Annotated in this window: 53 protein-coding genes and 2 pseudogenes; 27 read left to right on the top strand and 28 right to left on the bottom strand. The window is 70.0% G+C overall.

All coding sequences use genetic code 11. The features are described 5' to 3' along the window. Positions 1-16: 16 nt before the first annotated feature. From ddrC to H565_RS0105470, 5 genes are all read right to left on the bottom strand, one after another. Positions 17-709: a DNA damage response protein DdrC gene (gene ddrC, locus H565_RS0105490; RefSeq protein ID WP_027460160.1), complete on the bottom strand. Its 693-nt coding sequence runs from the start codon at positions 707-709 to the stop codon at positions 17-19. A gap of 96 nt (positions 710-805) precedes the next feature. Then, on the bottom strand, positions 806-3,934 hold the full coding sequence (locus tag H565_RS0105485) for an SdrD B-like domain-containing protein (protein ID WP_157468889.1): 3,129 nt from the start codon (positions 3,932-3,934) through the stop codon (positions 806-808). A gap of 46 nt (positions 3,935-3,980) precedes the next feature. Beyond that, entirely contained in the window at positions 3,981-4,538 is a 558-nt protein-coding gene (locus tag H565_RS14420; RefSeq protein ID WP_051363436.1) for a hypothetical protein, read from the bottom strand. After that, positions 4,535-5,410: a hypothetical protein gene (locus H565_RS14415; RefSeq protein ID WP_051363435.1), complete on the bottom strand. Its 876-nt coding sequence runs from the start codon at positions 5,408-5,410 to the stop codon at positions 4,535-4,537. The genes H565_RS14420 and H565_RS14415 overlap by 4 nt, the downstream gene beginning before the upstream one ends. A 101-nt stretch (positions 5,411-5,511) precedes the next feature. Further along, positions 5,512-6,378 carry a hypothetical protein gene (locus tag H565_RS0105470; RefSeq protein WP_027460158.1) on the bottom strand — a complete coding sequence of 289 codons (867 nt, stop codon included), beginning with the start codon at positions 6,376-6,378 and terminating at the stop codon, positions 5,512-5,514. A gap of 477 nt (positions 6,379-6,855) precedes the next feature. Between H565_RS0105470 and H565_RS0105465 the strand changes: the two genes are divergently transcribed. Further along, positions 6,856-9,081 (top strand): hypothetical protein, encoded by a 2,226-nt coding sequence (locus tag H565_RS0105465; protein ID WP_157468888.1) that lies wholly within the window; start codon positions 6,856-6,858, stop codon positions 9,079-9,081. Here H565_RS0105465 and H565_RS0105460 read toward each other — a convergent pair. Then, positions 9,078-9,758: a tRNA (adenine(22)-N(1))-methyltransferase TrmK gene (locus H565_RS0105460; RefSeq protein WP_034408500.1), complete on the bottom strand. Its 681-nt coding sequence runs from the start codon at positions 9,756-9,758 to the stop codon at positions 9,078-9,080. The genes H565_RS0105465 and H565_RS0105460 overlap by 4 nt on opposite strands. Before the next feature lie 80 nt (positions 9,759-9,838). Further along, a complete protein-coding gene (locus tag H565_RS0105455) occupies positions 9,839-10,393 on the bottom strand; it encodes an MOSC domain-containing protein (protein WP_027460155.1) in 555 nt (184 codons plus the stop codon). Positions 10,394-10,570: 177 nt separating this feature from the next. On the opposite strand from H565_RS0105455, the gene tyrS reads away from it, so the two are divergent. After that, positions 10,571-11,806 (top strand): tyrosine--tRNA ligase, encoded by a 1,236-nt coding sequence (tyrS, locus tag H565_RS0105450; protein ID WP_027460154.1) that lies wholly within the window; start codon positions 10,571-10,573, stop codon positions 11,804-11,806. Between the two features lie 141 nt (positions 11,807-11,947). On the opposite strand, the gene pyk is transcribed toward tyrS, so the two are convergent. The 4 genes from pyk to dnaA form a co-directional block, all read right to left on the bottom strand. After that, the gene (gene pyk / locus H565_RS0105445) at positions 11,948-13,396 is read right to left on the bottom strand and encodes a pyruvate kinase (RefSeq protein ID WP_027460153.1); all 1,449 of its coding nucleotides are present in this window, start codon (positions 13,394-13,396) and stop codon (positions 11,948-11,950) included. Positions 13,397-13,512: 116 nt separating this feature from the next. Beyond that, positions 13,513-14,781, bottom strand: coding sequence for a phosphopyruvate hydratase (eno, locus tag H565_RS0105440; protein ID WP_027460152.1), 1,269 nt, complete (start codon positions 14,779-14,781; stop codon positions 13,513-13,515). A 135-nt stretch (positions 14,782-14,916) separates the two neighbouring features. Next, positions 14,917-15,999, bottom strand: a complete 1,083-nt coding sequence (gene dnaN / locus H565_RS0105435; protein ID WP_027460151.1) for a DNA polymerase III subunit beta — start codon at positions 15,997-15,999, stop codon at positions 14,917-14,919. 387 nt (positions 16,000-16,386) lie between these two features. Further along, on the bottom strand, positions 16,387-17,757 hold the full coding sequence (gene dnaA / locus H565_RS0105430) for a chromosomal replication initiator protein DnaA (protein WP_027460150.1): 1,371 nt from the start codon (positions 17,755-17,757) through the stop codon (positions 16,387-16,389). A 124-nt stretch (positions 17,758-17,881) separates the two neighbouring features. On the opposite strand from dnaA, the gene H565_RS0105425 reads away from it, so the two are divergent. Together H565_RS0105425 and bshB1 are read left to right on the top strand one after the other, a co-directional pair. After that, the gene (locus H565_RS0105425) at positions 17,882-18,808 is read left to right on the top strand and encodes a carbon-nitrogen hydrolase family protein (protein WP_027460149.1); all 927 of its coding nucleotides are present in this window, start codon (positions 17,882-17,884) and stop codon (positions 18,806-18,808) included. 114 nt (positions 18,809-18,922) lie between these two features. Beyond that, positions 18,923-19,645 (top strand): bacillithiol biosynthesis deacetylase BshB1, encoded by a 723-nt coding sequence (bshB1, locus tag H565_RS0105420; protein ID WP_027460148.1) that lies wholly within the window; start codon positions 18,923-18,925, stop codon positions 19,643-19,645. Positions 19,646-19,666: 21 nt separating this feature from the next. On the opposite strand, the gene H565_RS0105415 is transcribed toward bshB1, so the two are convergent. Beyond that, entirely contained in the window at positions 19,667-20,839 is a 1,173-nt protein-coding gene (locus H565_RS0105415; RefSeq protein ID WP_027460147.1) for an MFS transporter, read from the bottom strand. Between the two features lie 90 nt (positions 20,840-20,929). On the opposite strand from H565_RS0105415, the gene H565_RS0105410 reads away from it, so the two are divergent. Continuing rightward, positions 20,930-21,913 (top strand): alpha/beta hydrolase family protein, encoded by a 984-nt coding sequence (locus H565_RS0105410; protein WP_245576168.1) that lies wholly within the window; start codon positions 20,930-20,932, stop codon positions 21,911-21,913. Positions 21,914-21,932: 19 nt separating this feature from the next. After that, a complete protein-coding gene (locus tag H565_RS0105405) occupies positions 21,933-23,000 on the top strand; it encodes an alpha/beta hydrolase family protein (protein WP_027460145.1) in 1,068 nt (355 codons plus the stop codon). A gap of 13 nt (positions 23,001-23,013) precedes the next feature. Here H565_RS0105405 and H565_RS0105400 read toward each other — a convergent pair whose 3' ends face one another. After that, complete coding sequence (locus H565_RS0105400; RefSeq protein ID WP_027460144.1) at positions 23,014-23,556, bottom strand: hypothetical protein; 543 nt, start codon at positions 23,554-23,556, stop codon at positions 23,014-23,016. Positions 23,557-23,606: 50 nt separating this feature from the next. Then, positions 23,607-24,761, bottom strand: coding sequence for a tetratricopeptide repeat protein (locus tag H565_RS0105395; protein WP_027460143.1), 1,155 nt, complete (start codon positions 24,759-24,761; stop codon positions 23,607-23,609). A gap of 179 nt (positions 24,762-24,940) precedes the next feature. Between H565_RS0105395 and def the strand changes: the two genes are divergently transcribed. From def to H565_RS0105375, 3 genes are read left to right on the top strand one after another with little or no spacing between them, the layout of a single operon-like run. Then, positions 24,941-25,600 carry a peptide deformylase gene (def, locus tag H565_RS0105385; protein ID WP_034405303.1) on the top strand — a complete coding sequence of 220 codons (660 nt, stop codon included), beginning with the start codon at positions 24,941-24,943 and terminating at the stop codon, positions 25,598-25,600. Continuing rightward, positions 25,597-26,547, top strand: a complete 951-nt coding sequence (gene fmt, locus H565_RS0105380) for a methionyl-tRNA formyltransferase (protein ID WP_027460141.1) — start codon at positions 25,597-25,599, stop codon at positions 26,545-26,547. Before def ends, fmt begins: the two co-directional genes overlap by 4 nt. Positions 26,548-26,563: 16 nt before the next feature. Further along, a complete protein-coding gene (locus H565_RS0105375) occupies positions 26,564-27,178 on the top strand; it encodes a hypothetical protein (RefSeq protein WP_027460140.1) in 615 nt (204 codons plus the stop codon). Positions 27,179-27,194: 16 nt separating this feature from the next. On the opposite strand, the pseudogene H565_RS16815 reads toward H565_RS0105375, so the two are convergent. From H565_RS16815 to fumC, 3 genes and pseudogenes are all read right to left on the bottom strand, one after another. After that, positions 27,195-27,868 (bottom strand): annotated as a pseudogene (locus tag H565_RS16815) (monofunctional DNA glycosylase). A 64-nt stretch (positions 27,869-27,932) separates the two neighbouring features. Further along, positions 27,933-28,130: a hypothetical protein gene (locus tag H565_RS16305; RefSeq protein WP_034408481.1), complete on the bottom strand. Its 198-nt coding sequence runs from the start codon at positions 28,128-28,130 to the stop codon at positions 27,933-27,935. A gap of 88 nt (positions 28,131-28,218) precedes the next feature. Further along, positions 28,219-29,640, bottom strand: a complete 1,422-nt coding sequence (fumC, locus tag H565_RS0105360) for a class II fumarate hydratase (protein WP_027460138.1) — start codon at positions 29,638-29,640, stop codon at positions 28,219-28,221. A gap of 90 nt (positions 29,641-29,730) precedes the next feature. Here fumC and H565_RS0105355 point away from each other — a divergent pair, with 90 nt between their 5' ends. Next, on the top strand, positions 29,731-30,768 hold the full coding sequence (locus H565_RS0105355) for a YpdA family putative bacillithiol disulfide reductase (RefSeq protein ID WP_034408478.1): 1,038 nt from the start codon (positions 29,731-29,733) through the stop codon (positions 30,766-30,768). 41 nt (positions 30,769-30,809) lie between these two features. After that, entirely contained in the window at positions 30,810-32,024 is a 1,215-nt protein-coding gene (locus tag H565_RS0105350; RefSeq protein ID WP_027460136.1) for a VanW family protein, read from the top strand. 71 nt (positions 32,025-32,095) lie between these two features. Here the strand turns inward: H565_RS0105350 and H565_RS0105345 are convergent, their stop codons facing one another. The 4 genes from H565_RS0105345 to mnmG form a co-directional block, all read right to left on the bottom strand. Then, on the bottom strand, positions 32,096-32,950 hold the full coding sequence (locus H565_RS0105345) for a ParB/RepB/Spo0J family partition protein (protein WP_027460135.1): 855 nt from the start codon (positions 32,948-32,950) through the stop codon (positions 32,096-32,098). Then, positions 32,934-33,683 carry a ParA family protein gene (locus H565_RS0105340; RefSeq protein ID WP_027460134.1) on the bottom strand — a complete coding sequence of 250 codons (750 nt, stop codon included), beginning with the start codon at positions 33,681-33,683 and terminating at the stop codon, positions 32,934-32,936. Before H565_RS0105340 ends, H565_RS0105345 begins: the two co-directional genes overlap by 17 nt. Continuing rightward, positions 33,680-34,414, bottom strand: a complete 735-nt coding sequence (gene rsmG, locus H565_RS0105335; RefSeq protein WP_027460133.1) for a 16S rRNA (guanine(527)-N(7))-methyltransferase RsmG — start codon at positions 34,412-34,414, stop codon at positions 33,680-33,682. The genes H565_RS0105340 and rsmG overlap by 4 nt, the downstream gene beginning before the upstream one ends. Positions 34,415-34,498: 84 nt before the next feature. Then, complete coding sequence (mnmG, locus tag H565_RS0105330; RefSeq protein ID WP_027460132.1) at positions 34,499-36,307, bottom strand: tRNA uridine-5-carboxymethylaminomethyl(34) synthesis enzyme MnmG; 1,809 nt, start codon at positions 36,305-36,307, stop codon at positions 34,499-34,501. 218 nt (positions 36,308-36,525) lie between these two features. Between mnmG and H565_RS0105325 the strand changes: the two genes are divergently transcribed. The 9 genes from H565_RS0105325 to H565_RS0105285 all read left to right on the top strand — a co-directional run bounded on the left by H565_RS0105325 (position 36,526) and on the right by H565_RS0105285 (position 45,284). Next, on the top strand, positions 36,526-37,638 hold the full coding sequence (locus H565_RS0105325; protein ID WP_027460131.1) for a thiamine pyrophosphate-dependent dehydrogenase E1 component subunit alpha: 1,113 nt from the start codon (positions 36,526-36,528) through the stop codon (positions 37,636-37,638). Then, complete coding sequence (locus H565_RS0105320) at positions 37,635-38,657, top strand: alpha-ketoacid dehydrogenase subunit beta (RefSeq protein WP_027460130.1); 1,023 nt, start codon at positions 37,635-37,637, stop codon at positions 38,655-38,657. Before H565_RS0105325 ends, H565_RS0105320 begins: the two co-directional genes overlap by 4 nt. A gap of 13 nt (positions 38,658-38,670) precedes the next feature. Then, positions 38,671-38,904: a hypothetical protein gene (locus H565_RS0105315; protein WP_027460129.1), complete on the top strand. Its 234-nt coding sequence runs from the start codon at positions 38,671-38,673 to the stop codon at positions 38,902-38,904. Between the two features lie 54 nt (positions 38,905-38,958). Then, a complete protein-coding gene (locus H565_RS0105310; protein WP_027460128.1) occupies positions 38,959-40,527 on the top strand; it encodes a dihydrolipoamide acetyltransferase family protein in 1,569 nt (522 codons plus the stop codon). Positions 40,528-40,791: 264 nt separating this feature from the next. Beyond that, positions 40,792-41,229, top strand: coding sequence for a hypothetical protein (locus H565_RS14400; protein ID WP_051363433.1), 438 nt, complete (start codon positions 40,792-40,794; stop codon positions 41,227-41,229). Beyond that, positions 41,230-41,892: a response regulator transcription factor gene (locus H565_RS0105300; RefSeq protein WP_027460127.1), complete on the top strand. Its 663-nt coding sequence runs from the start codon at positions 41,230-41,232 to the stop codon at positions 41,890-41,892. It abuts the gene before it with no gap. 25 nt (positions 41,893-41,917) lie between these two features. Beyond that, the gene (locus H565_RS0105295) at positions 41,918-43,294 is read left to right on the top strand and encodes a sensor histidine kinase (protein WP_027460126.1); all 1,377 of its coding nucleotides are present in this window, start codon (positions 41,918-41,920) and stop codon (positions 43,292-43,294) included. 42 nt (positions 43,295-43,336) lie between these two features. Continuing rightward, positions 43,337-44,407 carry a DNA-processing protein DprA gene (dprA, locus tag H565_RS0105290; protein WP_034408496.1) on the top strand — a complete coding sequence of 357 codons (1,071 nt, stop codon included), beginning with the start codon at positions 43,337-43,339 and terminating at the stop codon, positions 44,405-44,407. A 25-nt stretch (positions 44,408-44,432) separates the two neighbouring features. Continuing rightward, the gene (locus H565_RS0105285; protein WP_027460124.1) at positions 44,433-45,284 is read left to right on the top strand and encodes a metalloenzyme domain protein; all 852 of its coding nucleotides are present in this window, start codon (positions 44,433-44,435) and stop codon (positions 45,282-45,284) included. A 269-nt stretch (positions 45,285-45,553) separates the two neighbouring features. Here H565_RS0105285 and H565_RS0105280 read toward each other — a convergent pair whose 3' ends face one another. Genes H565_RS0105280 through H565_RS0105250 form a run of 7 tightly spaced genes read right to left on the bottom strand, consistent with a single transcriptional unit; the run spans position 45,554 to position 50,577 of the window. Then, positions 45,554-46,180 carry a phosphoribosylanthranilate isomerase gene (locus tag H565_RS0105280; RefSeq protein WP_235204235.1) on the bottom strand — a complete coding sequence of 209 codons (627 nt, stop codon included), beginning with the start codon at positions 46,178-46,180 and terminating at the stop codon, positions 45,554-45,556. After that, positions 46,173-46,412, bottom strand: coding sequence for a hypothetical protein (locus H565_RS0105275; protein WP_027460122.1), 240 nt, complete (start codon positions 46,410-46,412; stop codon positions 46,173-46,175). The genes H565_RS0105280 and H565_RS0105275 overlap by 8 nt, the downstream gene beginning before the upstream one ends. Then, positions 46,409-47,272: a metal ABC transporter permease gene (locus tag H565_RS0105270; RefSeq protein ID WP_027460121.1), complete on the bottom strand. Its 864-nt coding sequence runs from the start codon at positions 47,270-47,272 to the stop codon at positions 46,409-46,411. Before H565_RS0105270 ends, H565_RS0105275 begins: the two co-directional genes overlap by 4 nt. Next, the gene (locus H565_RS14395) at positions 47,269-48,204 is read right to left on the bottom strand and encodes a metal ABC transporter permease (protein WP_051363432.1); all 936 of its coding nucleotides are present in this window, start codon (positions 48,202-48,204) and stop codon (positions 47,269-47,271) included. The genes H565_RS0105270 and H565_RS14395 overlap by 4 nt, the downstream gene beginning before the upstream one ends. After that, positions 48,201-48,995 carry a metal ABC transporter ATP-binding protein gene (locus H565_RS0105260; RefSeq protein WP_051363431.1) on the bottom strand — a complete coding sequence of 265 codons (795 nt, stop codon included), beginning with the start codon at positions 48,993-48,995 and terminating at the stop codon, positions 48,201-48,203. Before H565_RS0105260 ends, H565_RS14395 begins: the two co-directional genes overlap by 4 nt. Continuing rightward, on the bottom strand, positions 48,992-49,912 hold the full coding sequence (locus H565_RS0105255; RefSeq protein WP_027460119.1) for a metal ABC transporter solute-binding protein, Zn/Mn family: 921 nt from the start codon (positions 49,910-49,912) through the stop codon (positions 48,992-48,994). Before H565_RS0105255 ends, H565_RS0105260 begins: the two co-directional genes overlap by 4 nt. Continuing rightward, on the bottom strand, positions 49,909-50,577 hold the full coding sequence (locus H565_RS0105250; RefSeq protein WP_027460118.1) for a metal-dependent transcriptional regulator: 669 nt from the start codon (positions 50,575-50,577) through the stop codon (positions 49,909-49,911). Before H565_RS0105250 ends, H565_RS0105255 begins: the two co-directional genes overlap by 4 nt. Before the next feature lie 107 nt (positions 50,578-50,684). Between H565_RS0105250 and H565_RS0105245 the strand changes: the two genes are divergently transcribed. From H565_RS0105245 to H565_RS15980, 7 genes and pseudogenes are all read left to right on the top strand, one after another. Next, positions 50,685-51,239 carry an RNA polymerase sigma factor gene (locus H565_RS0105245; protein WP_342663794.1) on the top strand — a complete coding sequence of 185 codons (555 nt, stop codon included), beginning with the start codon at positions 50,685-50,687 and terminating at the stop codon, positions 51,237-51,239. 21 nt (positions 51,240-51,260) lie between these two features. Further along, complete coding sequence (locus tag H565_RS0105240; protein ID WP_027460116.1) at positions 51,261-51,521, top strand: hypothetical protein; 261 nt, start codon at positions 51,261-51,263, stop codon at positions 51,519-51,521. Beyond that, a complete protein-coding gene (locus tag H565_RS0105235; protein WP_245576167.1) occupies positions 51,518-52,294 on the top strand; it encodes a transcriptional regulator in 777 nt (258 codons plus the stop codon). Before H565_RS0105240 ends, H565_RS0105235 begins: the two co-directional genes overlap by 4 nt. Positions 52,295-52,296: 2 nt before the next feature. Beyond that, complete coding sequence (locus H565_RS0105230) at positions 52,297-53,562, top strand: DUF1800 domain-containing protein (protein WP_027460114.1); 1,266 nt, start codon at positions 52,297-52,299, stop codon at positions 53,560-53,562. Between the two features lie 20 nt (positions 53,563-53,582). After that, positions 53,583-54,788, top strand: a complete 1,206-nt coding sequence (locus H565_RS0105225; RefSeq protein ID WP_027460113.1) for a DUF1501 domain-containing protein — start codon at positions 53,583-53,585, stop codon at positions 54,786-54,788. Next, positions 54,785-55,228, top strand: coding sequence for a hypothetical protein (locus H565_RS0105220; protein WP_034408490.1), 444 nt, complete (start codon positions 54,785-54,787; stop codon positions 55,226-55,228). The genes H565_RS0105225 and H565_RS0105220 overlap by 4 nt, the downstream gene beginning before the upstream one ends. A gap of 80 nt (positions 55,229-55,308) precedes the next feature. Further along, positions 55,309-55,586, top strand: a pseudogene (locus tag H565_RS15980) (IS1/IS1595 family N-terminal zinc-binding domain-containing protein); the annotation flags it as partial. Positions 55,587-55,640: the final 54 nt, after the last annotated feature.

Genomic DNA, 55,640 nt, shown 5'->3' with positions numbered 1-55,640 from the left:
AAGCGGGATGGTCCCCTTAGCTCGCCTGGGGGGCGTCGCGCCACAGGTCGCGCTCGCGGCGGGCGACGGCCTCGTGGACGCGCAAGATGGCCTCGTTGCCGTGGGCACCCGCCTCGGCGATGGCGCGGGCGGTCGCGGTGTCGAGGTAGGCCAGCCGCAGCAGCTCGTCGCTGCGCAGGCCGTCGCGGGTGTGGCGCACGCCCCGCTCGCGGCGGATGGAGGCCGAGTCGGTGCCCAGCACGCTGCGGTTGCTGATGGAGCCGAGTTGCCCGTACACCCGCCCTTCCCCGCCGTGGCGGGCCACCGTGCTCATCAGCTCGCGGCGGGCGTCGGTGCTCTCCAGCCGGGCGGCCAGCCAGCGCCGGGCTTCGGGGTGGGCGCTCCGCTCGGCAATCTCGGCGGCCAGCCGCACGTCCCCGGTCATGGCGCGGGCCAACAGCGTCTGCGCCCGCTTGCGCCAGCGCCGGGCGGCGGGGGTGTCCAGGCTAAAGGCGAGCCGGGCAAACTCGTCCGCGCCCAGCGTCGGCTCTGGCCCCGCCCCAAAGTCACGCGGGGGACTTCGTAGGTTATGTTCGGCGGCAAAAGCCCCCCAGTCGGTGGGCAGCGGCACCCCCAGGGCAGGCAGGGCCGTCGCGGCATGCAGCAGGCCGTCCGCGCTGGCGGGCAGCCGCTGGGTGCCGATTTCCAGGATATGAGGAACGGTCTTCATGCGAATATCTTAGCATATTTTCTGTTTAAAACAGAACAGCGGGGGCGGGGTAGTGCCTCCAACACAGGGGAGCGCCCCCCCGCCCGGCAGCCGCCCTCAGCGGGGGGTGACCACCAGTTTGAGGGTGGTGCTGCGGGAGGTGCCCTCGCCGACCGCCGTCACGACCACGTCGTAGATGCCGGGCGGGGTGGCGGGGGGCACCGTGAGGGTGACTTCGGTACGGCCTTCCGCACCCAGCGGGGGCGTGAGCACCTGCCCAAAGGCCTCGACGCGCAGGGAACGGGCATTCTGGGTCTGCACCTGCACGGTCAGGGTCGCGCCCGGCGAGGCCGTGCTTGGCGTGAGGCGGCCAAACACCGCCAGTGCCCCCGTCACGAAGGTCGTCACGGCCTCGCGCGGGGGCAGCGCTGCCCCCAGCGCCGGTGCCGGAACCGGCTCGCCGGGCCGCAGGGCCAGGGTCTGAGCCGCCCCGGTGGGCGTGTACCCCTCCGGCAGCCGGGTCGGGTCGAGGGCCAGGGTGTACTCCCCAGCGGGAAGGCCTCCCAGCCGCACGGTGCCGCGGGCATCCGACTGGCTCTGGCGGGACACCGGGCCGCTCAGGACCACCCCGACATAGGGCAGCGGGTTCTCGCCGGGGTCCTGGGTGCCGTTGCGGTTGGCATCGTGGAAGATGACCGCCTCCAGCCGGGTGACAGGGGCAAAGGCCACGTTTTCCTCTAGGCGGCCATTCTCGGTCACCTTGACCCGCGTGACGGCCAGCGCCTCGACGGTCGCGGGCAGGCCCGCAGGGAACTTCAGCTCGTGTTCGCCGACCGGCGCACGGACCCGGTAACGGCCAGCGGCGTCCGAAACGCCCCGCGCCCCCCCGATGTCGACCGTCACCCCGGCCAGGGGCGGCTCGTCCGGGCCGCGCTCGCCATCCAGGTCGAGGTCACGGTAGAGCACGCCCGTCACCTCGCCGCCCACCCGTCCGCCAAAGAAGTTCACGACGGCCTCCGGGGTGGCAAAGGTGCGGCGCAGGTCGTAGCTCACCCCCAGCCGCACGGCGTGCCGCAGGTCGCCCCCGCCCAGGCCCTGGGGGGCTTCTAAGCGGTAGCTTCCGCTGAGGTTCAGGCCCTGCACGCCGAGGTCGCGCACCCCCACTGTCACCCCCACGAGGTCCGCCGTCACGACGCTTTGGGGCTGCACCGTCCAGGTCCGCCCGTACTCGAAGGTGCTCGCGAGGCGCGGCGTCCACTGCCGCTCCCAACGCAGGCCCAGGCCAGAGGTGGTCACCGGGGCTGCCCCTCCCTCGGACAAGCGAGTGAACGTGAAGCGCACCGCAAAGGCGTCTGCGCCGGGGCGGTAGTCGAGTTGCGCGGCCCCACTGAGTTGTTCGCGCATCCCCTCTGGTTCGGGGTTACGTTCCCAAGCAGCCTGGGCCGCCACCTGCAGCGGGCCGCGGTTTAGCCCCACGCTCAGGGCCGCCCGGTGGGTGAGCGCTCCTGGCACGTCGTCATCGGTCGCCAGGGTGTACAGGGCCGCCGCCCGCAGGGACGCGCCCCCCACCACGAAGGGCGGCGAGACGACCCCGGCGCTCACGCTCCATTTCAGCTCGGTGCCGGGCACTGTGCCGCCCTCCACCCGCCCGCTGAGGCTGGCCCCCAGTCCGCCCGGCCCGCTGTACAGCAGGGTCCCCGACCCGCTCCAGAGCAGGCCGCCCGGCTGAAGCTGCGCGGCAGCGGCCACCCGCACCCCAAAGGGCTGGAGGGCCGTCAGCCCACCCGTCACCCCGAAGGAATGCACCCCGTCCAGGCCCCCCCGGTAGCTCTGGGTGACGTCAAAGCCCGTGCCCTGATAGCGGAGTTCCTGAGTCCAGACCAGGTTGCCCCGGTACGCGCCGCCCTCAGCCTGCCCGACCCCCGCGACCCCCAGGGTGAGGTCTAGGCCAGGAAAGAGGGAGCGCACGTACCGCACCCCGATGAGGTCGGTGCGGCGGTCATCCTCGCCGCGACTGAGCAGAAAGGTTCCGGCATCCAGCTCAAGCTGCCCGCCCGCAACCTCGGTGCTGGCCCGCACCCCCACGCTTGCGGCGCGGCCATCCGGCAGCCGGGTATAGCTCGCGCTGGGGCTGAGTTGCCACGCCCCCCAGCGCACGGTGCCGTCCAGCCGCCCCCCGCCCGCGCCCAGGCTCAGGTTGGCGGTCCAGCGCTCTGACCCCAGTTGCACCCCAAAGGACGTCGAGCCGAGGGAGGGCAGGGGGTCCGTGCGGTCGCCCGACAGACCAGACACCCCCGCTTGCCCCCGCACGTAATCCGAAAGCGCCCCGCTCAGGGTGGGTTGGAGGGCGTAGCGCACGGTCCAGTCGGTGCCCGCCGGGGACCAGGTCACCCCCACTTCTGCCGAGGTGCGCACCCGAAACAGCAGGCTCGGCCCCTCCAGCGCGGCGGCCTGCTGCCCCGCCGCCGAGCGGTACACCACATCGGTCCGCGCTCTGGCCCGCGCCTCCGGATTCCGGGCCGATTCCGCCTCCAGGAAAATGACGTAGCGGTACTCCTCGGAGACCCATTCGGTTTCCAAGGAGACGGTCACGGTGGCGGTCTCGCCGGGCGCCAGCCGGACTTCGGGCACGCTCAGGCGCGGGCGGCCATCCACGTTGGTGGCCCGCAGCCGCACGGTGTCGGGTTCGTTGCCCAGGTTGCGAACCTCCACCGGCACAGTCAGGCGCTCGCCGGGGGCCGCCTCCACATTCAGGGGGCCGCGCAGCCCCACCCGCGCCCGCCCCAGTACCCCCACACGGCTCTCAGCACGGGCCACCTCGTTGCCCCCCGCCAGCATCCGCAGCACCAGGGGCGGCGACGGCCCGACCGGGGCAAAGTCCGGCACCTGAAAGGTCACCGGCACCAGCGTGCGCCCCCGCAGCGTCAAGGTGCGCCGCCGAGTCACCGGCACCCAGTCGGGCGGACTCTCGACCTCCAGCACGTACTCGCCCTGCCCCGACGCCGCAAAGGTCAGGGTGACGTAACTCCCCGGAGCTGCCTCGCGGGAGGGCGCGGCCTCCAGAGTGGGTGCTCCGACCTGGGTCGCCGGCCCCGCGCCCTGGGCCTGGGCGGCGGCGGGAGGGCCAAGCGGAGCCGCCACCGCCGCCAGCAGCAGCCCGCCCAACAGCCACCGGGCGCGGGGCGTGGGCGTGGGAGGGGGCGTGGCAGGGGGCCAGGAGGGCGGATGTGGGGAGCGCTGTTGCATGGAAGTCTCACTCTCACGTAGGGGGAAGCAGAGAGGGACGCGGCGCTTAGGGCAGCGCCAGGGCGGTAAAGGTCAGGTCAAAGAGGTAGGCCCCGCCCGGCTCCGCGCCGGTGAGTTCCAGCGCGAACTCGACATTGAGCGGCAGCCACCCCCCCGACGGCCCGCTGCCGCTGAGCACGACCTGGGGTCCGGGGGTGACCCGCGTCCAAGGACCGCCATTGACCCGGTAGGACAGCGCGGGGAGCGGGAGGGCGCGGCCCAGGGCATCGGGCTGCGAGCGCACCTCCAGCTGCACGGTCCAGGGCCGCGGCGAACTGGAAAACACGGCAAACGCCTGCGGGGGCGCAGTGTAGCGGGCCGGAAACTGCGCCGGCGGATAGTTGCCCGGCCCCAGGTCAAAGGCCACCGACCCCGCCGGGGGCCGGCGCAACACCACCAGTTCGGGAATGAGAGGCCGCAGCAGGGCGTCCGTCTGCGCTGGGGCCGTCACCGGCACCGTGGGAAGCGGCAGCGGCCCCCCCCCTCCCCCACCCTGGGCGAAGGCCGCCCCCCCCAGGCATCCCAGGGCGAGGCAGGCGGCCCTCCAGCGGAGGCGCGCCGTCATGGCCGCCCTCCAGCTCCGGCCCCGGCACCGGCGGGCGCGGTGGGTGGGGCCTTGAGGTCAAAGGGAAGGGTGACGACATGCTCGGCGAGGATGTCCTTGTTCTTCTCGCCATTGTTCAGGATGACGAGCGCCGTGTACTGGCCTTTGGGAACCGGACCCGCCCAACTTGAACGCAAGAGCAGGTTGCGTCCCGGCAGAGCCACCGCCACATCCAGCGGAAGGGTCGCGACCAGCGTTCCGGCAGCGTCGCGCAGTTCCACTCGGCCCCGCACCGCCACCGCCGAGTTGCCAGAGTTGGTGTACTGCACAGCCAGTTCGTAGACCCCGGTGTCGGTCTTGGGCACGCTCTCGAAGATCCCCGTCACGCTCCCGGCGGTCGTCATGGGCTGCACGTGAACATACATGGTGTGGCCCACCCGCAGCCGGAAGCTCGCCAGGGTCTTGCCCGGCACCGCCGCCGGTTCTTGTCCCTCAAACATCAAGACGGCCCAGTGGGTACCGGGCGAGGCGTTGGCGGGCACCTGGATGGTGTAGCGAACCTGCTTGCTTTCCTGGCCGCCCAGCTCCAGCTCACTTGGCGACACGGTGGTCCAGCGCGCGCTGCTTTCCTTGACGCTGCCGACCGGCAGAAACTGGCTTTCGCCCACCTCGTTGATGTTCATGTCGGTCAGGTAGACGGCCAGCTTCAGCCGCACGGCGGTCTGGTTGGGGTTGTAGATGTTCAGGACCTGCGTCACCGTCTGGCCCGGCGTGACCGAGTAGTGCCGGGTGATGGGGTCCACCCCGATGGTGCCCTGAGCGAGGGCCAGGGACGCGAGGACGAACCAGCACAGACACAGCAGGCCGGTCAGCAGTCGGGCGAGGAAACGCATGGCAGAGGGCCTCCTGGGGGTGGGCAGTGCTGAGGACATCGCAGCCAACAGAAGCGAACGGGGGAAAGCAGCGCTCCTGCGCCGCCCCCCCCGCCGCGGGGTTAGTCGTCCTCGCCGTTGGCGAAGCCCGTGGTGTTGGAGGTCAGGGTGTAGGTCAGGGTGGCGATGTTGTCGCCCGCCTTGTCGCCGTCAATCACAACGGCCACAACCACGAGGTCATCCAGCCAGCTCGTGTTGGGACGGCAGGTCGCGGGCCGAGCAGGCCGCGCCGAGGGGCTGCTGAAGCTGGCGGCGGCGGCCCGCGCTCCGGTGGTGCCCACCGTCATGCGGCGGGGAATCAGCTCGCGGGTCGAGGCGGGGGGCAGGTCGTACAGACCGGTCTCGCCGCCCCAGAAGTCGCAGGGGTTGTCCTGGATGTACATCATCTGGTTGCCCTGCGCGCCCGCACCGGGGTTGTCACGCTGCACGCTCAGCTTGAAGCCGCCCACGTTGGAGAACTTCTGGATGATAAAGGCCCGGTAGCAGACGAAGTAATCCTTGCTGCCCGGCACCAGTTCGCCTTCCCGGTCCTTCTTGATGGCCGGGTACTGGGTGACCTGCGCGCCCGCGTTAATCTTGATTTCTCCGAACTTGTTGGGGTTGGGCGTGTAGGAGGTGCCCAGCGGCAGCACCTGGGTCTGGTTCCAGTACTCGTTGCCCAGGGTCTGCTTGACGTCCGGACCAAAGCCATAGGCGCAGTACCAGGTGCCGTCCTGGTTGCCAATCTGGCTGATGTCAAAGACCAGTTGGGTGACGTCAAGGTGCAGCGCGGTCGCTTGCGGCAGCTTGAGGTTCACCGTCTGGGTGACGCTGGCCGTGGTAGTGCCGACGTTGTGGGCGTCCGGTCCGGACCCCGTGGTGGGGTTGATGGTTTGTGCTCCGGCGCTCGCCGCAAGCAGCATCAAAGAAGCGGTCATCAGGTGGCGCATGGTCGGTCTCCTGGGGGTTGAGCTGAGTGGGCGCGGAAGAAGGGAGCGGGCCGGATTGCGTCGTTTCTCACTGAGCCATCGGACCTCCTGTGGGAATGCCGGGGCACGTCCCCGCGGGTTCTTCGTGCGCCCGAACTGTAAGAAAGGTCGCGTGACAGACAAATGAAGGCTCCGTGGGAGCATTCATGGTCCTCCTCAGCCCCTGAACATCTGACCCTCACCTCCAGGCCCTCTCTGCCCGCCTGCGCTCATGCGATGCCGCTGCATCTGCCGCAGGTGAGGCCGGGTTCTCATGGTCCTTACTGCACCTTCACCCCCCCTTGCAGGGAAGGTCACGGGGTGTTAACGCCCCCTTCACGGCGAGAGACCTTGAGGGTACACTGAGGCCACAGGCGCGTTTTTTCTCCGCTTCCCTCCTTCTCGTCCTTTCCGTTCCATGCGGGCACGTGCGCCCTGGCCGGTTCGTGGAGGTAGAGCATGACGACGCCAGCGCAAGGCTCCGAGCTTCCTGGCTTATGGCGGCTCCAGGTGTTGGGACATGTCACGCTCGTTCACGGGGCAGAGGTCTTGCCCCTCTTTCAAAAGGGCTTGGCGCTGGTGACCTACCTGGTGTTGGAGGGACAACCTCATCACCGCGAGCACCTCGCGGAGCTGCTGTGGGGAACTCCGGACGCGCTGGGAAACCTCCGGGTCGAGCTGCTGCGGCTGCGGCGGCGCGGCATGACCCTGTTGCCGCCCCGGCAGCCCATGCTCGCGCTGCGCTGCCGCACCGACCTTGATGACTGGGAGGCGACGCCCGACCACTTCGCCTCTGAGAGTGAGCTGCTGGAGTGGCTGTCGGTGCTGCGCGGCCTGCCCCTCAGCGGCTTAGAGGACCTGGGCACCCCGGCCTTTGGTGACTGGCTGGATGCCCAGCGCAGCGCTCTGCTCGACCGGGTCGAAGCGCGCCTGAGACGCGCCGCTTCGGCGCTGGCCGCTCGGCGCGACCGCGAGGGGGTGCGCTTGGTCGCAGCGCGGGCCGAGGCACTGGGCTTAGAGCTGGGGGTCAGCCTGGAGGCCCCCGAATCCGCCGCCCCGCTGCCCCCCGCCGCGGTCCTGTGGCCGGACCAACATGCCCAGTGGCGCGAGGTGCTGGCCGGGGCGCAGGAGCGGCCCCAGCTCGTGCTGCTGCGGGGCGAGGCCGGAACGCGGCGGCTCATGCTCGCGGCCCTGACCCAGGGCACCCCCTGGCAGACCGTCAAGGTACACGCCGAAAACGGGGCGGCGCTGTGCCAGATGGCCCTCAAGCTGCAACTGCGGCGTGTCGCGGGTGGGAACGGCCCAACGCCGCCCCCCGCCCGCCGCGCCGACTCAGACAGCTTGCTGGAACTCGCCGAGCTGCTGGGCAGTATTCCCGTGCCCCTCCTCTTGGTCTTGCACGACCCCTCGCCCGAAGACCCCTGGTGGACCCCCCTCGTCAGCCTGGCCCTCGACCTGCCCGGCCCGCTCGTCGTGGTCGTGACGGCTCCCACGCCCGGCCCCGCCACCGACCGCGCCCTGGCCCCCCTGCTGCGGCGGGTGGCTGGCCCGCGCCTGCACATCATCTCGCTGCCGCCCCTGGGGGTGGAAGAGGTCAGCGGAATGCTGCGCGAGCGGTTGCCGGAGCGGACCCCTGCCCTGGAGCAGGACATCCTCGCCATGCGCCTCACCCAGTGCTCGGAAGGCTCGCTGCCCTACGTGCAGGCGCTGCTGGAGCGCACGCCCCCGGCTCCTGATTACCGCCTCCCCGCTCCGGTGAGCGAGGTGCTGCTGAGCACGCTGACCTCCCGCACCCCCGCCGAACGCCGGGCACTCGCGCAGCTCGCGCAGGTGTACGGCCCGGTCACGCCGGACCTCGCCGCCGCGCTGCTGGGGGACGCCGCCGGCGAAGCGCTGGCGCTGGGGGTGCGGCTGGGGCTGCTGGTGCCCGTTGCCGCGACCGAGCGCCTCACCCTGCCGGCCCTGGGGGTCCGCACCCCAGACGGGGCGGCGGCGCTGGCCTTTGCCCACGAGCTAACCCGCTGCGCCCTGGCCGCCTCCCTGCCCGCCGGGGACCGGGAGGCGCTGCGGCGGGTGCTTGCCCGCGCCCTTTTGCCCACCGACCCGGCCCGCAGCCTGCTCTATGCCCGGCGAGTAGGCGACCGGGTGCTGGAGGCGCGGGCGCGGGCGGCCCTCCCCCCCTGGCGGGCGCTGCCCCAGGGGGAGGGCCTCGGCCCCCGGCCCCAGGACGTCCCCCCGCCCCCCCGCGAGGAGCACCCCCGGCACGAACAGCACACGCCCGGCGGCTACCGCCTGATTTCCGAGTGCGGGGTGTTGAGGGTGCTGCGCCGCGGCCCCCCCGGCCCCGCACCGCTGCTGACCCTGACCTGGGGAGCGCAGGCCCCCTGCAGCGTCACCCTGCGACTTGACCTGGCCCCTCCGCCGCCCTCTGCGGACACCTGGCCGCCCCCCTTTGCCCTCGGCCTGCGGGCGGCGACGGGTCCCCGGCAGGTGTATGCGGCGGGTGCGGTGCCCCCCCACGAGGAAGGCGGCGTGCTCCACGTCTTTGGGGGAATCCTGCCGCTGGGCCGCTGGGTCCGCCTGAGCTTGCCTGGCCCCCTCACCGAGCTGAGCGTGCGCGGGGGGCAGGTGGCCCTGACCCTGGCGGGTGCGGGGATAACCGCTCGTACGCTGTCCACAAACTAGCGCCGCTCCTCCAGCACCGCGAGGGCCGCTCGCGCCGTCTCTAGCTCGGTCTGGGCGGTGCGGCCAGGGGCGGCGAGGGGCGTGAGGCGCACCACGTCCGCCCACACCTGACGCCGCAGCAGGGCGGACCCCGCGCGCAGCAGGTGGGGGCCGTAGCGCAGGGCGGCGGCGAGGGGCAGGCCCCGGTAAGCCGGGTCCTCGCCCGCAGCCCGCTCCAGCCGCAGCACCGGGTAGGGCCAGTAGCCCGCGACCAAGCGCTCGGCCCGCAGGTGATAGCCGTGCTCCCGCGCCCAGACCCGGATGGGGGCGGGCGAATCGTTGGGCTGAAGCACCAGCGCGGGCGGCAACCGTTCACCCGCCCGGCGCAGGATGCCCGCCACCGTGCCCGCGCCCATCCCGGTCACGCTGGCGCTCTCGACCTCGCCGGGAACCAGGGGGCCAAAGCCATCCCCGGCCCGCACCTCCAACACCTCCTCCAGTCTGGCGCGGACCACGTTGCGCCGGGCCAGGGCCAGCGGGCCAGGGTTCAGCTCGACAATCACGCCGCGCCCGACGCGCCCCTCCCGCAGGAGGCGGATGGGCAAGTGCGCGTGGTCCGAGCCGATATCGGCGTGCGTTTCAGCGCGAATCAGCGCCAGCACGGCCTCCAAGCGGGCGTCCAGCGGGGGACGGTTCAGACCGACCGCCTCCTTTGCCCGCCGGTCTTCAGGGCTTCTTCCTTCGGTCGGGTTCGTCTCCACCTCACCGCAACGGCGTATCACACTGGCTCCACCCCGTCGCCCACCCGAATGACCCCACCCCGCAGGACCCGCGCCGTTAGCCCGCCGTGCCCGCGCACCGCGTTGTAGCCTCCTGCCCCCAGCGCCTCTTCCATCCGCGAGCAGGGGTGACATTCCCCGGTGGCCTCCAGCACGACCTCTCCCACCCGGAACCGGCCTTCCTTGAGGGCCAGGAGCGGAATGCCGCTCACGACAAGGTTGCGCCGCAACTGGTCAGGCGTGACCCGCTCCAGACCCGCGAGCGCCGCAATGACGGGCAGGTGCTCGGCTTGAATCAATGTGACCTGCCGCCGTCCGGGGCCGCCGGGAATCGGGGCCGCGTTGGCGGGAGCGGCCTCCTCGCCCCGCTCGCCGCTGAGCGCCCGCAGCCGGGGCGGGGCGAACTTGCCGTGGTCCCCGATGAGGCCCACGAGGGGATGCACTTCGGCTTCGGGGACGCTCCGCACCGGAGCGCGGCGGGCTTCGCGCAGCCCAATCCACTCCAGGCGACCGGGGCGGGGCAAGGTGGCCCGCAGCTCGTGAATCGTCTTCACAGGGCCAGCTTACGGGAGGCCGCCGGGCTTGCTATGCTGCCCGGCATGAGGCGTCTGACCCGACTTGCATATCGTTCCTGCCGCTAGGGTGGGAGGGTCCGTCACAGCCTGAAATCCAACCCCGAAGCGGCGCACTGGCGAGAAGAGCGAGTGCGCCGCCTTCCTTTTGGAGTCCCCATGAATGACATCCGCCCCAACCTGCCCGTCGACGAACAGCTCGCCGTCCTCAGCCGCGGCGTCGTGGACCTCGTCTCGGAAGACGACCTGCGCCGCAAGCTCGCCCGCAGCCTGGAAACGGGCCAGCCTCTGCGGGTCAAGCTGGGGGCCGACCCTACCCGGCCTGACCTGCACCTCGGCCACGCGGTCATCCTGCGCAAGATGCGGCAGTTTCAGGACCTGGGGCACCGGGTCATCATGCTGATTGGCGACTTTACCGCGATGATTGGAGACCCCTCCGGCAAAAGCAAGACGCGCCCGCCCCTGACCCTGCAAGAAACCCGTGCCAACGCGCAGAGCTACCTCGACCAATGCAAGCTGATTTTGCGCGACGACCCGGAGCTGCTGGAGCTGCGCTTTAACGGCGAGTGGCTCGAACCCATGGGGTACGCCGACGTGATTCGGCTGGCGAGCCATTACACGGTGGCCCGCATCATGGAGCGCGACGACTTCAAAAAGCGCTTTGAGAGCGGCGTGCCCATCGCCATGCACGAGCTGCTCTACCCGCTCACCCAGGGCTACGACTCGGTCGCGCTGCGGGCCGACGTCGAACTCGGCGGTACCGACCAGCTTTTTAACAACCTCGTGGGCCGCGCCCTGCAACGCGACTACGACCAAGAACCCCAGGTCGTGATGACGCTGCCCCTCCTCGTGGGGCTGGACGGCACCGAAAAGATGTCCAAGAGCCTGGGCAACTACATCGGCCTCACCGATGACCCCGCCGCCATGTTCGCCGGACTGATGAAGGTGCCCGACCCCCTGCTGGAGAACTACTTCACCCTCCTGACGGACCTGCCTGACGCCCGCATTCAGGAGCTGCTTGCCGGGCACCCGGTCGAAGCGCACCGCGTCCTCGCCCGCGAGGTCGTGCGCTGGCTGCACCCGCAGGCCGACCTTGACGCCGCCGAAGCCCGCTTTCGGGCGGTCGCCAAGGGCGGGATTCCCGACGACATGCCCAGCGTGCCGGTCCCCGCCGACCTCGCGGGCGAGGGGGGACGCTATCCCGTCACCCGGTTGGCGGTCCTCGCGGGGCTGGAACCCAGCAACGGCGCGGCCAAAAAGTTGATTCAAAACCGGGGCCTGCGGCTCAACGGCGAACCCCTCACCGACCCCCAAGCCACGGTGGAACTTCCGGCGGGGGGCGTCGTCCTCCAAAAGGGCAAAGACCGCTTTGTGCGGCTGCTGCCGCAGGGGTAAGCCGCCAGCCATGAGCAGAACAAGCTGGCGGCTCCAAGTTATCCACACCCCGCCTGTGGAAAAACCCGCTCCCTGTGGATAAAAATGCGGCTGCCCCCTGACAGCAACCTGACAGGGGCAGCCTTGTTGGCGGGGGAAGTGTTAGACGCGGGTGCTCAGGTCTTCCTCGCGCAGCCGCTCGACGCGCAGCATGTTGGTGGTGCCGCGCACCCCAAAGGGCACGCCCGCCGTGATGACGTAGCGGTCGCCGACATCGGCCAGGCCGCTCTTTTTCAGTTCATCGTTGGCGATGCGGACCATGTCGTCAGTGTCGTGCGGGTCTTCGCTCAGCATGGGCGAGACGCCCCAGCTCAGGGCGAGTTGGTTGCGGGTTTGCTCGTTGGGGGTCAGCGCCAGGATGGAGAGTCGGGGGCGGTACTTGGCGACGCGGGTGGCGGCCCCGCCCGTGCTCGTAAAGGTCACGATGGCGGGCGCTTCGAGCTTCTCGGCGATGGAGCAAGCGGCGTAGGCGATAGAATCCTGCGCGAGTTCGGTCTCCACGACGGTCTGGCGCTGGATCAGGTCGTAGTGCTCGCTGGCTTCGGCCTCGCGGGCGATGCGGTCCATCATGGCGACCGCCTCAACCGGGTACTGCCCCGCCGCCGACTCCGCCGAGAGCATCACGGCGTCGGTGCCGTCGTAGATGGCGTTGGCCACGTCCGACGCCTCGGCGCGGGTGGGCCGAGGCAGGGCAATCATGCTCTCCAGCATTTGGGTCGCGGTGATGACCGGCTTGCCGACCTCGCGGCAGAGGCGAATCAGGCGCTTTTGGATGGTGGGCACCTGTTCGGGGCGCATCTCGACGCCAAGGTCCCCACGAGCGACCATGATGCCGTCCACCTCGCGCAAAATCTCCCCGAAGCGCTCGACCGCCTGCGGCTTTTCGATTTTGGCCATCAGCTTCGCGCGGCTGCCGAAGCGGGCGAGGTAGTGCCGAGCGAGCAGCAGGTCATCCCGCGAGCGCACGAATGACAGCGCCACCCAGTCGACCCCCAGCGCGGCCCCAAACTCCATGTCCTGCACGTCTTTTTCGGTGAGGGCCGGAACCGAAAGGTCCGCGCCAGGCACGTTGATGCCCTTGTTGTTCTTCAGCACGCCACCAATCAGGACGGTCGTGTGAATGTCGGGGCCGCGCACCTGGTCGACCCGCAGGGCGAGGTTGCCGTCGTCGAGCAGCAGGGTCAGGCCAGGGTAGACATCCTGCGCGAGGCCCTTGTAGGTGCTCCCCACTCGCTCATCGTCGCCCTCTACGTCCTCCATCGTGATGGTGAAGCGTGCCCCGGCCTCCAAGACGGCCCGGCCCTCGCGAAAGCGGCCCACCCGAATCTTGGGGCCTTGCAGGTCTTGCAGAATACCGATGGCAACCCCCCGCTCGGCGGCAAGTTCGCGCACGAGTTGCACGGTCTGGCGGTGGTCTTCGGGGTCACCGTGGCTGAAGTTCATGCGCACCACATTCAGCCCCGCGTCCATCATCCGCCCCAACACCTCGCGGTCGCGGCTCGCCGGGCCGATGGTGGCGACGATTTTGGTGGCTCTGTCGACATGTTTCATGGTCGTTCCTTCCCTGAGGGCTGAGAAAACGGCTTTGGAATCAGTTCCAGAAAAGCCGTCAGGGGTCAGCGGTCAGCCGTCAGCTCTCAGGGCTGCTGACCGCTGACCGCCGTGTCTTACCTCAGCGCCCGCCGCCCCAGGTATACCGCCGCGTCTCCCAGCGCGTCCTCAATGCGCAGGAGCTGGTTGTACTTGGCGATGCGGTCCGAGCGGGAGGCCGAGCCGGTCTTGATTTGTCCGGCGTTGGTGGCAACGGCGAGGTCAGCGATAAAGGGGTCTTCGGATTCGCCAGAGCGGTGGCTGATGATGGTGCCGTAGCGGCTGCGCTTGGCGAGTTCAATGGCGTCCATCGACTCCGTGAGAGAACCAATCTGGTTGACCTTGACCAGAATCGCGTTCCCGACGCCCGTCTCAATGCCGCGCTGGAGGCGCTCCGGATTGGTCACGAAGAGGTCGTCCCCGACGAGCTGCACTCGGTCACCCAGCTTGGCCGTGAGCTGCTGCCAGCCCTCCCAGTCGTCTTCCGCGAGGCCGTCCTCGATGGAGACGATGGGATAACGGCCCGCCCAGTCCGCCCAGAAGTCCACCATTTCGGCGGTCGAGAGGCTCCGGCCCTCGCTGTCCAGGTGGTACTGGCCCTCCCGGTACAGCTCGGTCACGGCGGGGTCGAGGGCGATGGCGATGTCCTTGCCCGGTTCATAGCCCGCCTTTTCGATGGCTTCGAGGAGCACCTCCAGGGCTTCCTCGTTGCTCTTCAGGTCGGGGGCAAAGCCGCCCTCGTCGCCTACGTTGGTGTTGTAGCCCCGCGAAGACAGCACCTTCTTGAGGGCGTGGAAGGTTTCCGCACCGTAGCGCAGCGCCTCGCGGAAGCTCGGCGCACCGACAGGCATCACCATGAACTCCTGGAAATCGACGGAGTTGTCGGCGTGTGCCCCGCCGTTAATCAGGTTCATCATCGGGACCGGGAGCGTTTTGGCGTTGCTGCCGCCCAGGTAGCGGTAGAGGGGAACACCCAGCTCAGCGGCGGCGGCCCGCGCGGTCGCGAGGCTGACCGCCAAAATCGCGTTGCCACCCAGCTTGCCCTTGTTGGGAGTGCCATCGACCGCCCGCAGCGCGGCGTCTATGGCCCCCTGGTCAGAAGCGTCGAGGCCCACTACGGCGGGGCCGAGGGCTTCGCGCACGTTTTGCACGGCCCTCAAGACACCCTTGCCGCCGTAGCGCTCGCCGCCGTCGCGCAGCTCGAGCGCCTCGTGGGTGCCCGTGCTCGCCCCCGACGGCACGATGGCGCGGCCCGACACCCCGCTGTCCAGGTGCACCTCGGCTTCCACCGTGGGGTTGCCGCGCGAGTCGAGCACTTCACGGGCCGTCACTTTCTCGATGTTCATGCTGGGACCTCCTGGGCTGCCCTTCCCCGCACGGGAAGGTGTATCGCTGACACTATACGGGCAAACGGGTGCAGAGCCTGACAGGGCACGGCGGGGACTCCGGAGCAAGGCCCCGTGCGGCCCCTGGGAGGCCCCTCAGACCCGCAGCGTGACCATAACCGCCATGTACCCGCCCCCCCCGCTCGCGCGGAAGATGGCGGGGCTGGTAGAGCCGGAGAAGAGCAGCTCGGCTTCTCCCTCGATGGGTCCTAAGGCGTCGAGAACATGCCGGGCGTTAAAGGCGAGGCTCATCGCCGGTTCGGCCCCGCCCTGCACTACGTCGAGGGTGTCCTGGGCACGGCCATAGTCGCCCTCGGCGGCAAGACGCAGCTTGCCCTCCGAGACCAGAAACTCGACCCGGTTGTTCGCGTTCTTGTCCGCGAGCACGGCTACGCGGCCCACCGCCTCTTTGAGGGCCGTGGCGGGCAGGGTCACCTGCAAGCGGATGTCTTTGGGAATCACCCGCTCGTAGTCTGGAAACTCGCCGTCCAGCAGCTTGAGATTCATCCGCACCCGCTCGGTCGTGACGCTGAGCATCCCCTCCCCGTAGGTGAACCGGGCTTCGCCGTCGCGCAGCACCCGAATCAGCTCGTCGGCGCTGCGGGCGGGGATAATCAGGCTCCTCCCGGCCCCGCTCGCTGGAAAGTCGCGCAGGGCCACTCGGTAACCGTCCGACGCGACCACGCGGGCCGATTCCGCGCGGTGCTCCAGCTTGATGCCCCGGAAAACAGCCTGAAACGCCTCGTTACTTGCGGCGTAGCGCACGCTGCCCAGCGCCCGCGACAGCTCGGCGGCGTCAAGGCTCACGTCGGCGTGGTTCGGAAATGACAGCGGCGGATAGGCTTCAAAATCGCCAATCTGCAGTTTGAAATCGCTGCCACCCGCCCGCACCGCGAGTTCATGGCCCGCGAGTTCTAACTCGACGAGTTCTCCCGCCAGGTTCCGCACAATCTGCGCGAACAGGTGCGCAGGCACGACGAGGGGTCGCGGGTCCTGCACTTCGGCGGGGACAAAGCAAGACAGATCGATTTCGAGGTTGGTGCCGCTAAGGGTCAGACCCTCGGCGCTCGCTTCGACCTTCAGGGACGTCAAAAGCGGATTGCTGCTGCGGCTGGGAATGACCCGTTCGAGAAGGCCGAGGGCCTCGCTGAGAATCTTTTTGGTGACGTGCGCTCTCATCTTCCACCTTTCCCCCTGGAGGGGTCTATCTTTTCCTGTTTCTAAAAACTTAAAAACTAGTAGTAGTAGTAGTAGGGCCTGTGGATATTGTGGAAAACCTGCTTGAAGCCTCTCCCAGAGCGGGAAATTTTATCCACAGCCTCCTGTGGAAAACTCCAAAAACCTGTGGATAACCTGTGGATAACTCGCCAGTTATCCACAGGGGGTAAGAGCCTGTGGATAACTGGCCTACTTATCCACAATTTTATCCACAGAAAACGGCGACTTATCCACAGGTTTGGCGACTTATCCACAGGTTTGTCCACAGATTGTGAAAGTGTGCACACCCATTTGGAACGAAATTTGGAACTTTTTTGCCTACAAGCGTAAATAATCATGAAGTTACGCCTATTTTTGCTCATCTTCCACATCCTTAAGCTGGCTTCGCAGCGCCTGAACTGCCGCTGTCAGCTCCGAGTCCTTGCCCATCTGTTCTCCCACCTTGGCGACAGCGTGCATGACGGTGGAGTGGTCGCGGCCAAAGAACTGGCCGATTTCGGGGAGGGAGTGTTCGGTCAGCTCGCGCACGAGGTACATGGCAACCTGCCGGGGCACGACGACCTCGCGAGCACGCCCTGAGCCGCGAATCTGGTCGGCGGAAAGGCCAAAATGGGCCGCCGTCGCCTTGAGGACGTCCATCATCTCGACCTTGACGGCCTGCGGCGCGAAGACGTTGCTCAGGGCTTTGGCCGCCACCACCCGCGACAGGGGCACATTGTTGAGGCTGGCATAGGCCACCACCCGCACGAGCGCCCCCTCCAACTCGCGGATATTGCTCGTGACCTGCCGGGCGATGAGTTCGAGCACTTCCTGGGGGATGGTCAGGCGGCTTTGCTCGGCATTCATCTTCAAAATCGCCACCCGCGTCTCAAACTCTGGTGACTGGATATCAGTAATCAGGCCCCACTCGAAGCGGCTGCGCAGCCTCCCTTCGAGGGTCTGAATGTCTTTGGGAGGACGGTCCGAACTCAGGATAATCTGCTTGTGATTTTCATAAAGCGCGTTGAAGGTGTGAAAGAACTCTTCTTGGGTGCGCTCTTTTCCGGCCAGAAACTGAATGTCATCGACGAGCAGCAGGTCTACCGAACGGTAGCGATTGCGAAACGGTGTCATCTTGTCGTCCCGAATCGCGTTAATCAGGTCGTTGGTAAAGGACTCGGTGGAGACATACTCAATGCGCTTGTCGGGAAAGCGCTCGGCAAGGTAGTGTCCCACCGCATGCATCAGGTGCGTTTTGCCTAAGCCCACGTCGCCGTAGATGAACAGCGGGTTATAGGCCTTGCCGGGCGACTCGGCCACCGCCAGGGCTGCCGCATGGGCAAGATTGTTGTTGGGACCCACCACAAAGTTCTCGAAGGTGTACTTGGGATTCAGAGATTTGCGGTTGTCGGCGGGGGCAGGCGCAGGCGCGGCGCTGCCCCCCGGCCCAGGGCGTGGGGGTGGCGGGTCCTGGGGCAGAATCATCGCCTCTTGCACGGCGGGCAGCACCTGAAAGGTGACCTGCGGATTCTCGGCCCCCAAGTCACGCAGGGCGTCTTCGAGCAGCGTTTGGTATTGCCGCCGCACATACTCCTGCGCAAAGGAGTTGCGGACCCCCAGCACCAGCGAGCCGCCCTGTACCCCCAGATTTTTCATGGGGGCAATCCAGGTTTTGTACTCGACTTCCGAGATATTGTCGCGGACGTACCTCAGCACGTCCGCCCAGATTTCCTGCGTGATAAGGCGCACCTCCCCGGCTGCCGCGGCTGAGCGGGCTGAGAGCCAGCATACACTCCCCGCTCCGGCCCACTCGTCCTCGGCGGAGAAACCCGCGGCGGGGTGGGGCGGGGGGTATCTTGCCCCCATGACGGTAACGACGGACGTGGTGCGGGTGGCGGCGGCGGCCTACCCGGTAGACCGCTTGCCCGACTGGGAGGCCTATGCTGACAAGCTCTCGCGCTGGGTAGCGGAGGCCGCCGGGCAGGGGGCGCAGCTCCTGGTTTTTCCGGAGTACGCGGCGCTGGAGCTGATTGGGCTGCTGCCCCCCGCCCTGCACCACGACATCCTGGGGATGCGCCCCGCTTTGCAGGCGCTGCTGCCGGACTTCCTCGCGCTGCACACCCGCCTGGCCCGCGAGCACGGGGTCGCCTTGGTGGCGGGCAGCGTTCCGGTAGCGCGGGAGGAGGGCTATGTCAACCGGGCCTACGTGTTCGGGCCGGACGGCACCCTTGGCCATCAGGACAAGCGGCGGATGACCCGCTTTGAAGCCGAAGAATGGGCCATCTCGCCCGGCGAGGGGGCACAGGTCTTTGCGGTGGGGGGGCTGCGCTTCGGGGTGGCCATCTGCTACGACAGCGAGTTTCCGGACTTCTCGCGGCGGCTGGCGGAAGGCGGAGCCGAGCTGCTGGTGGTGCCGTCCTTTACCGGGACCCCCGCCGGGTATACCCGCGTCCGCGTCGGCAGCATGGCCCGCGCCCTGGAAAACCAGTGCTACGCCCTGCACGCGCCCCTGCTCGCCGACGCGAGCTGGACCTACGCGGTCGAGACGGCGGTCGGGAAAGCCGCCCTCTACGCCCCCGCTGACCGCGGCCTCCCCGACAGCGGCATCCTCGCTGAGAGCGACTGGGGCGTTCCCGGCTGGCTGGTGCGCGACCTCGACCTCGCGCTGACCCGGCGGGTGCGGAGAGAAGGGGATGTCCTGAACTGGCGCGACCGGGACGCCATCGCGGACCCGGATGCCCCCGCCGACCTCAAGTCCTTCCCCGCTGGGGAGAGGCCCCTCCCGGCATAGCCTTGACCCCGGCTGAATAGCGCGCTAGAGTGTTCAGCATCACCGCCCCCCGTGGGCGGTTTTTTATTGGGTGGGCGAGGGGAGCTGTGAGCGCGGCTGGCCTATCCTGCCCCCATGACGCCCCTCCCCTTCCGCACGGTGTACGGCGCGGCGCAGCCGCTGGACTGGTTGTGTCTGGCTCCCCATCCCGACGACGCCGAGATTGGGGCGGGCGGCACCCTGATTCGGCTGGCGCGAGCGGGGCGGGCGGTGGGCATCCTCGAACTGTCGCGGGGCGAGCGGGGCACCCAGGGCAGCCCGCAGGAGCGCGAGGCCGAGTGCGTGGCGGCGGCAGCGGTAATGGGCCTCGCCTGGCGCGGTCAGCTCGGTTTGCCGGACGGCGGCCTGGCCGACACGCCCGCCGGGGCGGAGGCGCTCGCAGCGGCGCTGCGGGCCGTGCGGCCCCGCGTGCTGCTGGTACCCCACCACCGCGACCGCCACCCCGACCACTTCGGGAGTTACCACCTGGCGCGGCGAGCGGTGCACCTCGCGGCGTTGCGGCGGGCCGAGGTGCCCGGCGAGGCCCACCGGGTGGGGCGGGTGCTGCTCTACCAGGGCAACGCGGACATCCAGGCCAACCTGCTGGTGGACGTCGGCGGGGTTCAGGAAGAGTGGGAGGCCGCCGTCCGTGCCCATGCCAGCCAGTTCACGGGGGCGGAGGTCTCCGAGACGGTCACCCCCGAAATCGTGGAGCGCCGCCGCGCCCGCATGACGTACTGGGGCACCCTCGCCCGCGTGCGCTACGCAGAAGCCTTTGAGAGCGAGTCGCCCCTCCTGGTAGACCCAGCAGCGCTGTGACCCCCTGGGGCTAAACTGGGACTAAACAGTCCCGTCCGCCTGGGGGGACCCCCGCAGGGCCGCTCGCCCCGGCCACAGGTAGTACCCTTCCGCCAACACAAAGACGGCGGCCCCCAGCGCAAACACCCCCCCCGGCCCGGCGGCGGCCCAGGTCAGGCCCCCCAGCACCGGGCCGAGGGCGAAGCCCAGCGCCTCGACCGCCATCACGGTGCCCCAGGCAGCGGCGCGGTGCGCGGGGGGCAGCACTCGGCCCACCAGCCCGTTCCATCCGGCAAGAAAAGCCCCGTACCCCAGCCCCAGCAGGGGCGCGAGGAGGAGGAGGCGGGCTTCTAGCCCCGGCGGTGCCGCCAGCGCGAAGGTGAGCGCGAGGAGAAGCAGGCCCGGCCCCAGCGCCCGGCGGGGGTGCGCCCGGTCGGCCAGCCGCCCGGCAAGGGGGAGGCCTATTCCAAAGCCCGCGAGCGCGAGCAGCCCCGGCCCCAGCAGGTCCCCCAGCCCCAGCCCCAGCCGCGCGAGCAGCGGGTAGAGCAGCGGCACAAAGAGGCCCGGCGCGAGGGTCTGCGCGAAGGCAGCGGGCAGCAGGGTGGCCACCCGCCGCCAGCCGCGCCACACGCTGCCTGCCGGGGCGTTCGCCTCCGGGAGGCGCAGGCCCAGCCCACCCAGGGCGAGCAGCAGCGCCGCCCCCTGCGCCCCCGCGAGAAGCGCCCAGGCCGTCTCTGGCCGCGCCGCCATCAGCGGTCCCACCCCCAGCACGCCCGCGAGGATGGCGGGAGCCACGGCCACCCCCGACAGCGCCAGCGCCCGCGCCGCGTAGCCGGGCCGGGCCAGCGCCTGCGACATGCTCATGACGCCGGGCCACAGGGCGGCGTAGCCTAGCCCCCACACCGCCGCCGCGAGTGCCCCCCAAGCGGGGCCAGGCGCGAGCCGCGCCCCCAGGACGGCCCCCAGCCCCAGCGCGGCCCCCAGCGCGAGCACCCGCCCCAGCCCCAGGCGACCCGCGAGCCAGCCCAGCGGCCCCTTGGCCAGCCCGTCGGCGAGGTAGTGCGCCCCCACGACGAGGCCCAGCGCTGCCGGACCCCAGCCCAGTCCCGGCGCGGCCTGCGGCAGCACCGACACCAGCAGCCCGGTCCGCACCAGCTCGCTGAGCAGCAGCAGCGCGAGCAACCGCAGCATGGTCACGGGCCGAGTCCAGAGCATCCCGGCCAGTCTAAAGCTGGGCACTCCCGGAGACCGGCGAGCGTAGCCCTCCTTCCGGTCCCTTTCGCTCCCCTCCCGTAGGGTGAGGGGGTGACCCGCCCCTTTGTTCCCAGCCTCGCCCTGCTGGGTACCCTGAGCCTCGCCGCTCCCGCCGGGGCGCAGTCGGCTGCCGCCCTCGCCTCGGCAGACGCCGCGCAGATGAGCATCGCCGCCGCCCGGCAAAAGAGCTACCCCGGCAGCGCCCTCACGGTTCGGCAAACCCTCGCGCCGGGGATGAACTACCGGCGCTTTGTCGTGAGTTACCTCTCGGAGGGGTTGCGGATTAACGCCCTGCTGACGGTCCCGAACGGCACCCCGCCGAAGGGGGGCTGGCCCGCCATCGTCTTCAACCACGGCTATATTCCGCCCCAGGTCTACCGCACGACCGAGCGCTACGTCGCCTACCAGGACGCCTTTGCCCGCGCCGGGTTCGTGACCCTCAAGAGCGATTACCGAGGCCACGGGGGCAGTCAGGGAGAAGCGCTGGGGGCCTACTTCGCCCCCGGCTACACGACGGACGTGCTCAACGCGGTGTCCAGCCTGAGGCGCGATGGGCGCGTCAACGGGGACCGCATCGGCATGTGGGGCCACTCCATGGGCGGCTTCCTCACGCTGCGGGCGATGGTGATTGACCCGCGCCTCAAAGCCGGGGTCATCTGGGCTGGGGTGGTGGGCGACTACAGCACCATCCTGAACGACTGGAACAACGTTCCTCCCGCCTCCATCCCCCGCCGAGTGCTAGAGCTGCGGCAAAAGGCGGTCGCCAAGTACGGCACGCCGGAGGCCAACCCCACCTTCTGGCGGGGCCTGAGCGCCAACTCGTACCTGAAAGACCTCGGCGGCCCCCTGCAACTGCACATCGGCACCGCCGACGCGGACGTGCCCCTGCTCTTTCACGAGCGCCTCGCCTCGCAGATGCGGGCGGCGGGAAAGCCCGTGCAGAGCTACGTCTACCCCGGCGACAACCACGACCTGACCCGCAATCTGGGAACGGCGCTGGCCCGCAGCGTGGCCTTTTTCAAGGCGCGGTTGTGAAGGCGGGTGGTCCCCTCCGATGAGGCGACTTTTCCAACTGCTGCTCTTGCTGCTGGCCCTCGGTGCGGGGTATATCGCCCTGGTGGGCACGGAGCGCCTGCCCTTCTCCCTCCCCTTTGAGGTCCCCTGGACTGGGCAGAGGGCACCGACGGGCGAGCCGGACGCCCCCACCCCGAACACCCCCGCGCCGAGGGGGGTGCGGGGGGGCCTCACCGATGCCGCGCTGGAACGGCTCGTCGCCCAGCAGCCGGTGAGCATCCAGGCGCTGCGGGCGCGGGAATACCCCGGCAGTGCGCTGACGGTCGTGCAGACGCTCCCCCCCGGCGTGAACTACACCCGGCAGGTCGTGAGCTACGAGTCGGACGGGCTGACCATCTATGCGTTGCTGACGGTCCCGAACGGCACGCCGCCTCAGGGGGGCTGGCCCGCCATCGTCTTCAATCACGGGTATATTCCGCCCGACGTCTACCGCACGACCGAGCGCTACGTGGCCTATCAGGACGCCTTCGCGCGGGCGGGCTTTGTGACCCTCAAGAGCGACTACCGGGGCCACGGCGACTCGGAGGGTGAGGCGACGGGCGGCTACAACGACCCCGGCTATACGGTGGACGTGCTCAACGCGGCGGCCAGCCTCAAGCGCGACCCCAGGGTCAACCGGGGCCGCATCGGGCTGTGGGGCCACTCCATGGGCGCTCAGCTCTCCTTGCGGGCGATGCTCGTCGACCGCGAGTTGCGGGCAGCCTCGCTGTGGGCGGGCGTGGTCGCCGGATACGACGTGCTGGCGACCGACTGGGGCCGGGGACCGGACGAGGAGCGGCCCACCCTCGACCCCCTGAGTCGCCGCTACCTGCGGGCGCTCAGCCCCAATGCCTCCCTGGAGGACCTCAATGGGCGGCCCCTCCAGCTTCACCACGGCACCAACGACGAGGACGTGCCGTACAGCTTTCAGCAGGCGCTGGCGGAGGACCTGCGGGCCGCCGGGCAGAGCTTTACCGCCTACCGCTACGAGGGCGACGACCACAACCTCAGCCGCAACCTGGGGCTGGCCCTGCGGCGGAGCGTGGCGTTTTTTCAGGAGCACCTGTAGGCAGGAAACGTCCTCAGCGGCTCAGGTCATAGCCCGTCACGGTGGTCACCGGACGGGGATTGCCCGCGCCGAGGGGCCGCGCGCGGTCGTAGAGGTTCCAGCCCCGCGCGACGGTGGTCGCCCCGATGAGCACCTCGTCGCTCCCAGGAAACTTGACGGCGGGCAGCTCGCCGCCGAACTCGCTGTAAATCAGCCACTGGCGGTTGCGGGCGAACGGTTCGCCGAGGGTGTAATCGCCGCTGTTGTCCGCGTCGTGGTAGGCGATGACCTGATAGACACCTGCCACGGTCGCCAGCGCGGGGCGGCGTGGCAGGTCGAGGCCAAAGCGCCAAGCGGCCTGGCCCTCCACCTTCACCACGTTCTGCGCCTGGTTGCCGTCGTTCGTCACGCTTCCCGGAAAGCCCGCTCCCACCAGCGCGAGCCGCAGCCGGGGACTCGTCCCCCAGTCACCGTGGATGGTCCCGCTCAGGTCGTAGGTGTCGGGCGGCTTCACGTCCCGTGCCCCACACGCGGCGAGCAGGAGGGCGGCGGGCAGCAGCAAGGAGAGGCGGCGCATGCCCCCAGCGTAGGCGGTACGCCGCCCCCCTCCGTGAGAGGGCCGCCCCCTTACTTGCCCTGCTGGGCCAGCCGCAGGAAGTAAGCGCTGCTCTTGTCGTTCGGGTCGAGGGCCACCGCCTGTCCGTACGCTTCTGCCGCCCCCGCGTAGTTCTTTGCCTCGTAGCGCACCCGGCCCAGCCACGCCCAGGCTTTGGCATAGCGGGGGCTGAGGCGGGTCGCCTCCAGGAATCCGGCCTCGGCCCCGGCTCGGTCGCCCGCCACGTAGCGGCCATAGGCGGCTCGGAAGGTCTGTACGGCCCGCAAGCCGAACTGTTCGCCCTCCTGCGCGAGGGCGAGGTTGTAGCGGTCGCTGTCGGTGGCCGTGGGCAGGGCCGCCGCCCCCTGGTAGGCTGCCCGCGCCGCCGCCGCGTCCCCCAGCTCCAGCGCCAGCCGTCCGGCCTCGCGCCAAGCCTCCGCAAAGTTGGGGGCGCTGCGGGTCGCTTCCAGGAATCCGGCGAGGGCCTGTGCCCGGCGGCCCGCTTCCAGCTCCCCGTAGGCCCGGCTAAAGGCGCGGGTGGCGGCGGGGCCGTAGCGCGAGGCATTCGCGGCCAGGCCGCGGAAATAGGTCAGGGTGCGGTCGCTGGGGGCAAGCTCAAGCGCCCGGTCATAGAGCCGCAGCGCCCCAGCATAGTCGCCCGACTCCAGCGCAGTGCGGGCCGCCCAGGTCGCGCAGGGAACGCTGGCAGGGTCGAGTTCCAGACAAGCCGCAAAGGAGGCCGCCGCCTGTGCGGGCTGCCCCCGCGTGTAGGCCGCGTAGCCCAGGTGGTATTGGGCGGTCGCGGCCCCCCGCGCGTCGGCGCTGCCGGGGCTGGCGGGCGCGACCCGGAAGAGGGCCGCCCAGCTCAGCTCGGCCTGACGCCAGAAGCCCACCTCGGTATAGAGCTGGGCGCGCAGGCGCAGGGCGTCCACGTTGCCGGGGTCCAGGGTGACCGCCGCCTCCGCCGCCGAGGCCGCCGCCTTCCACAGGGCTTGGTCAATGCTGGCGCTGCCCGCCGGATAGGTGCGCCGGGCCTCATCCGCGAGGCGGCGGGCTTCGGTGATGGCTTGGGCCGCGCTCGCAAAGGTGGGGGTGGGAGCGGCCTCGGCGGGCGTCTGGGGGGCGGTCTGAGCGGCGGCGGGCGCAGCGAGCAGCAGCGCGGTCAGCAGCGGAAGGGGGCGGAACATAGAACCTCCTGGGAAAAGGAAGCGGAACAAGGGGCCAACAGCGTCCCTCCGATGCTGGCCAGCGGGCATGGCCGCCGCATGAGAGGGGGATCAAGCCTGCTCCTGGCCGCCCCGGCCCGGCCCCGAAGGTGGGCGCGTGCAGGAGCCTTCCGGCGGGCCTCTGGTAAAACGGAAGCATTGTGAAGGCCACCGACGCCCCGCCCCGCATCTACCCCATTCGTCTGTACGGTGACCCCGTGCTGCGCCGCAAGGCAAAGCCGGTGGGGCCGGGCGACACGCTGACTGTCCCCGGCTTTGGTCCCCAGACCGTCCGCGAGGTCGCGAACACCATGCTGGAGACGATGTTCGAGGCGCGGGGGGTGGGTCTTGCTGCCCCACAGGTGGGCCTCCCGGTGCGGCTGTTCGTGGCGGTCGAGTACGAGGACGACGAAGAGGAAAACGAGGGTGGCGAAAAGCCCCTGCGGTCCCGCGTCCTGCGCGAGTTCGTGATGCTCAATCCGGTCCTCACCGTCATCGACAAGAAAAAGGACCGCTCCTACCAGGAGGGCTGCCTGAGCATTCCCGGCATCTATGAAGAAGGGGTGCCCCGCGCCCGCGCGGTGCAGGTGCGTTATACCGACCTGGCAGGCCAGGAGCGCACGCTGGAGGCGGACGATTACCTCGCCCGCGTCTTTCAGCACGAACTCGACCACCTCGACGGGGTGTTCTTCCTCGACCGCCTGCCCCCGGAGGTCACCGAGGACTACCGCAAGGAACTCGCGGCGATGCAGCGCCAGGCCAAACAGTTCCTCGCCGAACTCGCCGAGCGGCAACGGGCGGGGCGGGAGCGAACCGAGTGACGTTCGCGCCCCGCGTCGCTTTTTTCGGCTCGCCCGCCTTTGCCCTGCCCGTGCTGGACGCCATCCGCGAGCACTTCGAGGTCGTCCTCGTGGTCGCGCAGCCCGACAAACCGGTAGGCCGAGGCCTGAGGCTCACGCCGCCCCCGGTCGCGGCCCGCGCCGCCGACTGGGGGCTGCCCCTCGCCCAGCCCCGGGGGCTGCGCGGAAACGCGGCCTTTGTGCAGCGGCTGCGCGACTCTGGCGCGGATGTGGCCGTCACCTGCGCCTACGGCAAGATTCTGCCCACCGAGCTGCTGGCGGTGCCCCGGTACGGCTTCCTCAATACCCACACCAGCCTCCTCCCGAAGTACCGCGGGGCCGCCCCCATCCAGTGGGCGCTCATCGCGGGCGAGACGGTCACGGGCACGACGGTCATGCAGACCGAGGAGGGGCTGGACACCGGGCCAATCCTCCTGCAAGAGGAACTTTCCATCGCGCCGGAGTGGACCAGCCTGGAGCTGTCGGACGCGCTGAGTGAGCAGGCCGCCCGCCTGGTCGTGACGGCCCTCTCCCGGCTGCCCGACCTCTCCCCCACCCCGCAGGACCACGCGCGGGCCACCCACGCCCCGCTGCTGACCAAGGAAGACGGCTTCGTCCGCTGGACCGACCCCGCGCCCGCCGTCGTCAATCGGTACCGGGGGGTCGCCGCCTGGCCGCAGACGACCGCCTTTTTGCGGGGAGCGCGGCTCAAGCTGTCGGGCCTGAGGGTGGCGGCGGGGCAGGGACAGCCCGGCGAGGTGCTGGAGGTGGGCGCGGACGGCCTCACCGTCGCTTGCGGCGAGGGAGCTGTCACCGTGGGCACCGTGCAGCCAGAAGCCCGCAAGCCCCAACCCGCCGGGGTGTGGGCGGCGGCGGCGGGGGTGGGCCGGGGCACCCGCTTTGACCTCTGGGAACCTGCCTCCGGATAGGGCCGTACCGGAGGGCGTGAACCCCACCTTTCCCCTCACCCTGGAGTTCAAGTTCAGCCTGCTCACCGAGCTGCGCGTCACCGACGCCGAGGGGCGGCTCGTGGCCGTCGTCAAGGAGAAGTTCTTCAGCGTCCGCGATGAGGTGCGCGTGTACTCCGACGAGGCCCGCCGGGTGCAGACCCACGGCATCCGGGCGCAGGGGCTGATGGCCGGGGCGCTCGACTGGCGGGCGCGGCGGCTGATTCGCCGGGCGGACGGCTCCCCGGTGGGGGCCTTGCAAGCCCAGGGGATGCGGACCCTGTGGGGGGCAAGCTACGAGCTGCTCGGCGCGAGCGGCGACCTCGCCTTTACCCTGCGGGACGACCATCCCTGGCTCAGCGTCCTGGAGGGCGTCATCGGGGCGGTGCCCCTCGTCGGGGACGTCGTGGCGGCGGTCTTTGACTACTTCGTCAACCCGACCTACACCGTGCGCGACGCCGCCGGCACGCCCGCTTTCCGCGTGCGCAAGCGCCGCAGCCTCTTTTCGCGCCGCTTCGAGGTCGAAGCGTTGCGCCCCGTGCGCCCGGAGGAAGGCGAACTCGTCACCCTGGGCCTGATTCAACTCGTGCTGCGCGAGCGCGAGCGGGGCTGAGCTGCCGGGCTGAGGCTCAGGCTTTGGCGGGCTTTTCGCTGAAGCTCGGCACGTTGTTGCCGTAAATCGCGTGGGCGTCGCAGCGCTCGCGCAGCACGCAGGCCGGGCAGCGGGGTCGGCTCCAGGTGCAGACGCGCTGGCCGTGCCGCAGCAGGTTGACGTGCAGCTCGTAGAGGTGCGGCGGGTCGGGTGGCAGCAGCGCGAGCAGCGCCCGGTGCGCGGCCTGCTCGCCCATCCGGGGATGGTGCCCACCCGCGTGTTGATGCGGTGAACGTGCGTGTCGACCGGAAAGACGGGCCGCGCGTAGTTGAAGAGCAGCACCAGCGAGGCTGTCTTCACGCCCACGCCGGGCAGGGCCGTGAGCCATTTCAGGGCCGCGTCGAGGGGCCACTCGGCCAGGAAGTCGAGGTCGTACCCGCCCCGCAGCTCCCGAATGGCCCGCAGGGTGGCCTGGATGCGCGGGGCCTTGCTCTCCGGGTAGTTGCTGCGGCGGATGGCGTGCGCCACCACCTCGGTGGGCAGCGCGGCGATGGTGTCCCAGTCTCCTAAGGCGACGAGTTCCGCGTAGGCGGCCTCCTCGTCTTGGTGGGTGGTCCGCTGAGAGAGGATGGTGCTGATGAGTTCGTGCATGGGGGCGCGGCGGGGCACCAGGGGCCGCTCGCCGTATTCGGCGCGCAACCGCTCCGCCACCCAAGCCAGCAGGGCGGCCCGCTCCTGGGGAGGGCAGGCTGCGTTCAGGGTCGGCCCCGCCCCTTCAGTCACGGGCCGTGCTGGAGCGGTCGGCACCCGCCCCCCCGGCCTCGTCCCGGCCCCCCTCGGCGGCCTGGTCCTTGTCGGCAGGGTCGATGCCAGGGTCCTGGCCCCGTGCCGCATCGGGGATGGGGTGGCTCTGGCCCTCGGCGGGGGAGGTCTGAGCGGGGTCGTAGCCCTTGTTCTGGGTGTCATCGGTCATGGCCCCAGCCTGCGCGGCGCCTCGCCTGGCCGGGCGAGACAGGGGTGAAGGCGGGTTTAGGGCGTCAACGGTTCCATCGGAGTCCGTCTCAGCTGTGGGTCATGTCCAGCGGCACCACCCACTTGGCGAACTCTTCTTCCGTGACGTAGCCCAGGGCGAGGGCCGCTTCCTTCAGGCTGGTGCCCTCCTTGTGGGCTTTTTTGGCGATGGCGGCGGCCTTGTCGTAGCCGATGTGCTTGTTCAGGGCGGTGACCTGCATCAGGTTGATGCTGAGGTTGTGCTCGATTTTTTCCAGGTTCGGCTCGATGCCCACCGCGCAGTGGTCGTTGAAAGCGAGGGAGGCGTCCGCGATCAGGCGAATGCTCTCCAGGACCGCGTGCACCATCACCGGCTTGAACACGTTGAGCTGGAAGTTGCCCTGCGTTCCGGCAAAGGCGACGGTCGCGTCGTTGCCGAAGACGCGGGTAGCGACCATCGTCAGGGCTTCACTTTGGGTCGGGTTGACCTTGCCGGGCATGATGGAGCTGCCCGGTTCGTTTTCCGGAATGGTGATTTCGCCGATGCCGTTGCGGGGGCCGCTCGCCAGCCAGCGCACGTCATTCGCCATCTTCATGAGCGCTCCGGCGAGGGTTCGCAGCGCCGCCGAGGTCTGCACCAGGGCGTCATGGGCCGAAAGCGCGGCGAACTTGTTCTCGGCAGAGCGGAAGGGAAAGCCCGTCTCCTCAGCGAACTTCTTCGCCGCGAGGTCGCCAAACTGCGGATGCGCGTTCAGGCCGGTGCCCACCGCCGTCCCGCCGATGGCGAGCGCGTAAAGGCCCGTCTCCGCGTGCTTGACCTCCGCCAGCGCATAGTCGAGCTGCGCGACCCAGCCGCCGATTTCCTGCCCCAGGGTGATGGGCGTGGCGTCTTGCAGGTGGGTGCGCCCCACCTTGACGAGTCCGGCGTACTGCTCGGCCTTCTGCGCCAGCGTATCCCGCAGCTTGCCGACTGCGCCGTAGAGCCGCTCGTTGAGTTCCAGCACCACGGCGATGTGCATGGCGGTCGGGAAGGTGTCGTTGCTGCTCTGGCCCCGGTTGACGTGGTCATTGGGATGCACGGGCTTCTTGCTGCCCAGCTCGCCGCCCGCGAGCTGAATGGCGCGGTTGGCAATCACCTCGTTCGCATTCATATTGCTCTGGGTGCCGGACCCCGTTTGGAAGACGACAAGGGGGAAATGGTCGTCGAGCTTCCCGGCAATCACCTCGTCGGCGGCCCGCACAATGAGGTCAGCGATGTCCTCCGGCAGTTCGCCCAGTTCGGCGTTGGCCTGCGCCGCCCCCTTTTTCAGGATGCCCAGCGCCCGGATGATGGGCCGCCCCCAGACGAAGGTGTCGCGCCCGATGGGAAAGTTGTGGATGGAGCGTTCGGTCTGCGCTCCCCAGAGGCGGTCGGCGGCGACCTGCACGGTGCCCATGGTGTCGGACTCGGTGCGGGTCTGCGGCTGGGTCTGGCCCGGCGTGGTGTGCGTCATGGGGCCAGTCTAGCGGGGGCGTCACAGCCGGGGGACGGACGCGCCCGACCTCACCGTCTGCGGCCCCCGCCCCGTGCCACACTTCCCCCCATGAGTGCTGCCCCCCAAAGTCAGTTGTTCGACGTCGCCATCGTAGGGGCCGGGCCGGTAGGCCTCGCCGCCGCCATCGCCTGCAAGCGGGCGGGGCTGAGCTACGTGGTGCTGGAAAAGGGCTGCGTGGTGAACGCCATCTTTGACTATCCCACCTATATGACGTTCTTCACGTCCGCGCCCGGTCTGGAAATCGGCGGCCATCCCTTTGTCAGCCCCCGCGAGAAACCCGACCGCCAAGAAGCTCTGCTGTACTACCGCCTCGTCACCCAGCGCGAAGGGCTGAACGTGCGCCTCTACACCGAGGTTAAGCGGGTGCACGCAGCCCCGGCGGGGTTCACGCTGGAGGTGGAAGCGCAAGACGGCACGCCCGGCGTGGTGGAAGCGCGGCGGGTGGTCGTGGCGACCGGGTACTACGACCATCCCCGGATGCTGGGGATTCCCGGCGAGGACTCGCCCAACGTGAGCCACTACTACACCGAGGCACACCCCTTTTTCGGCCTGAACGTGACGGTCATCGGGGCGGGCAGCAGCGCCGCGGACGCCGCCCTCGACCTCTACCGGGGAGGAGCGAAGGTCACGATGGTCGTCCGCGCCCCCACCCTCAAGCCCACCCTGAAGTACTGGATTCGCCCGGACCTCGAAAACCGCATCGCGGAGGGCAGCATCACGGCCCACTTCAACTCCAGGGTGGTCGAGATTCACCCCGAACACGTCGTCGTGCAGCGGGAAGACGGCACCACCTTCGAGCTGCCCACCCACTTTACCTTCGCCCTGACCGGGTACCGCCCGGACCTCGCCTTTCTGTCGGGCCTCGGCCTCGCCGAGCATCCTGACGGGTGCCTCGTCCTCGACGAGCACTCGCAAAGCAGCGTCCCTGGCCTCTTCGTGGTGGGGTCGGCGGGGTACGCAGGGCGGGTCAATCAGGTCTTTATCGAAAACGGGCGGCTGCACGCGGCGGCGGCGGTGGAGGCCATCGCCCGGCAGCTCGCGCCCCAGCGGGAGGAGGCCCCCGGCGCAGTCCTCTCCGTGCATTAGCGCTCTCCCTTTGGCGGGGGGGGCGTGGGATACTGCCCGCCATGACCCCCCTTCGCCTCCTGCTGCTCGCCGGGCTGTTGCTGGGCGCGGCCCACGCGCAGACGAACCCGGACCCCCTCCCTCCGGCGGAGGCCCCGGCTCCGGCAGCGGCTCCAGCCCCCGCGCCCACCCGCACCGCGCCGCTGCTGATTACTGTGCAGGTGGAGTTCCCGGCGCTCGTCGGCGGCAAAAAGACCACCGTGCCCTTTGTGAGCACCCTCAACCTGCCCGGCGAGCGGGTGGCGGTGTTGCGCCAGCGCGGCGTGATCACCGAGAGCCTGGAAGCGGACCTGAAGACCTTCCTTGCGTCCCTCCCGGCGCAGGGGCAGGACGCCCGCTTCGAGAACCTGGGCGCGGCGGGCTGGGCGGTCGTGCAGCGCAACGGCCTGAAGGTGGACGCCGAAGCGACCCGTGCGAACGTCCTCGCCGCCCTGAAAGACCCCCGTGCGGTGCGGGCGAACGTCGTTGTGACCGGGCAGACCCCGCCGGGGCGGACGCTGGACTTCTTCGCGGGCAAGGGCATCACCGCCCACCTCGCGACGGGCGTGACCAACTACGCCGGGAGCAGCGCCGCCCGCATGACCAATATCCACGTGGGCACCCGCAACTTTCAGGACCGCCTCTTCGAGGGCAAGACCTTTTCCTTTAACCAGTTTATCGGCCCCGTTTCGGCGCGGGCGGGGTACGTGCCGGGCCTGATTATCGCCGGGGACCGCACCGAGACGGGCCTCGGCGGAGGCATCTGCCAGGTCAGCACGACGGCCTTCCGGGCGCTGTACGGGGCGGGCCTCCCGGTCGTCGAGCGGCACCCCCACTCCTACCAGGTCCACTACTACCAGCCGCAGGGCCTCGACGCGGCCATCTATCAGCCCAGCCTCGACCTGAAGTTCGCCAACGACACGGGCGGGGCGCTATGGTTCCAGGCCGACTGGAACGATGCGGACGGTCACCTCGAAATCAGCGTCTTCGGCAAGCCCCGCGACTTCACGGTCGAAATCAGCGAACCCAAGGTCCTGAGGACGGTGCCCTCCCCCGCCGACCGCCTCATCCGCAGCGCCTCCCTGAAGCCCGGCGAGCGCCGTCAGGTCGACTGGGCTGCCCCCGGCGCCACAATGGAAGTGACGCGCAAGCTGGTGCGCGGCGGCAAAGTGATTCGCCAGGACGTGCTCAAGAGCACCTACCGCCCCTGGCCGAACATCTATCTGGTCGGGCGCTGAGGGGCAAAGGCGGAGGGGTGACCGTTGCTGATGCGGTCGCCCCGCCGCCTTCGCCGTCAGGCCGCTGGGTGTCACTCCTCAGCCCCGTAGCCCAGCAGCTCCAGCAAGCGCTCCAGTTCCTCGCGGGAGCCGAAGCTGAGTTCGACCCGGCCTTTCTCCTCGCCCGTGATGCGAACTTTGGTTCCGGTGCGGCGGCTCAGGGCCAGCTCGACCTGGCGGTACGCGCGGGGGCTGCTCGCCGCTGCTGGAGGACGGGGGGCGCGTGCGCCGCGCTGGAGGGCTTCCGCCTCGCGGACGCTCAGGCGGCGGGTGCGAATCTGGTCCAGCGCCCACAGGCGGTCGCCTTCCGGCTGAGCCAGCACGGCGCGGGCGTGTCCGGCGCTGATTTCGCCCTCCTCCAGCGCCCGCAGGGCCGGCTCCGGCAGCGTCAGCAGCCGCAGGGCGTTGGAGACGGTCGAGCGGCCCTTGCCGACCGCCCGCGCTACCCCTTCTTGATTCAGCCCCTGTTCCAGCAGCGTCTGGTAAGCCCGCGCCTCCTCCAGCGGCCCCAGGTCCTCGCGCTGTAGGTTCTCGATGATGGCGATTTCCAGCGCTTCACGGTCGCCAAGGTCGCGGACGATGGCGGGCACCTCGCTGAGGCCCGCGAGTTGCGAAGCCCGCCAGCGCCGCTCGCCCGCCACAATCTCGAAGTTTTCGCCGCGGGGCCGCAGCAAGAGGGGCTGCAAGACCCCCTTTTCACGGATGCTGCCCGCGAGTTCGGCGAGCGCCTCCGGCTCAAAGACCTGCCGGGGCTGGTAGGCCGCCTGCACGATGCGGGCGATGGGGATGGTCTGCACGCGGCTCTCCCCCATCCCGGTGCCGAGCGCGGGCAGAGGCCGGCTCAGCAGGGCATCGAGGCCACGGCCCAGGCTAGATTTTTTCGGCACGCTGCATCACCTCCTCAGCGAGGCGCTTATAGGCGGCGGCCCCGCTGGAGAGGGGCGCAAAGGCCCCGATGGGCTTGCCGTAGCTCGGTGCCTCGGAAAGCCGCACGTTGCGCGGCACCACCGACCAAAACACCAGCTCCCCAAAGTGCCCGCGCACCATCGTCTCGACCTCCTGGGCGAGGTTGGTGCGGCCATCAAACATGGTGATGGCCACCCCCAGCACCTTGAGGCGAGGATTGAGGCCGCCGCGCACCCGCTCGACCGTCTCCATCAGCCCAGCGAGGCCCTCCAGGGCGTAGTACTCAGCTTGCAGCGGAATCAGCAGAGCGTCGGCGGCGGCCAGCACATTCACCGTGAGCGGCCCCAGCGAGGGCGGCGCGTCGACAAGGGCGAGGTCATAGCCCTGCACCGCCCGCAAAAGCCGCGCGAGCGCCTCCGGGTCGTCGGCCAGCTCGACGCCGGCTCCGGCGAGGTCGGGGGTGGCGGGCAGCACGTCCAGGCCGTCTTGTGAGGTGCCCCGCACCCACTCGGTCACCCGCTGCGGCTCGGCGAGGGCCTCGTACAGCCCGGCTTCTGCCCCGCGCAGGCCCAGGCCGCTCGTCGCGTTGCCCTGCGGGTCCATATCGAGCAGCAGCACCCGCCGCCCCCCCGCCGCGAGGTAGGCCGCGAGGTTGATGGCGGTGGTCGTCTTGCCCACGCCCCCCTTTTGGTTCACGATGCCCAGGGTCTTCACGTCGCCCGCCAGAATAGCGGCTTGCGGGCGGGCAGCCCCTCGCGCCGGGGGTAGCGCTCCGGGGTGGGGGCGATTTTCTCGATGACGACCAGCGTTCGTGCCTCTCCCAGCACGGGCAGGGCAAAGGCGTCGACCGTTCGAATCGCTCCCCCGACCTCGGCGGCGGCGCGGCTGCCCGACTCCAGTTCTTCTGCAGAGAGCGAGCCTTTTTGCGCGACCAGCAGGCCCCCTTGCCGCAGCAGCGGCAGGGCAAGTTCAGCCAGGGCAGGCAGTGAGGCCACCGCCCGCGTCACCACCCGGTCATAGCCCTCCCGGTGGGCCGGGTCGCGGCCCAGAGTCTCGACGCGGGCCGCCAGAGGCCGGACGTTCGTCAGCCCCAGCGCCGCCGCTGCGCGGGTCACAAAGGCGACCTTTTTGGCGGTGGCGTCAACGGGCGTGAGCCGCAAGTTTGGCCGCACGAGGGCGAGCGGCAGCGCCGGAAATCCCGCCCCGGTGCCCAGGTCGAGGACTCGCCCCTCGCCCTCCAGACAGCCCCCCCGCAAGCAGGTCAGCGAATCCACAAAGTGCTTGAGGACGATGTCGCGTTCCTCACGCAGGGCGGTGAGGTTGGTCTGGGCCGCCCCCTCCTGCAAGAGCGCCAGAAGCTGCGCGAACGCCTCCGCCCGCTCCCGCAGGTCGAGGCCCAGCGCCTCCCCGCCCTGCAAGAGCAGGGCTTGGCCTTCCGGCGTCACTCGTCTCCCCTGCTCTTCTGCTCACTGCCTCTCGCCTCAGTCGTCATCGCCGCATGGTAGCCCCGCCGAGTGCGGTGCGCCGCCTTAGATTTCACGTGAAACGCTCCGGCGCTGCCGCAGATGCACCAGCAGGGCGCTGAGGTCTGCGTGCCGCACCCCCGGCACCCGCGCCGCTTGGCCCACCGTCTGGGGCCGCGCCCGCAGGAGCTTTTCGCGGGCCTCATGAGACAGGCCACCGAGGGCTGCAAAGTCCACCCCTTCCAAGCTCAGTTCGCTGCCCCGCGCCTCAGCCTGAAGCTGCCGCTCGGCCCGCTCGATGTAGCCCGCGTATTTCACCCGGATTTCGACCGCCTCGCGCTCGGCCCCGCTCAGGGGCGGGAGGGTGACCCCCAGGGCTTCAACCTCCGCCAGGGTGAATTCCGGACGGCGCAGCAGGGCTTCGGCGCTCTGGCCTCCCACCCGCTGACGGCGCAGAGCATCTATGCCCGCCGCGACGCGGACATATTTTTCCCCCACCGACCGCGCCGCGTCCTCGCTCACCAGCCCCAGCCGCTGCCCCAGCGCGGTCATCCGCTCGTCGGCGTTGTCCTGGCGGACCAGCAGGCGGTGTTCAACCCGGCTGGTCATCATGCGATACGGTTCATCGCTGCCCTTCAAAACCAGGTCGTCGAGCAACACACCGATGTAGCCCGTTTCACGTGAAACCGTCACTGTCTCCAGCCCCAGCGCTCGCCGCGCCGCCGCCGTGCCCGCGACGAGGCCCTGAGCGGCAGCCTCCTCGTAGCCGCTGGTGCCGTTGATTTGACCCGCCGTGAAGATGCCCGGCAGCAGGCGCGACTCCAGATTCAAGGTGAGTTCGGTGGAATCGACGACGTCGTATTCGACGGCATAGGCGTAGCGCTGAATCACGGCCTGCTCGAAGCCGGGAAGCGTCCGTACCAGGGCGTCTTGCAAGCGGGGGGGAAGCGAGGAGCTGAAGCCCTGGAGGTAAACCTCGCTGGTTTGGATGCCGTCCGGCTCGACAAACAGGAGGTGCCGGTCGTGGTGGGCAAAGCGCACGACCTTGTCTTCGATGCTGGGACAGTAGCGTGGCCCCAGGCCCGCGATGTCGCCCGCGTACATCGGCGACTCGTGCAGGTTCTTCTCAATCAGGCGGTGGGTGGCGGGGGTGGTGTGGGTTTGCCAGGTCGGAGACTCCGCGGCGCGGGGGCCAGGCCGCCCAGTAAAGCCCCGCGGCTGTGGGTCGGCGGGAATCTCCAGCAGCTCCGCGAAGCGCACAGAGTCGGCCCGGACGCGGGGGGGCGTCCCCGTCTTGTAGCGTTTGAGGTGGTGCCCGGCGCGCGCCAGCGGCTCGCTGAGAAAGCGGGCGGGCGGCTCGCCCTGCCGTCCCTCGGCGCGGGACTGGCGACCATACCAGGTCACCCCGCGCAAAAAGGTGCCTGCTGCGACCACCACGCTGCGGGCCGCGAGCCGCCGCCCGTCGGTCGTCACGACGAACCAGCCGCCCCGCCCGTCGGGTTCGAGGTCGGCGGCCTCGCCGCGCACAACTTCGATATCGGGATGCCCGAAGATGACGTCCTGGGCACGCTCGGCATAGGCGTCGCGCTCGTTTTGCACCCGCAGAGACTGCACGGCAGGACCCTTGCTCGCGTTCAGCACGCGGGTATGAATCGCCGTGTCGTCCGCGAGGCGGCCCATCAGCCCGCCCAGGGCCTGCACCTCGAACACCAGTTGGCTCTTGCCGGGGCCGCCCACCGCCGGGTTGCAGGGCATGCGGCCTACGGTGGCCGGATTGCCCACCAACAGGGCGGTACGGGCAAACTTCGCCGCCGCCCAGGCGGCCTCCAGCCCCGCGTGCCCGCCGCCAATCACAATCACATTCCAGCCGCTCATCGCCCCGGAGTGTAGAGCGGCGGCCCCCCCGTCATGCGGGGGCGGCTCACGGTGTGTGGCCCCGTTTCACGTGAAACAGCCTGGCGTGTCCGGTTCATCCGGCCCCGGCCCTGGGGAGCTGGGGCACATGGTCTAGAATCCAAACGAGCGTTAGGTGACTGGTTCCCGGTGCCGCCCCCCCAGGGGTGCCCCCGGTCCTGCCGCTCAGGAGGCCTTTCATGATTCAGCCGTTCACGTCTGACCCCCTGCGCTGGGTGTCCGAAGACGGCCAACCAATCCGGGAGCTGCCCGCCCGCTTCACGCCGGAGCTGCTGCGTGAGCTGCACCGCCAGATGGTGCGGGCGCGGGAGTTCGACAAAAAACTCGTCACCCTGTTGCGGCAGGGCCGCACCACCTTCTATGCCCAGGCGAGCGGCATGGAAGCCACCCAGGTGGGCCTGGCGCACTCGCTGCGGGTGGGCCACGACTGGGTTTGGCCGTACTACCGCGACCATACGTTGGGCTTGGCGATGGGCATCTCGATGCTGGACATCGTGAGCCAGTGCTTGGGCACCAACTCCGACCTGTGCCGGGGCCGTCAGATGCCCCATCATTTTGGGGTGCTGGACAAGCGCTTCGTGTCTATCTCTTCGTCTATCGCCTCGCAGGTGCCCCCCGCGGCGGGCACGGCGATGGCTCAGAAGTACCTGGGCACCGACGAAATCACCGTCTGCACCTTCGGGGACGGGGCGACGAGCGAGGGCGACTGGCACGCGGGCCTGAACATGGCGGGGGCCGCCGGAGCGCCCTGCCTCTTTGTCTGCGAGAACAATCAGTGGGCCATCAGCACCCACCTGCGCGAGCAGACCGCCAGCGAGACCATCCACATCAAGGCCAAGGCCTACGGAATGCCCGGCTATTACGTGGATGGCAACGACATCGTGGCGGTCATGGAGGTGCTGGGCCACGTTGCCGAGCGAGTGCGCGCCGGGGAGGGTCCCGCCCTCGTCGAGTGCCTCACCTACCGCATCGGCTCGCACTCCAATGCGGACGCCGATGCCGAAAAGCACTACCGCACCCGTGAGGAGGTGGCCGAGTGGGAAGCCCGCGACCCCATCACCCGCGTCGAGCGGCTGCTCGAGCACCTCGGTGCGCCCCTCGACCCACAGGAGCTGTGGGACCTCGTCGCCGCGACCCACCGCGAGGTGGATGAAGCGGTCTTGGCCGCCGAAGCGAGTGGACAACCGGGCTGGGACATCATGTTTGAGGACGTGTACGCCGATAAGCCGATTCATCTGCGAGTGCAAGAAGACTTCCTGCGGGCCGAGCAAGCCGCTGGGGGCCGCGCATGACCGCCACCCAACACCAAGCCCAGGCGGGCACCGCGGCGGGGGAGACCCGCACCCTCACCCTGATTCAGGCGATTACCGAGGCCATGCGCGAGGAACTTGCCCGCGACGAGCGGGTCGTCATCTTTGGGGAGGACGTAGGGGCACGGGGCGGCGTCTTCCTGGCGACGGCGGGCCTTCAGGCCGAGTTTGGCAAGGAGCGCGTCTTCGATACCCCCCTTTCAGAAGCGAGCATCGTGGGGGCAGCGGTTGGGATGGCGGTGCGGGGGCTGCGGCCCATCGCCGAAATCCAGTTCGCGGACTACATGGGGCCGGGCTTTGACCAAATCATCAGCCAGGCCGCCAAGATTCGCTACCGCTCTGGCGGGCAGTTTACGGCCCCACTCGTGATTCGCACCCCCTCTGGCGGCGGCGTCAAGGGCGGGCACCACCACTCGCAGAGTCCAGAGAGCTACTTCACCCACACGCCCGGCCTCAAGGTCGTGATGCCCAGCACCCCTTATGACGCCAAGGGGCTCCTCAAGGCCGCCGTGCGCGGCGAAGACCCGGTGATTTACTTTGAACCCAAGCGGCTCTACCGCGCCGCGAAGGGCGAGGTGCCTGCGGGCGACTATACGGTCGAGCTGGGCAAAGGGGCGGTGCGCCGGGAGGGCCAGGACCTCACCATCATCGGCTATGGGGGCGTGATGCCCGACGCCGAGCGGGCTGCGGCGGCGCTCGCCGCTGAGGGCGTCCAGGCCGAGGTCATCGACCTGCGCTCGCTCGTGCCCTGGGACCGCGAACTGGTCTTGCAGAGTGTCGCCAAGACCGGACGAGCGGTTCTTGTCAGTGAGGCCCCGCGCACGTCCAACTTCATGGGCGAGGTGGCCTACGTCATTCAGGAGGAGCTGTTTGACCGTCTCCTCGCGCCCGTTGTGCAGGTCGCGGGCTTTGACATTCCCTACCCCTATGTGCAGGACAAGATTTACCTGCCTGGCCCCAACCGGATTGCCGCCGCTTGCGTGCAGGCCCTGAACTATTGATGCGGGAAGGGCCGTGAAACCGGACCTGTGGCGCTGGGCGCTGGGTGCCCTGGGGCTGACCATCGGCTTCGCGGTGTACCCCCTGTTGGGGCGCTTGCCGGGGCCATGGCCCGACCTGCTCGCCGGGGCTGTCTTCGTCGCGCTGGGCGCGGCGGCGTGGCGCTCGGCCAGCGGCGACCGCTTTGTGCAGGGGGTGGCGCTGTTGCTTGCGCTGTACGGTTTGGCCCGGATGCTGTTCCTGCGCTGAGGCTTTCCCCCCGTTTTCCTCCTTTTCCACCGAGTTTTTGACCGAGGTGAACCCGTGAAACAAGTCCTGCTGCCCGAACTCGCCGAGAGCGTGGTCGAGGGCGAAATCCTGAAGTGGCTGGTGAATGAGGGCGAGACGGTGGCCCTCGAACAGCCCCTGTGCGAGGTCATGACCGACAAGGTGACTGTCGAACTTCCCAGCCCCTACGCGGGGGTGCTCCAGCAGCGCCTCGCGCAGGAGGGCGACGTGGTGGCCGTCCATGCCCCCATCGCCCTCATCGCGGAGGCGGGCGAAGCCGCCGGGGGAGGGGAGACGGTGCAGAACGCCGCCGACTCTGCCGCACCCAGCGTGACCCAGGGCATCCAGGCCAGCGCCGAGAACCCCACGACCGTGGACGCTCAGCTTCCGACCCAGGCCGCCGAGGAGCGCGAGCAGGTCGGCGGCAGCATCGTGGAGGCCGCCCACACCACAAAGGATGACGGGGACGACGCCAGCCTCTTCAAGGCCTTTACCTCCGACGAAACGGTCCGCCTGCGGGGTCTAGAAAACCGCGCGGGCGGCGGAGCACCGGGCACCTCCACCGGGGGGACCGGCAGCATCCTCAATCGTCAGCAGACCCCCTCCGGGCGCACCGACGGACGGGTCCTCGCCGTTCCGGCGGCTCGGAAGCGGGCGCGGGAACTCGGCATCGACCTCGCGCAGGTGACGGGCAGCGGTCCCAACGGACGGGTGCGCGTGGATGATGTCCTCCTGCACGCCGAGCGAGCGGGGGCAGCGGCCCCGGCCCCCGCGCCGCAGCCCCAGCCCCCCGCCCCGGCCCAACCGGCGGCCCCCGCCCCCACGCCCGCGGCGGCCAAGGGCGCGGGCGGGATGCCTGTTTCCCCCGTGCAGTACCGCACGCCGAAGGGCTACGAGCACCTCGAAGACCGGGTGCCGCTGCGGGGGATGCGCCGGGTCATCTCGAACCAGATGCAGGCCAGCCACCTCTACACCGTCCGCACCCTGACGGTGGACGAGGTGAACCTGAGCAAGCTCGTGGCCTTCCGGGAGCGGGTCAAGGGGGACGCGGCGGCGGCGGGCGTCAAGCTCTCCTACCTGCCCTTTATCTTCAAGGCGGTGGCGGCCGCCCTGAAGAAGTATCCCAGCCTCAACTCGTCCTTTGACGAGGCGACGGGCGAAATCGTCCTGAAGCGCTATTACCACATCGGGATGGCCGTCGCGACCGACGCCGGCCTCACCGTGCCCGTGCTGCGGGACGTCAACCACAAGAGCATCTTTGAGCTGGCGCGGGAGGTCTCAGACCTCGCGGGCCGCGCGGGGGCGGGCAAGCTCACCCCCGACGAGCTGGCGGGCAGCACCTTCTCGGTGACGAACATCGGCTCCATCGGGGCGCTGTTTTCCTTCCCCATCATCAACGTGCCCGACGCGGCCATTTTGGGTGTGCACTCTATTCAAAAGCGGCCCATCGTCAACGAGCGGGACGAAATCGAGGTCGCGCACATGATGTACCTGTCGCTCTCCTTTGACCACCGCCTCGTCGACGGTGCCGAGGCCGCCCGCTTCTGCAAGGAAATCATTCGGTTGCTGGAAAACCCCGACCGGTTGATGCTGGAAGCGATGTAGGGCGTATGGCTGGTGGCCCGTGGCTTGTCGCTTGTGGAAGCTGCCACTGAGGCAAAAGCTTTCGCCCTCTACAAGCCACCGGCTATAGGCGACACGCCACACACCCAACCGGTCAGCCTCCTGCAGGCTGGTCGCTTCACTTTTCAAAGCATGAGGGTGGGGTCAGGCGCAGGTCACGGGCGCGTCAGCTTGGGGCGTTAGGGTGCGAGGTCATGGGGTCTTGGCCCACGGGCACGTGACCCCGGATTGGATAGAGTGACTGTGATGACCCGCTTTCGTACCCTCGCCGCCCTGCTGCTGCTGACCCTGGCTTCCGGAGCCGGAGCGCTGAAGTTGCGGGTGCTGGACCCGGAGTTGCAACTTAACCTGGGCTACGGCGAAACCAGCGGGAGCCGCATGACCGTGCAACTCGTTCGGAACTACAGCGGCCCCGTGGTGCTGCTGTTTTCCCGCAGTGAAGAGGAGCGCAACGAGGGCCTGTTCCTGGGCCTCCAGCCCCGCTACCTGGGCACCCTGAAAGCCGGGCAGCTTACCCTGGACCTCGGCAACACCGAGCAGACACTTGCCCGCTTTCTGGGGAGTCTCAAGCCCGCGCTTACCGTACAGTTCGTGAATCAGAGCCTGACCCTGCCGGGGCTGCGCGCGCCCGCCGCCGAGAAGGGCTCCAGTGCCGGTTCGAACGCCAACGAAGGAGGCCGCTAAATGCTCGCCCAGATTCTGGTGGTGGAGGACGACCCCCACCTCGGTCCGCTGCTCAAGGACTACCTGTCTGCCGACTACCTCGTGCACCACGCCGCCACCCTGAAAGACGCGCAGGCGTGGCTGGGCACCCACTCGGCGCAGCTCATCTTGCTCGACCTCAACCTCCCCGACGGGGATGGCCTCGACCTCGTGCAGGCGCTGCGGCAGTATTCCAGCACGCCCGTGCTTGTGCTCTCGGCGCGTTCGGGAGTGCAGGAGCGGGTCGCGGGGCTGAACGCGGGGGCCGACGACTACCTCACCAAGCCCTTTGCGATGCCCGAACTCGACGCCCGCATCACCGCGCTTTTGCGCCGCACCGCCGCTGGAACGGGCGTCAACCTCGGCAATACCAGCCTCAGCACCTCCAGCCTGCTGCTCACCGTGAATGACAAGAACGTCAATCTCACCGAGCACGAGGCCCGCATCCTGGAGCTGATGATGCGGACTCCCGAACGGGTCTTTTCGCGGGCGGACATCGAGGCGCACCTCTACGGGTGGGAAACTCCCAACAGCAACTCGGTGGAGGTCCGCATCAGCCAACTGCGCAAGAAGCTGGAGCAGGCGGCCAGCGACCTGCGCATTCGCACCATCCGCAACGTCGGCTATGTCCTGCAAACGGGCTGAAGCGGCGCCAGAGCAACCCTGACGCATGACCCGCCCCGCTCCCCTGCAATCGGCACGCGTCGCTTGGCGGCACAGCCTGCGCTTTCGGCTGGCGCTGACCTACACCCTGCTGGCGACGCTGGTGATTGGGCTGGTGGGCATCGGGATGCTGACCCTGCTGCTGCGCGGGATGGAGGGGCAGTTTCAGGCGCGGCTCAATGACCGCGCCGCGGCCATCGCCGAGCGGCTGTCGGTGCCGGAGCTGACGTTGGGGCAAAAGCTGCCGCCCATCAGCGGCTATACCGCTCTGCTCGACGACGAAAACCGGGTGATTCAGGCGTCGCCCACCCTGCAACTGAGGTTGGGGCAGCCCTTTCCCTATGCCGGGCAGAGCAGCTTTCTCATCCTGGGCACGCCGATGCGGGCGGTGACCCGGCCCGTCGAGGACTTCGGGACCGTCTGGGTAGCCCTCCCCGAAGACGACCTTGTGAACGCCCGCGAGAGCGCGACCCGTGCCCTGCTGCTCGCGCTGCTGTTGACTCCCGGCGTGATGCTGATTGTGGGTTGGTGGGTGGGGCGGCGGGCGCTGGCAGACCTCAGCGAGGCGGCGGACCTCGCGGACCGCATTGACCCTACCCGCAGCGTGGCGACCCTGCCATTGCCGGAGCGGGAAGACGAGGTCCATCGCCTGCTTGCAGCGCTAAACCGCCTGCTGGTGCGCATTGAGGCGGTACAGGCACGCGAGAAGCAGTTGCTGGGGCAGATTGTGCACGAGCTGGGCGCGCCCCTGACCGTCTTGCGGGCCAGCCTCACGCGGGCCGCCGAGCGCACCCCCGACCCCGAAGTTGCCCGCGCCGCGCTCGTGGCCGACGAGCTGACCTTTACCACCCAGGACCTGATGCAGCTCGCGCGGGGGCAACTGGAGATGAAGGTCGCCTGGCACTTTATCCCGGCGGCCACCCTGCGCGGACGCCTGGACCGCTTGGTGCCGGGCATCACCTTTGCGGGCGACTGGAGCGGGATGCTGCTGTGCGACCCCGATCGCCTGACGCAGGCCCTGCGCAATCTGCTGGCGAACGCGCGCCGCGCCGCTGGGCCGGAGGGCGAGGTAACGCTTACCCTGAGCGAAACGCCCGCAGAGGTGACCTTTACGGTGCGCGACAGCGGTCCCGGTCTTCCGCCAGAGCTGGGCGAGCGCATCTTTGAGCCGTTTGTGTCGGGCAGTGGCTCCAGCGGCCTGGGCCTGAGCGTCTCGCGGCAGATTGCGGCGCTGCATAGCGGCACCCTGACGGCGGGGCACGCGCCGGGGGGCGGGGCCGAGTTTGTCCTGACCCTGCCGGGGCCAGAGCTGGGTGAGGATGAGGAGGCGGACGCAGCCTCCCCGCAAAACACCCCCAGCGGGGCCGCTGCACCTGCGTCCTAAGGGAGAGGGGAGAGCCGCTATCCTCCGGGGGTGACCCGCCCCATGTCCGCTGCCGAGACCGAGCTGCTCGCGCTGCTCACGCTGCGCCTGACGCCGGGGCTGGGGCCGCGCCGCACCGAGAGCCTGCGGCGGCACTTTGGGTCGGCAGCCTCGGCGCTGGCCGCGCCCCTCACCGCGCTGCGGGAGGTGCCGGGGCTGGAGGCCAAGACGGTCGCCGCCATCGGCGCGCCGGGGCCGCGCGAGCAGGCCGCAGCGGAACTGCGCCGGGCGCAGGTGGCGGGCGTCACTGTGCTGGGGCGCGGACTGCCCGGTTACCCGGAGGCCCTCGAAGCCTTGGGGGACCCCCCGGCGGTGCTGTGGGTGCGCGGCGAGCTGCCGGAGCTTGCGGCGGTGCCCCGCGCCGTGTCTATCGTGGGGACGCGGGGGGCGAGTCCGCATGCCCGCGCGCTGACCCGCGCCCTCGCCGCCGACCTCGCCCGGGCGGGGGTGACCATCGTGAGCGGCCTCGCCCGCGGCATCGACACCGAGGCGCACCGGGCGGCGGTCGAGGCGGGGGGCCTCAGCCTCGGCGTGCTGGGAAGTGCGGTGAATCACATCTACCCGGCGGAGAACGCGGGGCTGGCGCGGCAGCTCGTCCTCATCAGCGAATACCCGCTGGGGACGGGTCCGGCTCAGCACCATTTTCCGGCTCGCAACCGCCTGATTGCGGCACTGGCGGCGGGGGTGGTCGTCGTGGAGGGGGAACTGAAAAGCGGCTCACTCATCACTGCGACCCACGCGCTGGAGTGCGGGCGCACGGTCTTTGCGGTGCCGGGCCGCGCCGGAGACCCCCGCGCCGCCGGGCCGCATCGCCTGCTGCGCGAGGGGGCAGTCCTCACCGAGACGGCGGGTGACGTGCTCGCCGAGCTGGGTTGGGGGGAAGGTCCCGCTGCGCCCCTCCCGGACCTCCCGCCCGAACAGGCCCGCGTCTACGCAGCGCTCGGCCCCCCCGCCACCCTGGATGACCTGCGCGGGGCGACCGGGTTGGCCCTCGCCGAGCTGCAAACGGCGCTGGTGATGCTTCAGCTTCTGGGCCGGGCCGAGGAGGTCGGCGGGCGCTGGGCACGGCGGTAGCCCCCGCCCCGCTATGCTGCCCCGCATGGCTGGCCTGGTGTGGCTCGCGCTCGACGGGGTGGGGCACCCCGCAGACGCCCCGGCGGGGTCCGTGTGGGACACCGAACTGCCCACCCTGCGCCCGCTGGTCGCGGCGGGGGGGGCGCTCGACGCGGCTCTGGGGGTACCGGGGCTGCCGCAATCAGGCACCGGGCAAAGCTGCTGGCTCACCGGGCAGGACGCGGTGCGCGTGATGGGCGAGCACTTCGGTCCCCACCCCGGCCCCACCCTGCGGCGGCTTCTCGCCGAGCACGGCCTGCCCGTCCGCCTCACGCGGGTGGGGGGGCGGGCGGCCCTCGCCAACCATTACCCGCCCGCCTACCACGCGGCGCAGGCGCGGCGGCCCCGGCCCGGCTGTTTTCCCTGGGCGTTTCAGGCGGCGGGGCTGCCGCTCGGTCCGCCCGATGTGCCCCCGGTGCCCCCCACCCTGGGCCTGGACTACGCCGCGCCCTGGTCAGAGCGGACGCCCCCCGCTGCCCTCATCCGGCTAGGCCAGCGCCTCGCCCGCGCCGCCCACACCCACGACCTGATTGCCGCTGACCTGTGGCTGGGCGACCTGCTGGGCCACCGGGGGAGCCTCCCAGTGCCCGCGGACGCGCTCGCGGCGGGCCGCGCCTACCTGCGCCGGGTGGACGCCCTGCTCACCGGGCTGCTGGAGGGCGGGGCCGCCGTCATCCTCTCCAGCGACCACGGCAACCTCGAAGACCTGCGGGTCAAGGGGCACACCCTGGCGCGGGTGCCGTTTGCCGGAGCCGGACTCTCGCTGCCGCCCGCTGGGAACATCGTGACGGGTGGGCAGGCCATCGCCGAAGTGCTGGGGCTGCCTGCCCCACGCTGAGCGCCGTGAAACATCGTGGGGGGGAGCTGCTCCTCGCCTCCAGCCGAACTTCGCCACGACAAAGTGACGAAAGGGGGATTCACGGCGGAAAGTTATCCACAGCGTTTTCCACACCCCCTGTGGACAACTTCTCTCGGCTGGGCGCGGGTTGGCAGAGCTTTGGTGTGTGAAACGTCGTCTGGAACGCAGTTTTCACCGCAGCGGCTCGCTCCAGGTGGCCAGGAAAAAGTTATCCACAGTGAAACGCCAGCCTGTGGATAACTTGGGGCTTACGCGCCTCGTGCGGCCCGCACGAAGGCCCGGACCCTCGCCGGGTCTTTGACGCCCGCCCGCGCTTCGAGACGGCTCACGGCGTCGACGCCCGCAGGAGCCAGAAGGCGAACCGCTTGCGCGACGTTCTCCGGCCCCAGGCCCCCGGCGAGCCAGGCTCCAGCGGGAAGGCGGCCCCGCAGGGCGGCCCAGTCGAGCGGCTCGCCGCTGCCGGGCTGCGGGGCGTCCAGCATGGGCGTGACGCCGGAGTGGGCAAGTTCTTCGGCGGTGCCCTCCTGGCTCAAGTCCGCCGGGCGCAGCACGCGCAAGACGGGATAATACGCGGCGACCGTCCGCAGGTAAAGGGGGGATAAAGGGCCGTGGAGCTGCACGGCGCTCAGGCGAGCGGCTTCTGCCGTGCGCAGCACCTCGTCGAGGCCCTGCTCCAGAAAGACGCCCACGCGGGCCACGACCGGGCCGACCCTCAGGCTCGCCGCCCGCGCAACCTCCGGCGTGACGAGGCGTTTGCTGCGGGGCGCGAAGATAAAGCCCAGCGCGTCTGCTCCCGCCTCTGCTGCAAGGAAGGCGTCGGATACGGAGGTGATGCCGCAGACCTTGACCCGCACGGGCGCGGGGGCCTCAGCCACGGCGGGCCTCCAGCTCAGCCACCCGCGCTTCTAACTCGCGGGTGCGGCGCAGCAGGGCCACGAGGAGGAGGGCGTAATGGTCATAGAGCTTGGGGCGCTCTAGCCGCAGCTCGCCCGCCATCCACGCCGCGAGCAAACGCTCGGACTCGCGCAGCACCTCGTCATCGGGCACGTCGCGGTAGGAACGGTCCCCCAGGATGCTGCGGGCGAAGTTGAGGTCGCGGTCGCTCATGGCCTCAGGGTACGCGTCCCCCCCCGCGCCCGGAGCGTCTTCGCTCCCAGCACGAGCACGAACTGCAGGCCCAGCACGCCCGCCACGGCCCCTGTGATGCTCGCGTCGAGGGCGAGGGCCAGGATGTACCCCAGCACGCTCGCACTCAGACCCGCCCCCAGCGCGAGGGCCAGCGCCCGCTCTAGCCGCCGGGTCAGCAACAGCGCCGTCGCGGAGGGCACGACCAGGAAGGCGACCACCAGCACCGCCCCCACCGCGTCAAAGGCCGCGACCACCGTCAGCGCCACCAGCGTGAGGAGCGCCCCCGACAGCAGCCGGGGCGCGAAGCCCAGGGTGCGGGCGAGGCCGGGGTCAAAGGTAGCAAGCTGGAGTTCCTTGAACAGCCCCCCCACGAAGAGGGCGTTGACCAGCAGGGTTCCGCCCATCAGCACCCACGCGGCGGGCAGCCCCAGCCAACCCGTTCGGAAGGGGGTATACGCGATTTCGCCGTACAGCACGGCGTCGAGGTCCAGGTGCACATTGCCGTAGTTCAGGCTGACCGCCAGGACCCCAGCAGCAAAGAGGGCCGGAAAGACCAGCCCCAAGGCCGCGTCTTCCTTCACCCGGCCCCCACGGGCGACCAGGGCGCTGAGGCCCACCGTCAGCAGGCCGGACAGGGAGGCCCCAGCCAGGGCGGGGAGCGAAGCGAGACTTCCGCCGCTGAGCCAGTAGCCCGCCACGATGCCCGGCAGCGCAGCGTGGCTGATGGCGTCCCCCAGCAGGGCCTGACGCCGCAGCACCAAAAAGAGGCCCGGCAGGGTGCAGGCCCAGGCCACGAGTACGGCGGTGCCCACAATCACGAGGTCAAAGGGGAGGGTCACCGCCGCCCCCCCGCCGCCAACGCTCGGCGCAGCCGCGCCCGCGCCCGCCTGTGCCGCACCCACCCCGCGACGACGCCCCGCCCCGGCGCGAGCAGCAGCGAGAGCACCGCGAGGGCCGTGGCGGTGAGCACGGTGACGGCTCCGGTGGGCAGCCCCGTTCCGCCTTCCGGCGAGAGGGCGAGGCTGAGGGCCGCCCCCAGGCCCCCGCTGAGCGCCCCGAACACTCCGGCCAGCCGCAGCATTCCACCCAGGCTGCGGGTCCACTGCCGAGCGGCGATGGCGGGGGCAATCAGCATCGCGGCCATCAGGACCACGCCGACCGTCTGAAGGCCCAGCATCACCGCGAGCACGGTGAGGGCGGTCGAGAGCGCTGTCAGCTGGGCCACTGGCCAGCCCTGCACGGCAGCCGCGGCAGGGTCAAAGAGGCTCAGCTGAAACTCCTTGTGCAGCGCAGCGACCGTCCCCAGCGCGAGCGTCCCCAGCGCGGCAAAGCGGGTCACGTCCCCGGCGGTCAGCGCCGCCGCCTGCCCGAAGAGAAAGCCCTCCAGTCCCGCTTGCGCCGCGTTCCCGCTCTGCCCGATGGCGGTCAGCAGGGCGATGCCAATCCCAAAAAAGGTGCTGAAGGTGACCCCTAGGGCGACGTCTGCCTTCAGGCGGCTGTACCGCAAGATGGCGAGCGCCAGCCAGGAAGCGAGCAGCCCGCTCAGCCCGCCCCCCACCAGCAGCCCCAAGGTGTCCCGCGTGCCCGTGAGGAGAAAGGCCGCGCAGATGCCCGGCAGCGCCGCGTGCGCGACGGTGTCCCCGATGAGGCTTTGCCGCCGCAGCACGCTGAAGCATCCCAGCGTGCCCGCCACCAGTCCCAGCAGCGCGGACCCCAGCACGACCGAGCGCAGGGTGTAATCCGTCAGGAAGTCGCCGGGCGTCAGGCTCAAGGCGCACCCCCCGCGAGCGCCGCCGCGAGCGCCCCGTGCCGCTCGCCGTAGGCAGCCCGAAGATTCGCCGGGGTAAAGGCCATCTCGGTCGGTCCCGCTGCCACCAGCGAGACGTTGAGCAGCACCACCCGGTCAAAGTACTCGCGCACGGTGTCAAGGTCGTGGTGTACGGCCACCACCGTGCGGCCCTCCCCGCGCAGCTCGCGCAGCACGTCCACAATGGCGCGTTCGGTGACGGCGTCCACCCCCGCAAAGGGTTCATCCATGAAGGTGAGGTCGGCCTCCTGCGCGAGCGCCCGCGCCAAAAAGACCCGCTGCTGCTGCCCGCCCGACAGCTCGCTGATGTGCCGTTCGGCGAGGTCCGCCATCCCCACCCGCTCCAGGCACGCCCGCGCCCGTTCGCGCTCGCGCCGTCCCGGACGCCGCAGCCAGCCGAGGTGGCCATAGAGGCCCATCGTGACCACGTCGGCGGCACTCGCCGGAAAATCCCAGTCCACGCTGGCCCGCTGCGGCACGTAAGCCACCCGCCGCCGCACCTTTGACAGCGGTTCTCCGAAAAAGAGGGCCTCGCCCGCCAGCCGCGGCACCAGCCCCAGCGCGGCCCCCAGCAGGGTGCTTTTGCCCGCCCCGTTGGGTCCGATGATGGCGGTGAGCGACCCGGCGGGCACCTCCAAGGACACGTCCCACACGGCGGGTTCCTCGAAATAGGCCACGCTGAGGCCGCGCAGGGCGAGCGGGGGCGCGGGCTGGGCATGGGCGGCAGCCAGAGTGCTCGGCACGGTGACGGTCATCGCCGGGCCTCCGGGGTCAGGCCCGCCACGATGGTGCGGACGTTGTGCCGAATCATGCCCGTGACGGTGCCCTCCGGGGTGCCGGGGTCGCCCGCCGCGTCCGCGTACAGGGAGCCGCCCAACGCGACCGCATGCCCCCGCGCCCGCGCCGCCTCGCGCACCGCCTCCAGGGTGCGGGGCGACACCGTCGATTCCAGAAAGACCGCCCGAATGTCCCGCTCGTCCAAAAAGGCCGCGAGGTCCCGCACCCGCACCCCGCTCGCCTCCGCGACGGTGCTCAGGCCCTGCACGCCCCGCACCTCCAGCCCGTAGCGCCGGGCGAGGTACTGAAAAGCGTCGTGCGCGGTCACCAGGACCCGCTGCCGCTCTGGCACCGTGCGGAACTGGGCGGCGCTCCAGCGGTCGAGCTGCTCTAGCTCGCCGAGGTAGCGCCGCAGGTTGGCCGCATAGACCTCGCGCCCAGCGGGGTCCACCTGCGTGAGGGCCTGCGCTGCCGCCCGCGCCACGCCCGCCCACAGGGTGGGGTCAAACCAGACGTGGGGGTCGGGCGTTCCCGGCGGGCCGAGCAGCCGCTCGCGGGGCAGCGTCTCAAAAAGGGCCACGCTGGTCGTGCGCGTGCCCAGCGCGTGCAGCACGTCCACCATCTTGCCTTCGAGGTGCAGCCCGCCGTACAGCACGAGGTCAGCCCCCGCCAGCCGCCGCACGTCGCCCGCCGACGCCTTGTAGAGGTGGGGGTCGACGCCCGGCCCCATCAGCCCGGTGACCCGCACCCGCTCGCCGCCGAGCTGACGGGCGAGGTCCCCCAGCATGTTGACGGTCGTGACCACGTGGACCCGCCCGTCGTCCGGGGTGCTGGGCGCGGGAGCGCAGGCCCCCAGCCCCAGCGCCGCGAGGAGGGGGAGGAGGGCGCGCCTCATGCCTCACCCCCGTGTACCTGCACCTGCGCGGCCACCGTGAGGGCGAGGGTGAGGGGACCGCTCGGCAGGGTCACCGTCAGGGTGCCCAGCGCCGCGTCGACCCGCGTGAGGGTGAGGGTCGCTCCCGGCATCAGCCCCGCCGCGACGAGCGCCCGCAGCCCCGCCGGGTCGCCGTCGGGCACGCGGGCCACCACCGCCGTCTCCTCCGGCGCGAGCTGGGTGAGCCGCCGCTCGGCCCGCACGGGCACGTCACCCCCCAGGGTGGGGATGGGGTCGCCGTGCGGGTCGTGGGTGGGGTCGCCCAGCCAGGCGGCGATGCGGGCTTCGAGCCGCTCGGACAGCGCGTGCTCTAGCCGCTCGGCCTCCTCGTGCACCTCGTCGAGTGGGACCCCCAGCGCCCGGTGGAGAAAGAGTTCGAGGAGGCGGTGATGCCGCAGCACCTCCAGCGCCGCCCGCTCACCCTCGGCGGTCAGGCGTGCTCCCTGGTACGGCGCGTGCGCGACGAGGCCCTGTTCACTCAGCTTGCGCAGCATCCCCGTCGCGCTCGCGGGCATCACCCCCAGCGCGTCCGCCAGGGCCTGCGTGTTGACCTTGCCCGCCTGCCCCAGCACGTACAGGTGCTTGAGGTAGTCCTCGGCGGAAGGGGAAAGGGCGCGGAGCGTCATGCCTGATTTTAGGCATGACAAAAAGTAGAGTTCAAGGGGCAAAAGATGGGGAGCAGGAGGGACGGCGCGGGAACTTTTCCTCCTCTTCTCGCCTCCTACCCTGTGAGGTGGCCTTGGATTCCCTTTCCGACGAGCAACTCGTGCCCCTCGCGGCCCGGCCCGGTCCCAACCGGGAGGCGGCCTTTGAGGTGCTCGTGCGGCGGCATTCGCCCCGGCTGCACCGCCTCGCGGCGGGGCTGGTGGGGCCAGGCAATGCCGACGACGTGTTGCAGGAGGTGTGGCTGAGTGTCTACCGCAGTGCCCAGGGATTTCGGGGGGACGCGCAGTTTTCGACCTGGCTGCACCGGGTCACCCTCAACGCCTGTCACAAGGCGCTCGCCGCCCGTCCCGCGCTGCCCCTGGGCGAGGCCCCCGAACCTGCCGCCCCCCACTGCCCCGCCCGCGCGGGCGAACAAGCCGACCTGCGCGCTCGCCTTGCCTGGGCCTTGGCCCGGCTGCCCCCCGAACAGCGCGACGCCGTGACCCTGCGCGAACTCGGCGGGCTGGACTATGCCGCCATCGCCGGGGTGCTGGGGGTGGAGGTGGGCACCGTCAAAAGCCGCCTCAGCCGGGGCCGCGCCGCCCTGCGCGAGTGGCTGAGCGCCGCGGGCGTGGCCCCCTGAGCTGTCCCGGAGTGTTTCCCTATGACCGACGACGACCTCGACTTCCTCTTTGCTCAGGCCCGCGTTCAGACGCCCGCCGACGCGGGGGCCGCCGAACGCTTCCTGGCCCGGCACCGGGCGACCCTGGCACCGCCCCCCCGCCGCGCTCCCCTCTGGCCCCCGCTCCTCGCTGCCGCCGCTGCGGTCCTCGCCGGGGTGCTGGTGTGGCGGCCTGCGGCGCCCGCGCTGCCCGCCAGCGCCGCGTATGACGTGTACCAGGGCACTCTGGGGGAGGGCTGGTGAGACCAGCGCTCGCGCTGGCCCTGGCGCTGGCTCTAGGCGTTCCGGCGCAGGCCGCCGCCCCCGAAGACCTCACGGCGGCCCTGCGGCAGGCCCGCACCCTGGCGGCGCGGGGCGAGGCCGAGGTCAGGGTGTATTTTCCGCCCCGCGCAGTGCCTACCCGCACGGCGGCGCGGCTGCCGGCAGTCCCCTTTCGCCCCGCGCTGCTGGCCCGCAACTTCACGGTGACTCGCCGGGACGACGCACCCCCCGTTGCGGGCCGCGAGGTCATCCGCTACGACCTCACCCCCAAGGCGGGGGAGGCTGCCCACTGGACCCTGTGGATAGACCGCGCCTGGAACGTGCCCCTGGCCTATGAGGAGCGCTTCCCGAACGGCGCGCTCGCCCGCCGCGCTGCCTTGACGCAGGTGCAGCCCCAGCCCCTGCGGGTGCAGGCGGGGGTGCCGCCCATCCCGGCGGGCCTGCGGGGGGCAGTCTTGGCCGCGCTGCCGGGGCTGCGCTTTCCGCCTGGGTTCGTGCCCGTCGCGCTGCAGGCGCGGGCGGGAGGCGGGGTCACCGTCTCTCTCAGTGACGGGGTGAATGTTCTCGCGTTGGTGATTGCCCCTCGCAATGTCCGCCCCGCGCTGGGGGTGGCTTCGCGGCGGGTGGGAGGGCGCTTTGTTTGGCTGGTGGGCAACCTGCCGGGCGAAGCGCTGCGAGCTGCCCTCTCCGGCCTCCGGGCGGCAGACGAAGCCCCCCTGGGAACTTTTCTTCCCGCTCCCGACTCCAAGAGGTGACCATGCCCCTTTCGCCCCTCTCCCGCAAGCTCAGCGCCGAGGACGCCGCGCACCTGCTGCGCCGCACGTCTTTTGGCGCGACCGATGCCGAGATTCGCGCCCTCGTCGGCGGGGACGCCCGCACGGTGGCCCGGCAGCTTCTCTCCTTTGGGGATGAACGCGCTCCCGGCAATCCCTTCGACCCCCTCAGCGCCGCGACCCCCGGCGCGGGCATTCAGCTCACGCGGGCGGCGTGGCTGTATGAGATGCTCTACGGTCCCCACCCCCTGCGCGAGCTGCTCACGCTCGCCTGGAGCAACCATTTTGTGGTGGGCACCGACAAGGTGCGAAATGTGCCCATGCTCGCGGGGTACCTCGCCCTGCTGCGCCGCCACGCGGCCACGCCCGACTTCGCCCGCTTCACCCTGGAGGTCGCGCAGTTGCCCGCGATGCTGCGCTACCTCGACAATGACCTCAACCGCAAGGGCAAACCCAACGAAAACTTCAGCCGCGAGCTGCTGGAGCTGTTCACGACCGGGATTGGCCCCTACACCGAAGACGACGTGCGCGAGGGGGCGCGTGCCCTGACGGGCTGGACCTTTGAGGGCGGGCGCGGCAACCAGAACTTCCTCGAAGAACCCCGCTTCGTCTTCCGGCCTGGCCAGCACGACGCGGGCCGCAAGACCTACCTGGGCCACAGCGGCAACCTGAGCGGCGAGGACGTCATTCGCCTCGCGGCCACGCACCCCGCTACCGCGACCTTTATCGCCCGCAAGCTGCACCGCGCCCTCGTCGCCGACGAGCCGGACCCGGCGGCGGTTGCCCAGAGTGCCGAGACCTTCCGCCGTACGAACGGCAATGTCCGCGCGGTGCTCGAAGAACTTCTCGCCAGCGAGCACTTCTATGCGCAGCGCGGGACGGTCATTCGCGGCCCGGTCGCCTTTCTGGTGGCGGCGATTCGGACGCTGGGGAGGCCCAAGCTGGAGGCCCGGCAGTTGCTCACGCTCGTGCAGACCGCCGGGCGGATGGGCCAGCTTCTCCTCGAACCCGACACCGTGAAGGGCTGGGATGGGGGCCGCGAGTGGATTAACGACACCGCCCTGCTGCTGCGGATGCAGGTGGCGGCCTCGCTCACGACCGCCGGGACCGCGCCGAAGCTTGACGTGCTGCCCTCTGACCTCGCCCTGCTGGGCACCGAACGCTCGCCGCTCGCGGCGGTCACCGGGGGCCTGCCCCCCCAGCAGCGCCTCTACCTGACCCTCATCAGCCCAGAGTTCGGGCTGGCCTGACCCGTGCCGCCGAGGTAACCATGACCCTGGACCGACGTGACTTTCTGAAATACTCCGCCCTCGCCCTGGCTGCCACCAGTGGGATGCCCGGTTTTCTCGCGCGGGCAGCGGCGCAAGCAGCGGCCCGGCCCGCCGGGAACGGCAGGACCCTGGTCGTCATTCAGCTCACCGGGGGCAACGACGGCCTGAACACGCTCGTACCCTATTCCAACGGCGCGTACTACGCGGCCCGGCCCACCATCGCCATCCCCAAAAAGGACGTGCTGCCCCTCACGGACGACCTGGGGATGCATCCCGCCCTCAAACCCCTGATGGGGCTGTGGGACAGCGGGCACCTCGCCTGGATGGAGAACGTGGGCTATCCCAACCCCACCCGCTCGCACTTCGCGTCCATGGCCATCTGGCATACCGCCGACCCCACCCAGGCGCAAGCGGAGGGCTGGATTGGGCGGGTGGCCGAAAAGATTGGTGACCCCTTTTGCGCGTCGAACCTCGGCGGCACGGCCCCGCAGGCGCTGCGAGCGTCGGAGTTCAGCTTGCCTTCCATCGCCAGCGTGGACAGCTTTCAGGTGAAGCTCCCGGCGGGGCTGGAGGGGGCCTTTGAGCGGATGCTGGGGCTGCCCCGCGAGGGCGAGGCCGCGTACCTGGGCCGCGCCGCCCGGCAGATGCTGGCGAACACGCGCGAGGTGCAGGCGAAGGTGGCGCGGTACCGCCCCGGCGCGAGGTACCCGGAAGGCCGCTTTGCCCAGAACCTGCAAGACGCCGCTCGCCTGATTGCCGCCGGAACCGGACAGCGGGTGTTGTACGTCTCGCTGGGGGGCTTTGACACCCACGCGGGCCAGCGGGCCGAGCAAGACGAGTTGCTCGCCACCCTCGCTTCCGGCCTCGCGGCGTTCCAGGCCGACCTCGAAGCCCAGGGCTTCGCCGAGCGGGTCATCGTGATGGGCTTTTCGGAGTTTGGCCGCCGGGTCGCCGAGAACGCCAGCGCGGGCACCGACCACGGCCAGGGCAGTGTGATGTTCGCGCTGGGCCGGGGCGTAAGGGGCGGCGTTCACGGCGACAGCCCCGACCTGGAGAACCTCGCGGACGGCGATATTCGCTACAAGCAGGACTTCCGGGGGGTGTACGCGGGGGCGCTCACCCACTGGCTGGGTTTGGATGCCCGCGACATCCTGCGCGGCGACTTCGCGGGGCCGGAGTGGGTGGCCGCCGGGGGAGCCGCGTGAGCGTTCGCCTCGGCGGTGCCCTCCTCGCCGGGCTGGTGCTGCTGTCGGCCCCAGTGGCGCTGGCCCTCCCCAAGTACCGCACCGAGGCCGCCCGCTTCCTGGGCCATGACAAAGACGACCCGCTGTGGCAGCTCTCCGGCAAGGTCATGCCCTGCGTGACCTGCCACACCCAGCCGCAGGGGGGCGAGGGTTGGAACGCGTTTGGCCAGAGCCTGCAAGCCGAGTTCCGCGCCCAGCCGCGGGCCACCTTCCGCACCGTGTTGCGCTCGGTCCTGGCGCGGGAAGCCGACGCGGACGCCGACGGCTATCCCGACGCGCTGGAGCTGTTTGCCCGCACGCTGCCCGGCGACCCCCAGAGCCGACCGAATCGGCCCCTCGCCGCGCTGCGGGCCGAGTTCGAGAAGGCGGGCGGGTTGCCGGACGAAAAGCCCAAGCAATAGACCCCACGCCCGGCGAGGAGGGAAAGGGGCTTGCCTTTCCCGTTTGGGTAGTGGCTGCCAAGACGTGATGTACTGGGAAGGTGCCCGAGTGCCCTACCTGTCAAAGCGTTCAAACGGTGAAGAATGGGAAAGCCAAAAACGGCACCCAGACGTACTTATGCAGGGAGTGTGGTCGCCGCTTTCACCCGGAGGCTAAACCAGTGGCCCACAGTGAAGCGACCAAGGAGCAGATTCTCCAGGCGGTTCATGAGCGAATGAGCCTCAGAGGCGTACAGCGCGTGTTTGGCGTCCACCGCAACACCGTCATCCGGTGGATAAAAAGGGGGCCTCCGAAGTGAGGCAGACCGGTACGGTCTGCCCTCTCTAGGGGTCAAAAGTCAGATGGAGACTTGAGAAGTCGGCTCCTGTACGG

Origin of the sequence: Deinococcus murrayi DSM 11303 (assembly GCF_000482805.1) — a bacterium.
Taxonomy (GTDB): domain Bacteria; phylum Deinococcota; class Deinococci; order Deinococcales; family Deinococcaceae; genus Deinococcus; species Deinococcus murrayi.
Note: the sequence above shows the minus strand (reverse complement) of the source record. Positions and strands in the feature narration are given on the sequence as shown.

Bases quoted from the DNA above. Each gene is read 5' to 3' on its own strand.
- ddrC (WP_027460160.1), bottom strand. From the start codon at position 709: ATGAAGACCGTTCCTCATATCCTGGAAATCGGCACCCAGCGGCTGCCC.
- H565_RS0105485 (WP_157468889.1), bottom strand. From the start codon at position 3,934: ATGCAACAGCGCTCCCCACATCCGCCCTCCTGGCCCCCTGCCACGCCC.
- H565_RS14420 (WP_051363436.1), bottom strand. From the start codon at position 4,538: ATGACGGCGCGCCTCCGCTGGAGGGCCGCCTGCCTCGCCCTGGGATGC.
- H565_RS14415 (WP_051363435.1), bottom strand. From the start codon at position 5,410: ATGCGTTTCCTCGCCCGACTGCTGACCGGCCTGCTGTGTCTGTGCTGG.
- H565_RS0105470 (WP_027460158.1), bottom strand. From the start codon at position 6,378: ATGCGCCACCTGATGACCGCTTCTTTGATGCTGCTTGCGGCGAGCGCC.
- H565_RS0105465 (WP_157468888.1), top strand. From the start codon at position 6,856: ATGACGACGCCAGCGCAAGGCTCCGAGCTTCCTGGCTTATGGCGGCTC.
- tyrS (WP_027460154.1), top strand. From the start codon at position 10,571: ATGAATGACATCCGCCCCAACCTGCCCGTCGACGAACAGCTCGCCGTC.
- pyk (WP_027460153.1), bottom strand. From the start codon at position 13,396: ATGAAACATGTCGACAGAGCCACCAAAATCGTCGCCACCATCGGCCCG.
- eno (WP_027460152.1), bottom strand. From the start codon at position 14,781: ATGAACATCGAGAAAGTGACGGCCCGTGAAGTGCTCGACTCGCGCGGC.
- dnaN (WP_027460151.1), bottom strand. From the start codon at position 15,999: ATGAGAGCGCACGTCACCAAAAAGATTCTCAGCGAGGCCCTCGGCCTT.
- H565_RS0105425 (WP_027460149.1), top strand. From the start codon at position 17,882: ATGACGGTAACGACGGACGTGGTGCGGGTGGCGGCGGCGGCCTACCCG.
- bshB1 (WP_027460148.1), top strand. From the start codon at position 18,923: ATGACGCCCCTCCCCTTCCGCACGGTGTACGGCGCGGCGCAGCCGCTG.
- H565_RS0105415 (WP_027460147.1), bottom strand. From the start codon at position 20,839: ATGCTCTGGACTCGGCCCGTGACCATGCTGCGGTTGCTCGCGCTGCTG.
- H565_RS0105405 (WP_027460145.1), top strand. From the start codon at position 21,933: ATGAGGCGACTTTTCCAACTGCTGCTCTTGCTGCTGGCCCTCGGTGCG.
- H565_RS0105400 (WP_027460144.1), bottom strand. From the start codon at position 23,556: ATGCGCCGCCTCTCCTTGCTGCTGCCCGCCGCCCTCCTGCTCGCCGCG.
- H565_RS0105395 (WP_027460143.1), bottom strand. From the start codon at position 24,761: ATGTTCCGCCCCCTTCCGCTGCTGACCGCGCTGCTGCTCGCTGCGCCC.
- H565_RS16305 (WP_034408481.1), bottom strand. From the start codon at position 28,130: ATGACCGATGACACCCAGAACAAGGGCTACGACCCCGCTCAGACCTCC.
- fumC (WP_027460138.1), bottom strand. From the start codon at position 29,640: ATGACGCACACCACGCCGGGCCAGACCCAGCCGCAGACCCGCACCGAG.
- H565_RS0105355 (WP_034408478.1), top strand. From the start codon at position 29,731: ATGAGTGCTGCCCCCCAAAGTCAGTTGTTCGACGTCGCCATCGTAGGG.
- H565_RS0105350 (WP_027460136.1), top strand. From the start codon at position 30,810: ATGACCCCCCTTCGCCTCCTGCTGCTCGCCGGGCTGTTGCTGGGCGCG.
- mnmG (WP_027460132.1), bottom strand. From the start codon at position 36,307: ATGAGCGGCTGGAATGTGATTGTGATTGGCGGCGGGCACGCGGGGCTG.
- H565_RS0105325 (WP_027460131.1), top strand. From the start codon at position 36,526: ATGATTCAGCCGTTCACGTCTGACCCCCTGCGCTGGGTGTCCGAAGAC.
- H565_RS0105320 (WP_027460130.1), top strand. From the start codon at position 37,635: ATGACCGCCACCCAACACCAAGCCCAGGCGGGCACCGCGGCGGGGGAG.
- H565_RS14400 (WP_051363433.1), top strand. From the start codon at position 40,792: ATGACCCGCTTTCGTACCCTCGCCGCCCTGCTGCTGCTGACCCTGGCT.
- H565_RS0105300 (WP_027460127.1), top strand. From the start codon at position 41,230: ATGCTCGCCCAGATTCTGGTGGTGGAGGACGACCCCCACCTCGGTCCG.
- H565_RS0105295 (WP_027460126.1), top strand. From the start codon at position 41,918: ATGACCCGCCCCGCTCCCCTGCAATCGGCACGCGTCGCTTGGCGGCAC.
- dprA (WP_034408496.1), top strand. From the start codon at position 43,337: ATGTCCGCTGCCGAGACCGAGCTGCTCGCGCTGCTCACGCTGCGCCTG.
- H565_RS0105285 (WP_027460124.1), top strand. From the start codon at position 44,433: ATGGCTGGCCTGGTGTGGCTCGCGCTCGACGGGGTGGGGCACCCCGCA.
- H565_RS0105275 (WP_027460122.1), bottom strand. From the start codon at position 46,412: ATGAGCGACCGCGACCTCAACTTCGCCCGCAGCATCCTGGGGGACCGT.
- H565_RS0105260 (WP_051363431.1), bottom strand. From the start codon at position 48,995: ATGACCGTCACCGTGCCGAGCACTCTGGCTGCCGCCCATGCCCAGCCC.
- H565_RS0105255 (WP_027460119.1), bottom strand. From the start codon at position 49,912: ATGAGGCGCGCCCTCCTCCCCCTCCTCGCGGCGCTGGGGCTGGGGGCC.
- H565_RS0105250 (WP_027460118.1), bottom strand. From the start codon at position 50,577: ATGACGCTCCGCGCCCTTTCCCCTTCCGCCGAGGACTACCTCAAGCAC.
- H565_RS0105240 (WP_027460116.1), top strand. From the start codon at position 51,261: ATGACCGACGACGACCTCGACTTCCTCTTTGCTCAGGCCCGCGTTCAG.
- H565_RS0105230 (WP_027460114.1), top strand. From the start codon at position 52,297: ATGCCCCTTTCGCCCCTCTCCCGCAAGCTCAGCGCCGAGGACGCCGCG.
- H565_RS0105225 (WP_027460113.1), top strand. From the start codon at position 53,583: ATGACCCTGGACCGACGTGACTTTCTGAAATACTCCGCCCTCGCCCTG.